The following is a 57671-nucleotide window of genomic DNA, read 5'->3' as shown; positions in this document are numbered from 1 at the left end:
GCTCGCGCAGCATGCGCCATGCCCATTCCAGCCCGGTTTTGCGCGCGATGGACGGCGCGCGGTCTTGCGTGCCGGCGATGAAATCGAGTGCGGCTCCGATGCACAACACTCCGGTTCCATTCAGCTCGTCGAGGCATCGCGCCGCGAACAGCTCCTGCCGTGGCGCACCCAGCGCGACGAAGCAAATTCTGGCGCCCGAGGCTCGGATGCGTTCGATCGCAGCATCGGCTTCGCTGGAATAGGGATCAAAACCCGGTCCCGGCGCAAAGCATCCCGCGATTTGCAATCCCTTGAATCGTTCCGACAAACGCCGTGCCGTTGTCTTGAGCGTGAGATCGTTCGCCCCCAGCAGAAAGACCGGGAGTCCTTTCTTGCGGGCTTCCGCGCAAACAGGCTCGACGAGATCGGCGCCGGTCGTGCGTTCGATTGGCACGCCCATGAGGCGGCTCAGCACGACAATGGGGAACCCGTCGGCGGTGACAAATCGGGCACGACGATAGGCCGCGCGAAAATTGGCGTGGTGTTGAAGCTGGACGACGTGGTCGAGATTGAGCGTGCAGACGCTGAAGTTGTCGCCATGTTGCGCGGCCGACACGATCGAAGACACGGCTTCCGGAAGCGAGGGAACATTGATCGTTATCCCATCGACAGTGAGGCCCGGCTGCAACTGCGCTGGTGGTTCCAACATATCGACTCCTGCTGATGATGTAATCGAGAGACGCACTGGGAACGATCGACAGACGCGTTCGGCAGACGCGTTGCTTCGCGAGGGGAACTGCGTGCCGAAAATTTTCTCGACGGACATTCGTCACGAAATCGGACTAATGCGACGCAACGATGGCGATGCCGCGTTGCGAAGGACGAGACGTCGCGACGAATCATTCACATGATGGAGATCAGCTATGCAGCAGTGGTCGAGGCGAGATGCGCTCGCTCTCATCGCAGGAGCAAGCGTTGCTTCGTGCGGGAAGAAAGTATTCGCCGCGCAGCCTGCGCAAAGCCTCGGCGTCATCGCGGCTCGTAACGGAATCGTGTTCGGCGCGGCTGCTGGTCCGGTGATCGACAAGGATCTTGCGTATCGCGAGCTGTATCAGACGCAGACGCGCATCGTCACAACGGACGTTGCAATGAAAATGGGAACCATCGCGCCGCAGCCGGGGCCGAAGCGATTCGAGAGTGCAGATCGTCTGCTGCAATTTTGTGCGAGTCACAACATTCCGATGCGCGGTCATTGCCTGATCTGGAACGAATGGGTTCCGCAATGGATCAAGAACATGAGCGGTGCCGAGCGTGAGAGGTTCTTCGATTCGTATATCGACGAAGTGGCTGCCCGCTATGTAGGCAAATTGCATTCATGGGATGTCGTCAACGAGCCGTTCTGGCCTGGGCACAAGGCGCCCGGCGGCTACCGGCTCGGTCCGTGGTACGACACATTCGGTACCGGCTATGTGCGCCGTGCCTTCGAACGCGTGGCGAGGATCGACCGAAAGACAAAGCTGGTTCTCAACGAGGCGCAGAGCGAACGCGACGACGACGTCGGCCTCGCGGTTCGCCGCGGCCTGCTGCAGCTTGTCGACGAATTGAAGCATGCCGGCGTGCCGCTGCATGCCGTTGGATTGCAGAGTCACCTGCAGCCTCGCTACCCGCACGATCCCGGACGGTTTACCGAATTCCTTCACGCGCTCGCCGAACGTGGTGTCGATATCTATCTGACCGAGTTCGACGTGCGCGACGATACGTTTCCGGACGACATAGCAACTCGCGATGCCATGATCGCCGAGACGGCGGAGAAGTTCCTGACCAACGCGCTTCGGGTGCCGGCCGTCAAAATGGTGATCGCGTGGGAACTTGCCGATAACTACTCGTTCTATACCGACGCGGCGAAGAAGAAGGATCCACTCGCGCAACGGCTGCCTCGGCCGCTTCCGTTCGATTCGTCGATGCAGAAGAAGCCGCTTTGGTTCGCGATGGCGCGCGCGTTCGAGAATGCCAGAAAGTCGTAGGCGCCGATCGTGTCGAATGCCTCACGCCCCTGAATGCTGGGGGCGCGGCCGAAGCATCCGCACCAGCGACGGTGCATAGAACAGGGCAAGCGCTGCGAAATAGGTGGCAGCGCCCGCCGCAATGTGGGCCGCCAGAATCGGGGTCGTTCGGGCCTCCGGAAACATTCGCAGCACGGCCGCCATGGCGATGGTAGCCAATGCGATGCGCACGAGATGGCCGACCGGAAGGCGCAGGCCAAATCGTGTAAACCCGATTGAAAAACTCACGGTGGCGGCGGCCAGTGCCGCCAGCACGGTGGCGCCGGCGACGCCGGGCAGTCCCCATCGCGGCAGGAACAAGGCGCTCAACACCACGGTCATCGACGCGTCGATTGCGGCAATGGCCATCATCCAGCGCGTGCGGTTTTGCAGGAGAAAGACCTGGTCGCCGAAATGGGCGCGCAGGTTGCGGATTGCGCCGGCGAGCGTGGAAAGCGGGAGGATGGCGAGCGTCACCGCTTGGAACGGCGCTGCGATCAGGAGATGCACGATCTCGTTTCTCAGTATGATGATGCCGGCGAGGCTTGGCGCCAGGATTGCGACGAGGAGGGCGCTGTTGTTGGCGAGCTGGCGCATCCCGGCCTGGTCGCCGTGCTGCTCCATGCTTTTCACCGCCAGCGGGAACGCTGCTGCCGTCACCAGCATGGCCGCGACCGCCGCGGCCCGCTGGCCGAGGCCATAGCCGACGGCGAACAGACCGGCGGCGGCCACTCCGGACATTTCGTTGACGATGAAGCGCGATGCATTGAGGCCGACCCAGCCGAGCGCGCCGCCGATGATCAGCGGAATTCCGTAGCGCAGGGCGTGGACCACGATCTCCCGGTCGATCGGCCACAAGCGGTGACCCCAGCCGATCCAGGGCAGGACGATGAGCGCGGCCGTCAGTTGCGCGGCGGCGTAACCCGCAAGTGGCCAATCCGGGGATTGGCCAAGCAGTTTGATCAACACCAGGCCCACGACAAATCCGACGGATGGCCCGAACACCTGCTGGATCGTATAGACGCGGATCTGCTGCCGCGCGCGGGCGCGTTCACCGATGTAGAGGTTGAGCGACCGGGTTATCACATAGGCGATGGCGGCGAGCAGAAGGCCCGTTCCGGCGCCGGGCGCGATGATCAGATGCAGAATTCCGACGACGGCCGCGCTTTGCAACGCGAGGGATGCCAGCAAGACCGCATTTTCGGTGCGATAGAAGCGCGGCGCGTCGTTGACGTCCTGGTACCGTCCGAGGAAACGCAACGCAAATTGCGACCACCAGGCGAGAAAGCCGATCTGTAGCAATTCGTGCGTGGCCGTAATCAGCGTGATGACGCCGAGCGTGTGCTCGTCGACGACATGCGTCCATACGATCATCGCCAGAAGCTGGAACAGCGGTCCGACGAATTGCGCGGGCAGATAGAGCAAAGTGTGCTTCAGGAGCATCGCTCAAGCCCCCAGCCAGCGGCAGATTCGGGGCGAGGCGAATTGCCGTACGGCGAGCAGCGCCGCGGTAGAGATGAGGGCCGTCAAGATGCAGGAGACGGCAAAGCTGGCGACGCCGCCGAGTTGGCGCAGCACGGTATGATCGCGCAGCGCCATCACGATGAAGATGTGCCAGAGATAGATGAAGTAGCTGCCCGAGCCGATCCACCCGAGTAGCGCGGATTTCGGCTGGATGGCGAACAGCGCAACGCAGAACAGGGCCGCATAGAGGAAGAAGGCGGTCGAATCGTAAGTGGCGGCGTCGCCGAGGTTGAGAATGCGCACGGCGGCATAGAACAAATAGGCAGCCAGCGCAGCGCCAAGGAGCGCGCGGCGCATATCCTGTTCGAGCAGGTCTCTGAACATCGCGGTCAGCGCGCCAAGCGCGGCAAACGAGAACCAGAACGGAATGTCGCGCATGCGGATTTCGTCGAGCAGCGCCTCCGACGCTCCGAGCCTCGACATGGCGGGATCCAAATAGCTGCCGGCAAGCAAACCGCTGCCGATCGAGAGCAGCAGCAGCGCGGTGATCCGTTGCCTTGAAGCGGGTTGTCCGTCCCCGCCGGCCGCAAAAATGAGCCGCAGACCGAGCGTGCAGCAGACATAGACGAAGACGTAATAGTAGACGAACACATATCCCAGCCCGAACCGGGCGAGCGTCGTGCCGATGCGATGATCCATCGCCGGATTATGCAGGGCCATGTAGATGTAGGCGGCGGCGAACGCGATCGCGTAAGGGACCAGGGCTACCCTTAACCGCTTTGCCAGGGGGACGCGGCCGGAAAGCGCCGTGAGATATCCGGAAGCGAACAGGAACACCGGCACGCAGGGCCGTAGCGCTGCATCAAGTGATTTTGTCCAGATGGCGTCGAGCGGCTGCGGCAGCGAATGGATCCCGATCACCATCAAAATGGCGATGCCGCGCATCGTGTCGACGACGCTATTGCGGCTTTGGGCCGTTGCGCGCGAGACGCTCAGAGATGGCGGGCTTGCTGATACGCGTTCGACGACTGCCATCATGTGCTCTCCTGCCGCGAGATCGCTGGAGACGGCACATGTTTGAGGGCGCGGCGGTCGTAAACTTCGGTCAGATATCGCCGCAGCGGCGTTTCGAATGTGCGCAGCGAGACGATGCTCGCAAATGCAAGAACGATGATCGCTACCGGCGCCAGAATCAGTCGTTCATGCTCCGATAAGGAAAGCAGGCGTGATCCAAGGGTGATGACGACGGTCGCAACCGGGATGTGCAGCATGTAACAGGAATAGGTCAGCGCCGACCAGCGATCGAAGCCGAGCCGCGACAGTAGCGTCTCACGTCCGGCGCAGTCGGCCTGAATCGCAAGCATCGCGATGGCGTAGACCGCAAGCAGCGCGGTCGTCGTCGGCAGCAGGGAGCCGAGTACGATAAAAGCCGCTAGCGACGCTGCCAGCGCGCCGGGCATCGCGGGCCAACGCGCGATCCGGCCGCGAAACAGATAGCCGGCCATGCCGAGGTTGAAGGCAGGCAGCGCCCTGAAGGCGCCGCCTTGGTTGATCCAGTCGGCCCACGGTGGCGTTCCGGCAGCCGATGCCCAAAGGGAATTGGCGAGCGCGGCAAGGACCACGAGCGCAATAACCGCCTCCTTGCGGCGTTGCGCGACCAGCGCGACCAGCGGAAAAAGCAGATAGCAAAACATCTCCGCCGAGAGCGACCAACTCGGGAAGTTGAACGTCAAGCGCTCGCCAATGAACGCGTGAAGCAGCAGGAACTGCGCGGGCAGATCTGAAAGCGGATATCGGGCCGGGTTGTCCGTCCGGGCAGCGCCGAAATGGAGTGCGCCGGCAAGCGCAACATAGAAGGCGAGCGTGGCGAGATGCAGCGGATAGATGCGAGCGAGGCGACGCCACAGGAAGCGGCCGATCGATGCGGCATCGTCGACGCGGCCAAAGTATTGACGCGCAATGACAAAGCCGGAGACCACAAAGAACAGGTCCACGAACAGATTGAAATGCCAGGTGTGCGCGACCATGAAACGGCCGATTGGCAAGTCCTTGAAGTAGTCGGAATAGTGAAGGATCACCACGGCGCCGGCCGCGATGATCCGCAATCCATCCTGGTGCCTTGTGGCGCTGGTGTCATGCAAGGCGGCGATACTCCGCAGTAGCGCTTCCCTGGAGGTGAGCAAGGCGGGCAATCAGGCTGATGACGTTTTCGCGGTCGCCGCGGGCCAGATCGTTCCAGCGCGCCAGATTCCGTAGTGCCTGCGCCACGTATCGGGCGCGCCAGTCCTCGTTCGAGAGCGCAGCCGCGATCCGCGCGGCCGCCGAAGCAGGATCTGCGGTATCGATGTAGATGCCGGACTCGCCGAGCACCTCGCGAAAGATGGAAGCATCGGGGGCGATGATCGGCAGGCCGGCGTATTGCGCCTCCAGCAGCGGCAATCCCAGGCCTTCGTCATGGGAGGTGCAGATGAACAGATCGGCGGCGTCAAGCAATTGATTGACGCGGTCGGCCGACTGATATCCGTGCAGCGTAACGTCCGGCTGCTTCTCGAGGGCTTGCCAGTCGTCGCCCCATCCCGGCCTTCCGACGATATCCAGCGTAGCGTCGGGAAATCCCTGCATGCGCAACGCGTCGAGGATTTTCGCCGCCGCTCCAAAATTCTTGCGCGGCTCGACCGTGCCCAGCGCGATCAGCCGAAGCGGTTGGGGCCGCGCGCTCCGTTCGCCGCGCTGTCCGGGGTCGAGGCCAAACACATTGCGCACCGCGGGACGATAGAGCGTCACTTCGGCATCGGACCGGCAATGCGCGGCAAGTTTGCGCCTGGTATCGCCGGAGTTGGCCAGAAAGCGCGGATAGTGGCGCAGCGCGAGCCTGAAGGGGCCGGCCATGTAAAGCCGCGCCCGCATGTTGAGCTCCGCGCGCCGCGTGATCAGGAAATCGTCGTGGATATAGGGTAGCACCCGCGATGCGAACGGCCGCAGCAGCGGGCTGGGCGGAAAGCCGGGACAGAGCAGGATCGAGGACGAAGCGGCGAGCCGCATCGGCAGGCCCAGGGTCTGCGTCGTCAGCATCTGACGAAGACCCTTCGCCGTCACCGGCACGACATCGAGCGGCGCAAGCGCTGCGGCGGAGAACAGCTCCAGCGTAATGCGTTCGAGACCGGTGACGTGGCGTCCGAGGTGGGTGTTGTCGACGTAGATGGCCATACGAAAGGGAATCCTGAAGTTATGCCGGAACGGACCGGTAGGTGACAGGCGCGCGGACTTGCGGGGACGCGGCGATGCGCCGCTGCTCGCGCGGCAGCAGGATCGAAATGAGGATCACGAACTGCGCGAGCTGAATGTTCTTCGACGAGAAGCTCACTGAACTCGCGGCGATGACGATGATCAGCAGCACGATCGCCCATACCGCGGCGCTCGAACGGCGCAGCAATTCGACGAAGAAGCAGATCAGTCCGGTCGTCAGAACGACGGTATGGATGAGGCCGAACTGGACGATGGCGGCAATCCAGAAGTTCTCGATGCCGTAGTTGAGGCCGAGCTGCGACTGCAATGCATTCACCCGGACCGGATTGGGGCCGAGGATCAGCTCGTGCCAATCGAAATGCGAGAGTAGGTTGAACGTGGCGAAGCGCGCGAGCGCGCTGCCCTTGTCGGAAGAGAAGCGCAGCAGCATCTTGTCGAAAATGCCGAGGTCGAGCGCGGCGAAGACGATGGCGCCGGCGGCAAACAGCACGCAGATGGCGAGAATGGCCGCGGGAAGCTGCGTTCGCTTTCCCTGTATCAGGCGGATCGCTTCAAAGCCTCCGACCAGCCCGATCATCGCCAGCACCGTGACCAGCGACGTCCGGCCGCCAAAGGCCATCAGTGACGCCAGGCAGAATGCGATCAGCGGCAGCCGTACCAGGAGCGGCGGGCAGATCGCCGGACGGAGCACCAGCGCGAGCACGTAGGCGCCGACGATGCCGGATGCCGTGAGCGGGTGACCCAGCAGCGCCGCTGAGCGCCATTCTCCCACCACTACGACGTCGCCGAGCGTCAGCGGGATCAGCCGATGCCCGGAGAAATATTCGTAATATCCGAGTCCGACGTTCAGCAGGATCGTGAGGTGAATGGCCCAGGCCAGCGGGCGCCTTTGCGCGGGCGACAACTGCCACATCACCATCACGATCAGGATCGGCAGCAGAAACGTGTCGATGATGACCGTGAACGGGCGTTCGAGCACGATCACCTGGATCAGCAGAAACAGCCAGCAGAGCAGATAGGCCAGCAGCAGCTTCGACTCGGAAAACATCCGGTTGATCTCGCCGACCGGCCCGCGGCTGCGCATCAGTAGCAGGGAGAGTGCCAGCACCGTGAAATAGGTTGCCGGATGCAGCTTTTCGTAAAAATTTCCGCCCGCCGTCAGATAGTGGATTTTCCAGTTGGTCAGCACAGAGGACGAGAGCGTGAATGTCGCCATGACGGCCAGCAGCATCAAGCCGGTCGCGATCCGTTCGATGAACGCGTCGGCATTCGCGACGCGCCGACCGCCAGGGGAAGCTGCCCGCACTGCCGGTGAAGCAAGGTGACGAGGACGCACCCGTGCGACACCGGCCGATCCATTTAGCGGTCCGCGCGCTCTCACCGGGCCGCTCCGGCATGCAGGCCCGCGGTGCCGTATGGCTTCAGGTAAGCCGAGCTGCGGTAATAGTCATAGAATTGCAGGCGGCTGAGATCGACGCGGGTCAGTACCGTTCCCATGATCCGGTCACTGACGGGGGACAGCAGGTCCATGGCATGGGACAGCACTTCGCGGGGGGTCTGGTCCCACGCGAGCGCCAGGATGATGCGATCGGCCAGTTCGGCGAGCGCGCGGCCATCGACCAGGGGCACCAGCGGCGGCGAGTCGATCACGATCAATTCGTAGCGGTGGCGGAAATAATCGAGCACGTCGACGATCCGGTCGGAGAACATCAGTTCGGTGATGAACTCGACGTGCTTGATCCTGGTCGACGGTAACACAGAGAGCCCGGTGCTTTGATCCACGAGGACGGCGCGTTCCGGGGCGACGTGTCCGATCGCGACTTCCAGCAGTCCGGCCTCGGCGCGCGGACACAGGGAACGGGTCACTTGTGGATTGCGGAGGTCCCCATCGATGAGCAGCGTTCGGATGCCAAGGGTCGCCAGCGACTGCGCCAGGTTGATGGCAAGCGTGGTTTTGCCCTCGCTGTCGAGTGCCGAGGTGACCTGCACGACCTTCACCGGCTGCGACCGCATCGTCCGTTGCAGCGACAGGCGGACCGCGCGGATGGCCTCCGCGAAGAACGTGCCAGGCTCGTCGATCGCGTAACGCGTCAAAGGCGGCTGCAACGCCGGCGGCAGCAGTTTGGTGGTCTTCGGATCGTAGCTGTCCAGTTCGCTGCGTCCGCGCCGCGCGAGACGGGCCAGCTCTCGCGTGCCGATCAACGGCACCGCGGCAAGGGCCGGGACACCCGCAATGGATTCGGCCTGTTCGAGTGTCTTGACGCGGCCGTCAAGATAGTCGGTGAGGAAGGCCAGCACGCTGCCCGCCCCGAGCCCGAGCATCAGGGCAAGCCCCAGGATCAGCATCGTCTTGGGTGACGACGGTCTGATCGGGATGCTGGCCTTGGTCACGATCCGGGAATCCGGCATCTCCAGGCTCTCTTGCGCGGTGGTTTCCTTGGAGCGCGCCAGATAGGATTCGTAGAGCGTGCGGCTGGCCTCGGCCTCGCGCTGCAGTTCGCGTAAGCGTACCTGCGCCTGGCCGGAGGAAGTGGACACGCCCTGGAGCTGGTCCAGGTTCTGCTGCAGGGACACCTCGCGCGAACGCGCGACGTCATAGTCGTGCTTCGTGCTCTCCAGTATTCGCCGGATTTCGTCGTTGATCAGCTTCTGGGTGTCGCGCCGCTGCGCCCGCACATTGGCGACGAGGGGATGACGCGTGCCGTATTTGCTCGACAGATCCGCCTCGTTCTTGGCGATGTCGGCATACTGCGTGCGCAGCTTGGTGATCATTTCCGAGGAAATGGCTGCGTTGATGCCGCCGGGATCGCCGCCTGATTTCGCGATGTCCTGGACCTGCTCGTACTTTGCCCGCGCCTCCGCCGTTTGCACGCGCGCGGCGATCAGCTTGTTATTGAGGTCGGTGAGCTGCTGGTCGTTGAGGGTTACGCCCTGCGAGACCATCAGGTTGTTGGCCGAACGATAATCCTCGACCGCTTTCTCGGACGCAACGACTCGCGACTTCAACTCGTCGATCTGGCCGTTGAGCCAATTCGCGGCAATACGCGTGGCGTCGTGTTTGGCGCGGACCTGCTCGTCGAAATAGGCGTCCGCAACCGCGTTGGCGATGGTTGCGGCCTTCTGCGGCGATTCCGAACTGACGGCGATATCGACGAGGAAGGTGGTGCCCTGCCTTGTTACCTTCATCCGTCTCTGAAGGATCTCGACCGATCGCGCCTCGGCGGCGTCTTCGGCGCTTGCACCGTCGCTTGGCCCACTGCTGCTGAACATGCTGAACAGCGGCTTGATCGGATCGAGGAGGCCGGGTTTGGGTTTGAATTCCGCATCCTCCGTCAGCTTCAGCTTGCCGACGACGCGCACCAGGATCGCAACCGACTGAATCAGCAGCGTCTGGCTTTCGATGGTTGCATCGTCCGTGCCGAAATTCGACAGCACGGACTGGTTGGTCTCGACGACATTGGCGCGGCGCGGATCGACCAGCACGGTCGACGTCGCCGTATATAAAGTAGTCGCGAGCATCAGATAGGTCAGCGCCAGCCCGAGCAGGACGGCGACCGGCAATACCAGCAGCCTGTACCGACGGCGCAGGATGCGGCCCATCTCGCGCAGATCGACGGTCGGATACTGCCAGCTTTCCGCGGGGCGAACCGAAGGCTCGTCGGGGACCACATAGGGCAGGTCAGAATTGCGCTGTAACATTCATTCCTACCAAGTGTTTGTCGAAGCTGAAGACGGGAACGTCGCTGTCGCGCTTGGTGTATCGGTAGTAGGCGGAAACGGCGCCGAAGCGGTTGATGAGATATTTGACCCGCGTGTCTGATGTCAGCACGTTGTCCTTGCGGACCTGGCCGAAGAACCGGTCGTTCTCGTAACCGCCCGCGAGCGATACGATCACGTTGCGCCGCAGCTCGTAGTCGACGCCGAGTTGAACCGCATTCGCAAGCACGCCGGTGGCGCTGGTGTCGGTGGTCTGCGTGACGAGCTGTTCGGCATTGAAATGCACATCGAGCAGACGGGTGGGCCGCCACGTCAGCCGCGCGCGGTAGGAGGGGCCTTCGATGTTGCCGATCGACGGATCGTCGAAACGCTGCTGGACATAGCCGGCGCCGAACTCGCCGGTCACCAGATTGCTCAAGCCGACCGTGACGCCGGTCAGCGCGCGATAGCCTTGCGAGTCCAGCGTGTGGCCTGGCGTCCCCCTGATGTCGCGCTGATTGCCTTCCACGCCGCCGAACCAGCCGAGGGTGGAAGAAATCGCATAGTCGATCCGGCTGTGCAGCGCGTAGATCTGTCCGTCGCGGGCGTCCTGGTTGATGACGGTGCCGTCCTGCGCGCGCGTTGATCCGTAGTCGTAGGAATCGGTACGGAAGCCTATCGAGGTCGTCAGCCGGTTGAATTCCTTGCGCAGCGTGACGTCGCCGGACATCAGATTGTATGGCGTCGGCGATATGGCGTTGGCGGGGGAAGTGAGCGTGCCGACGCCTTCGTTCAGATGTGCGATCTGAAAGCTGCCCAGCAGCATCGTGTCTTTCGTAATGTCCAGCCAGCCATTGCCCTTCAGGCTGCCATTGGTCTGGTTCAGGCTCGAAAACTGGCTATAGGTCGTCGACTGCGCATCCAGCTTCAGATCGACGCCATGCCGCCCCCATAGCGAGCGCGCGCGCAGCGTCGGCTCGATCACCGCCGCGATGTCGGAACGCGGCGCGGTGTTCGACGCAAAGACGTTGCTGTCGTAAAAAGTACCGGCGGTCAGCGACGGGTTGAACATCCAGGAGCCGGAGCGAATGCCGACGGGCTCATAGCCAGGCTGTTGTCGCTTTTTCACCGGCATGTCCTCGGGCGGTATCTCTTCGCGGTTGTCCGGATCGGTCCTGTCCGGCAGCGATGACGGTTCAAAGATTTTCTGCGCGTTCCAGGGTGAAGCGAACTCTCCGCTGGTCCACGGAATGGCTTGTGCATTTGCGGGCGATCCGAGACCGAGCAGGATGGCAGCCGCCGGAGCAGGCAACAGGTTGAAGCTGAAGCGGCCGGGCACGCTTATGGAATGCGATCGCTCTCCGCGTCGCTCAGACGTATTCTGCGATGCAGACTCGAATCCCATCACCCATCCCTTGCGGGAACGCGAAGGCGGCGAACACTTATCGGGCGAGGCCCATCGCTCAAATAATGATCGTCGACTGCGCATAAGAACGGCAGGCCTCATACTCGGTACGCGGGCGCAAGGTTTTGAGTTGTGAGATTGAAGTGATGCGCTCGCTTGCAACGCGCCTTGCCGGAAAAAGTTTTCCTCGCGTCGCAAAATATTTCGCATGTGCAAAATGCGAACTGTGACAACAGCGCAACATGCGCACCATCATCCGCTCAGGTGCGCATGCACTCCATCTGAATTCCGAGACGCTAGAAGTAGCGTTCCGGAACCCTAATGTTATCGCCGGGATAGACCGGGACGGGAGCATCGAGAGGGTGGGTCTCTTCCGCGCCGGCACCTGCACGGCGGAGATAGACCTTGCTTTCGTTGGCGCGGTACGTGAATCCGCCGGCGCTTGCGATCGCGTCCATGACCGTCAACCCATTGCGGTATGGATACTCGCCGCTCTTCTTCACTTCGCCGAGGATGTAGTACGGGCGATACTGCGCGATCTCGACGTTGACGCGCGGATCGCGCACGATTCCCTTTGCAAGCGCGGATGCTATCGCCTTTTCAAGCTGCCGCGTCGTGGCGCCTGCAGCCTTGATGTGACCGGCGAGCGGAATCGAAACTTGACCGCCATTGTCGATTTCATACTCGCCGGTGATGTCAGGTTCGCCGTAGACCTTCAGCCTGATTCGATCGTTCGGACCGAGTACGTAACGCTCCGCAGACGATGCGGATGGCGGCGTTTGTGCTGAAGCACGAATCGAAAATCCGGCACTGATGCCGGCGATTACAAGGACGAAGAGAAGAGAGGAAAGCGTCGGGCCGGCGCTGGACGACCGTTGCTGCATGGCTGCATCTCCATGAATGCACGTAACAGCCGCGGATGATAGGGAAGCAAAAACGGCGAAAGAATGTGATGACGAAGTTCCATGTGCCCAACATGCGCGCATGCGTTAACGAAACGTTGCATGCGAGTCACAGGAAGAGAATCGCCGATCCTTCGATCGCAATGCAGGTCAATGTTCCCGTCCGCCACGCAGCAGTATCGATGTTGATTCGGTTATGCCTGATATCCGGATGCGGCACCGGCGTATGGCCGTGCACGATGAATTGTTCGTGATCCCGCGTAGAGCCCAGGAACTCATCGCGAATCCAAATCAGATCGTTGGGATCCTGATGCTCGATCGGGACATCCGGACGAATGCCGGCGTGCACGAAAAGGAAATCGCCGCAACTGAATTGATTGCGCAAGCACTGCATGAACAGTTGGTGTGCACGCGGAAACGCGTCGAGAAAGCGGCGATGCACCTCGCTCGCCGTCGCGGTTTCGTCATGTAGTTCAACGCCATACGATGCAAGCGTCTGCATGCCGCCTAGTTGCAGCCAATACTGCAGGATGGCCGGATCCTGAAGGAACCCTTCCATCACGGCCTCGTGGTTGCCGCGTAGACACACAGCGTGATTGGCAACGAGTCGGACCGTGAGCAGATCGATCACGGTCTTGGAGTGCGGTCCGCGATCAACGTAATCGCCGAGATAGATCTCGACCGTATGCGCGATCGGTCTACGCCTTATGTCATCGTCGATGCGTGCAATGATCTCGCTCAGCAGGTCGGCACGCCCATGAATGTCGCCGACCGCATAGATGCGTGTACCGGCAGGCGCTGAAGCGTTAACGGAGCGCGAAGGTGCCGCGGGCGATCGGTGCATAATGTGAGATGTCGATCATGGAACCGTGCGGCGGTCAATCCATGACGCAAGATCCTTGAGATGCAGCCACCGGCATAATGGCTGATAAGCTAGTAAAAGAGCAGGCAGATCAGGATCACGATCGCAATCCACGCCGCCGCGTTTGCGATGATGATGCGGTTCCTCAGCCTGCGATCGGGCGACAATGTGCTGTGCGGCACCGGCACCAGCGCACGGCTGTGCAGACGTTGGGCCATCATGAGCGCCTCCCTGGAAGCGTTCCGCTAGGTGGACGGCTCGCGAATCGCTGCCGTCTCTGTTTTCTTTTCCAACCTTGCGATCACCGCAGCAGCCGTGCGCCTTAATCACCACCAGTCGTCACGCTGCAGAGGATCGCTTGGCCTTCGACTAACAAAACAACGACGAGACAGGCATTTGTTGCCCGTGCAGCGACGCTACATTCATCGAGAATCGAACAATGGAATTTGTTCCGCACTTTTCGATTATGCATGGCAGCCTCGATTCGCGCGCAGCTCATTAACCAGGCAAATCGAGACTAAGCATCTCCGAACAAATCGGAATATCGCGTCGCACAAATCCCGTTAACGATTCAGTTCCGCGGTGGTGCGGCACCGCTTTCGCATTTGCGCCAAACTTCGCTCAAAATTCTGGAAAGTCTTAGCGACCGCGAAGTGCGGACGTTCGCTGCTGCGAAATCGTCGCGCTCGCGGTCGAGTAACTCCACGCGCTTAATTCACAGTCCGGTTCCCGCAGAGAGAGGAGAGTCATGGCCTCCATCGTGACAGCCAACTTCGATCGGAGCAACGTTGCGCCGATTCGAAGAGAGCGAACTGAGATATCAGTCCGTCCTGTCGAGTTTGCCGGCGGCAGTACGCATGGCGCGTATCGAGCCCGCCGGCGCTCGCGCCGAAGGGCGCGAAACGAGCCATCCTCGTCGCTTGCAAAGCGTGTGTTCGATATTGCTGCGGCAAGCGGCGCATTGTTGTTCTTCGCGCCGCTCCTGATCGTCATCGCAGTTGCGATCAAGCTGACGTCGCCGGGCCCGGTGCTGTTCTTCCAGTATCGATACGGCTATCGCAACCGCCGCTTCAAGATCTACAAGTTCCGTACCATGCGCGCGGATGCGGGCGATGTGCGCGGCGTAAGGCAGACGGTTCAGGGCGACGCGCGCGTGACGCCTGTGGGGCGAATTCTGCGCAAGACCAGCCTCGACGAAATTCCGCAACTGATCAACGTGATCAAAGGCGATATGTCGCTGGTCGGGCCGCGACCGCATGTGCCGGGAATGCTGGCGGCGGATCTGCCCTACGAACACCTCGTGCCTTATTATTTTCAGCGGCATACGGCGCGGCCGGGCATTACCGGGCTCGCGCAGGTCAGCGGATGCCGGGGAAGCACGGCCGAGTTTGGTCCTGCGGTTTCGCGGATCGATTACGATCTCGTTTATATCGAGAGGTGGTCGCTGCGCATGGACATCATGATCATCATCCGCACGATCCGCAAAGAGTTCCTGTCGGGAAGCGGATTCTGACCGAACTCAACGTCGCAACATCGAAGGACCATGCAATGCCGATGATCGAGCCGCGCGGCCGTATCGTACCCGTTCTCCTGTCCGGTGGCGCCGGCTCGCGGCTGTGGCCGCTTTCGCGCGAAACCTATCCCAAGCAACTGCTCTCGCTACTCGGCGAGAACACCCTGCTGCAGCAAACGGCGCTACGGGTCGACGACCGCTCGCTGTTTACCGACCCGATGGTGATTGCAAATGCCGAGCATCGTTTTGCGATCGGCGAGCAGTTGCGCGCGGTCGGCGTCGACCGTCCGACCATCGTGCTCGAGCCGTTCGGAAGAAACACTGCTCCCGCGGTTGCGGTTGCAGCCCTGCTCGCCAGCGAAGCCGATCCCGACGCCGTGATACTGGCGATGCCGGTCGACCACTGGGTGCGGGATCACGTTGCGTTTCGCGCCGCCATATCGACGGGCATCACGGCCGCGCGCTGCGGCCGATTCGTCCTGTTCGGCGTGCGGCCTTCGTCGGCAGCAACCGGATTCGGCTATATCCGGATGGGCGATGAGCTGGAAGCCGCTTCTCCGATTCGTAATGTCGCCAGCTTCGTCGAGAAGCCGGATCTGGTGACGGTCGAGCGCCTGCTGGCCTGCGACGAGCATGTCTGGAACAGCGGGATATTTCTGCTGCCCGCGCGTCAGTTCATCGACGAATTGGCGCACCGGGCGCCCGAGATCCTGGCCGCCTGTCGCAAGGCGCTGACGGGCGCAACCCGCGACCTTGATTTTCTCCGGCTCGATGAGCGCGCTTTCGAGGCCTGTCCGAGCATCTCGATGGACTACGCGATCATGGAGAAGACCGACAATGCGGTGGTGGTTCCCGCCACGTTCGACTGGAGCGATGTCGGAAGCTGGTCGGCGCTGTGGTCGATGGCGGAGAAGGATTCGTCGGGTAATGTCGTGATTGGCGATGCGGTGGTGGAAGATGCTTCGGGTTGCTACGTGCGGGGCGACGGGCAACTGGTCGCGGCGCTCGGCGTCGAGGATCTCGTCATCGCCACGTCGCCGGACGTCGTGCTGGTGACCAGCCGGAAACGCGACCAGGACGTCGGAAAACTGGTCGAGCGCCTGAAAGCAAACGGCCATCGCTCGGCGACCCAGACCCACAGCGTCCATCGCCCCTGGGGATACTATCAATCGATCCATGCCGGGGAGCGGTTTCAGGTCAAGCGCATCACCGTCAATCCCGGCGCCAAGCTGTCGCTGCAGAAACATTATCATCGCGCCGAGCATTGGGTCGTGGTGAACGGCACCGCAATCGTTACGCGCGACGACGAGGAAATCCTGCTGCGCGAGAACGAGTCGATCTTCGTCCCTTTGGGATGCATGCATCGTCTGGAGAATCCCGGAAAGGTTCCCCTCAACCTGATCGAGGTCCAGTCGGGCGCCTATCTCGGGGAGGACGACATCGTCCGCGTGCAGGATATCTATGACCGCGTTTGAGGTGTGGTGGGGTGGGAGGCAGCATCCGCATCGAGGGCGAGGCACGTCGCAACGAGGCGTGCGCGCGCGACACGAAGGGAGGCAGCGATGAACACAAAACAACACGTCAAGGAGCTGGTGAAGGATGCGTTTCCCTCGATATGGCTGCAATGGCACTTCATGAAGCGCCCCAAATCAGCGGAGCGGGAACTGTCCTATCTCGACAAGGTCATTCCCGACGACGCGGTGACGGTCGACGTCGGCGCAAACTGCGGCCTCTACACGCGGCGGCTGGCGCGGCTTTCCCGCCAGGTCCACGCCTTCGAGCCTTCGCAGCAGATGGCGAGGTTGCTGCGCCGAACCTCGGCGCGCAATGTGAGCGTTCACGAGATCGCGCTGTCGGATCATGACGGCGATGCCGAGCTGTTCATCCCGCAAGGCGAAGATGGTTTGGTGTACGGCCTTGCCTCGCTGGAGGCGCGAGCCGACTCATCGGCGAAGGTCGTTTCCGCTCATGTGCCGATCGCGCGGCTCGACGCTGTGATCGACCAGGACGTGGCGTTCGTGAAGATCGACGTCGAAGGCCACGAGTTGAATGTGCTGAACGGCGCCGTCGAGCTTCTGGAGCGCTGCCAGCCGGTATTCCTGGTCGAGGCGGAGGACCGGCATCGCACCGAGGCGACCCGCTTGGTGTTCGAATTCTTTCGGAACAAATCCTATCGGGGGTTCTTCCTGAAGGACAACGACGTGATTGGAGTGGAACAGTTCGATTCCCGAAGGCTTCAGGATGCAGATGCGCTGCGGCCAGACGGCGGCCGCAAGAACGGACAGTTCTACGTCAACAACTTCTTCTTCTTTCCCCGGCATCTCGACGGTGAATCGATATTGAGCAGCTAGCGCGTCGTTTCACCGCCTCTCTGCCGGCGCGACCTTTGGGCCGCGCGGCTATTCAGACAGGAACCGTAATGCATATAGCGATGATTGGCGCCGGCTATGTTGGGCTGGTGTCAGGGGCGTGCTTTTCCGATTTTGGCCATCAGGTCGTCTGTATCGACAGCAATGCGGAGAAGGTTGCGAGCCTCAACAACGGGGAGATGCCGATCCACGAACCCGGACTGGCCGAACTGGTGGCGCGAAACGTTGGCCAAGGCCGCCTTTCATTTTCGAGCGATCTGAAATCGGCCGTTAGCGGTGCGGAAGTGGTGTTCATCGCGGTCGGCACGCCGTCGCGCCGCGGCGACGGCCATGCCGATCTTTCCTATGTCTATGCGGCAGCGCGCGAGATCGCCGGCGTGCTTCCCGACCGGGCGGTGGTGGTCACCAAGTCGACAGTCCCGGTCGGGACCGGCGACGAGGTCGAGCGCATCATCCGCGAAGAAAATCCCGACGCCAAAGTTGCCATCGTTTCCAATCCCGAATTCCTGCGCGAAGGGGCGGCGATCCGCGACTTCAAGCATCCCGACCGGATCGTGATCGGAACGGACGATGCACGCGCCCGCAGCGTGATGGCCGAGGTGTACCGGCCGCTTCATCTCAACGCTTCCCCAATCCTCTATACCGATCGCCGCACCGCCGAATTGACGAAATACGCCGCCAACTCCTTTCTCGCCACCAAGATCGCCTTCATCAACGAGATCGCCGATCTCGCCGAAAAGGTCGGCGCCAATGTGCAGGAAGTCGCGCGCGGGATCGGCCTCGACAACCGGATCGGCCAGAAATTCCTGCATGCGGGGCCGGGCTTTGGCGGCTCCTGCTTTCCAAAGGATGCGATGGCGCTGATCAAGACCGGTCAGGACAATGAATCGCCGGTACGCATCGTCGAGACGGTGGTCGCCGTCAACGACCAGCGCAAGCGGGCGATGGCACGCAAGGTCGCGAATGCGTTCGGCGGCAACATCCGGGGCAAATCCATTGCGGTGCTCGGCGTAACGTTCAAGCCGGATACCGACGACATGCGCGACGCGCCATCCATTCCGCTGATCACCGCGCTGCAGGACATGGGGGCCGAGGTGCGCGTTTTCGATCCCGTCGGCATGGAGCAGGCGAAGAAGGTGTTCGAGAACGTTACCTTCTGCGACAGCGCCTATCGTTGCGCGAAAGGATGCCACGCGCTCGTCATCGTCACTGAATGGGAGCAGTTCCGGGCGCTGGATCTCAAGGAATTGTCCACCATCATGGCCTGTCCCGTGATTGTCGATCTGCGCAACATCTACTCTCCGGAGGAGGTGAGGCGGAACGGCTTTCTTTACTGCGGCGTGGGGCGACCGAAATCGGTGGCGTACTGACAAGCATGAGCCGTCATGACATCGGCTGGTGGAGGATGCACGCATGATGCCGGATCAGGCAATTCTGGTAACGGGAGCCGCGGGCTTCATCGGATTTCACGTGGCGCAACGGTTGCTGCAGTCGGGCCATCGCGTGGTCGGGCTCGACAACCTCAATTCATACTACGATCCGCAACTGAAGGCGGCCCGGCTCGCGATCCTGCGCAACGATCCGCGTTTTCAGTTTGAAGAGCTGGACGTGGCGGATCGCGTCGCGATACCGGCGCTGTTCGCGCGCCATCGGTTTCCCGTCGTCATTCATCTGGCCGCGCAAGCAGGCGTGCGCTACTCGCTGCAGGATCCGCACGCTTATGTCGACGCCAATCTGGTCGGCTTCACCAATGTCCTGGAGGGATGCCGGCACCATGGCTGCCGCCATTTGTTGTTCGCATCCTCGTCGTCTGTGTACGGGGCAAACAGGAAGTTGCCCTTCTCGGTGCATGACAATGTCGATCATCCGATCAGCCTTTATGCCGCGAGCAAGAAGGCCAATGAATTGATGGCTCATTCGTACAGCCATCTTTACGGAATCCCGTGCACAGGCTTGCGCTTCTTCACGGTGTACGGCCCGTGGTATCGGCCCGATATGGCGCTGTTCGTGTTTGCGGACGCAATCGTCCGCGGCGATCCGGTCAAGCTGTTCAATGGCGGCCGGATGCTTCGCGACTTCACCTATATCGACGACGTGACAGAGGCTCTGGTCCGCCTGATCGATCGCGCGCCGCAGGTCGGGCAGCCCGGGCCCGGGCTGGACGGAATTCAGGACCCGGGATCGAGCATCGCCCCTTGGCGCATCTACAATGTCGGAAACAACAAGCCGCAGGAATTGATGCTCGTACTCGACATTCTCGAGCGGGAGCTGGGCCGCAAGGCCAACAAGGAACTGCTGCCGATGCAGCCGGGCGACGTGCCAACCACCTATGCCGATGTCGATGACCTCGTGCGCGACGTCGGCTTTCGCCCGGCAACCCCGATCGAGGACGGCATCCAGAAGTTCGCGGCCTGGTATCGCAGCTATTACGAAGCAAACCGGGCGATGGCCGCATCCTAGAACCGGTACGCCTGCCTAGAACCGAACCGGCACGCTTGCGCGAAAATCCCGCGGCGTGGTGCCATGTTTGTTCTTGAACGCGCGTGCAGCGTGAGCGGCATCGGCAAACCCGCACTGATGCGCCAATCTCGCGATCGAAATGTTGGCCAGCGAAGCCTGCCGCAGCAGGTTGCGCAGCATTTCGACCCGCAGATGAAGGACATGCCGTTCGAACGTGGTCTCGCGGTCGGCGAAGATGCGATGAAAGGTCCGCTCCGAGATGCCGAACTCGGCGGCGAGCGCCGGCACTGGCCGGACGGCGACGATATTGGCCCTCAGATAGGTGTCGATCAGGCGGAACAGGTTGGGACGGGTGAGTTGATGGCCAGCGCCTGCGGCAAGACGCAGCAGAGCCGACAGGAAGGCAACGACATCTGGCTCATCTTGTCGTCCTGGCGGATCGGGCAAGGAAATCGCGTTGCGAACCATCGCTGCGATCGAACGCGCAACAGTCCCGGATAGCGGTACAGGCTTGGCGCATAATCGCTCCGCGCCGGGAACGGACCGCAACAGCGGCGCGGCGGGGACCGTTGCGATCAGCAGCTCCGCGCACTGTTCGGGGCCGAACAGCCGATCCTCGAACGGACGCCGCGCGTCATAGAGCACGCCATATCCCGGATCGATCGTGCCCTCGTTGCCGGCTTGCACCATCGCGCTGCGCCCGCGCCGCTGGAAGTCGAACATGAATTCGTCCGAGCCGGCCCGACTCACCAGCCTGGCATCGCGGGTGTAGCATTGCGGGCTGCTGTCGAAGCGCACGAGCTTGGCATCGCCGATCTCGACGAACTCGAAGTGGCCGCTGACGACGGTGGAGCCGAGCGGCTTGGTCTCGATATTGGCAAAAGACCGGCAGATCGCCTCGGTCCAGAAGGCCTGACGCTCCGTCGGACGGATCGGGTCGGTGGAGACGCTGATCGGCATCGCGTGACGACATCCGGTTGATGAACCCCCAGCGTCGCGCAGGATTGGTGGCTCTGGCAAGGGCGAACCAGCGCCGGACGTGGCAGGTTCATTCAAGACACGCCGTCTCGGACCGCCGTAACCTGCAACCAGTCCATGGGAATTCGGTCCGATATGATACCTACAAAGCCATCTGTCGGCACAGATGCCGATCATCCGCTCGACCCGCTCAGCGAGGCCGAAGTCGCGCTGGCGTCCGAAATACTGAGGAAAGAAAAGAGACTCGGCCCGCACGCGCGATTTACGCATGTGCAGCTCGAAGAGCCGGCCAAGTCCGACGTCCTCGGCTGGGAGCCGGGCGTTGGGCTGCCACGGCGGGCCGCCGCCACCCTGTTCGACAGCAAGACCGGCGCGACGCATGTCGCCACCGTAGACCTTGAATCAGAGTCCGTGACGGCGTGGCGCGAATATTCGACCAAGGCACATCCTTACGGCCAGCCGCCGATCACCATCGAGGAAGTGTTCAAGGTCGGCGACATCGTCAAGGCCGACGCGGACTGGCGGCGCGCGATGAAGCGGCGCGGCCTCGATGACAAGGACATCGAGCTGGTTCAAGTCGATCCGTTCTCGGCCGGCTATTTCGACCGCGAGGTGGAGAAGGGCCGCAGGCTGGTCAGCGCCGTGTCCTATTGGCGCAGAGATCTCAAGGACAATGGTTACGCGCACCCGATCGAGGGCGTGGTCGCGCTGGTCGACCTGATCGAGAACAGGATCGTCCATCTGGTCGACGAGCCCGACATCATTCCGATCCCGAGAAAATCACGCAACTACGACCGGGCGTCGATCCCGCAAACGCGCAAGGACGTCAAGCCGCTCGACATCGTGCAGAAGGACGGCCCGAGCTTCACGGTCGAGGGCTGGAAGGTCAGTTGGCAGAACTGGTCGTTCCGCGTCGGCTGGACCGCGCGCGAGGGCCTCGTGCTGCACCAGATATCGTTCCGCGACGGTGCGCGCGAACGGCCGATCATCTACCGCGCCAGCGTCACCGACATGATCGTGCCCTATGCCGATCCGACCGCGAACCATTTCTGGAAATGCGCCTTCGATGCCGGCGAGTATGGGCTGGGCAAGCTCGCCAACGCGCTCAAACTCGGCTGCGATTGCCTCGGCCATATCAATTATTTCGACGTGCCGGTCGCCGACGACTACGGCAAGCCCGGCATCATGAAGAACGCGATCTGCCTGCATGAGGAGGATTACGGGATCCTCTGGAAGCATTACGAGTTCCGCAACGAGACGTTTGAGGTGCGGCGGTCGCGCCGCCTCGTCATCTCTTTCTTCACCACAGTCGGAAACTACGACTACGGCTTCTTCTGGTATTTTTATCAGGACGGCACGATCCAGCTCGAAGTCAAACTGACCGGCATCATCCAGACCGCGGCGATCGCCGCAGGCAAGGACTACCCGTGGGGCGGCATGGTCGCCGAGTATCTCGGCGGCCCAACCCATCAGCACTTCTTCAATGCCCGCCTGCACATGATGCTCGACGGCGAAGGCAACACCGTCACCGAGCACGAGTTCCGCCCGCGGCCGTGGGGTACGGACAACCCATACGGCAACGTGTTCGATGTCACGGCCCGAACGCTCTCGCGCGAGCGCGACGCGGCCCGAGAAGCCGACGGGCGGACCGGGCGGTACTGGAAGATCAGCAACCCCAACAAAACGAATAGCGTCGGCGGTCCGACATCGTACAAGCTGATAGCGCACAGTGCGCCCGCGATGCTGGCGCAAGAGGGCTGTTACATGACCTCGCGCGGCGGATTTGCAACCAAGCACGTCTGGGTGACGCGCTATGCGCCCGACGAGCGATACGCGAGCGGCGAGTTTCCGAACCAGCATGCCGGCGGCGACGGTCTGCCGAAATATATCGCCCAGAACCGCACCATCGAAAACCAGGATATCGTGGTCTGGCACAGTTTTGGGGCGACGCATGTCTGCAGGCCCGAGGATTTTCCGGTGATGCCGGTCGAATATGTCGGCTTCACGCTAAAGCCGAACGGCTTTTTTGCCGAGAATCCGGCGATGGACCTGCCGCCCGACCGGAACGCTGCGAGCCGGGACAACCGCGACAAGGGTTCATGCTGCGGCTGACGTCCGCGGGTTCGCTCTTTCTTTTCATCAAGCAAGGAGACTGACCATGAATCGCAGGTACATGATCAGGCGAATTCGCGCCTGACGGCTCGGCATATTCCAGGGGCTTGAATTGGACATTCGTACCGGCCGACCGGTGACGCTTGCGTCGAACGGCATGGTGACGTCGCCGCATTCGCTGGCATCCATGGCCGGCATCGACGTGCTCCGCGCCGGCGGCTCCGCCATCGATGCCGCGATTGCGACGAGCGCGGTGCTCGCCGTCGTCTATCCGCACATGACGGGTCTCGGCGGCGACGCGTTCTGGCTCATTCACGACGGCGCCAGCGGCGCGATCCGCTACCTCAATGGCGGCGGCAAGGCGGCAGCCACTGCCACGCTTTCGTCGATCGAGCAGCGAGGGTTGAAGGAAATCCCGCTGCGGGGAATCGTGCCGGCGACGCTCACGGTGCCGGGCGCCGTGGCGAGCTGGATTGAGGCGCACAATCTCCATGGCCGATTGCCTCTGCAGCGCGTGCTCGAGAGCGCCATCGGCTATGCGCGCGATGGCTTCCCGGTCACCGGCCGCCTTGCCAGCTTCATCGAGATGATGCGCGATGATCTGGTTGGGGATCGCGAGGCCGCCGCGTTGTTCTTTCCGCAAGGCACGGCAGCGCGGCCAAGCGCAAAGCTCACCAATGCAAACCTTGCCCGCACGCTTCAATCGATCGCGGATCGCGGATGGTCGGGCTTTTATCAAGGGGAGGTCGCGGCTGAAATGGCGCGCTTTTCGGAAGAGAAAGGCGGGCTGTTTCGGCTGGCCGATTTCGGCCGGCAAAAGGCGATCTGGGGCGAGCCGCTTGCTGGCCGCTACCGCGACGTCACCGTCTTCAACACGCCGCCGCCGACGCAGGGCTTTACCGTGCTCGAGATGCTCAACCTCCTCGAGCCGCACGAACTGCATCGAAAGGATTTTCTCGGGCCCGACCATGTGCATCTCATGGTACAGGCCAAGCAGATTGCCTATCACGACCGCGATCAGATGCTCGCCGATCCCTCCTTTGTCGAGGTGCCGGTCGAGCGGCTGATATCGAAGGAATACGCGCACCTGCGCGGCCGGCTGATCGACGGGAGGTCGGCATTGAAATGGGACATGGTCCCATCCTTCGGCAGCCTTGCCGGCGACACAGTCTATGTCGCCGTTGTCGATCGTGACGGCAACGCGGCGTCGCTGATTCAAAGCCTGTATGGCGCGTTCGGCGCCTGCGTGGTCGCGGGAAACACCGGCGTCATCCTGCAAAATCGCGGCGCGTATTTCACGCTGGACCGCAATCATCCCAATCGCCTCGAGCCCGGCAAGATCCCGCTGCATACGCTGATCGCCTCGATGGCCAAACGCGACGGCAAGCTCTGGAGCGTGCTCGGCTGCATGGGCGCGGATGGCCAGCCGCAAATTCAGCTCCAGCTTTATTCCGCCATGATCGATTTCGGACTCGATATCCAGGAAGCGATCGAGATGCCGCGATTTCTCTCCGGCCGCTTCGCGCTCGGCGAGGCGCGCGACACGCTGCATATCGAAGGGCGGTTCCCTATAGATACGATCGATGCGCTCGCACAGCGCGGCCACACCATCAACCGCTGGGACGCCTGGAACGAAATGGCCGGCCATGCGCATGGCATCACGATCGACCGGCGGAACGGCGTGCTGAGCGGCGGTTCGGACCCGCGCAGCGACGGGGCGGCGATCGGTTACTAAATGTTGATCCGCGCTTCGCATTGGCTGGCCCTGCCGTTATGCGTTACCACTCCTTCCGACAGGAGTGATGCCGATGCCGCTATGGACCTGCGAACAATGTGGCGCCCAGTTTCCCGAAAGTGCCGACCCACCGGCCGCGTGTCCGGTCTGCGAGGACGAACGGCAATTTGTGAACTGGAAGGGACAGGCGTGGCTCACGCGCGAGGAATTGGCGCAACATCACACGCTCGTCTGGCGTGATGATCTCGGCATTCCCGGTATCGGACTCAAGCCGAGTTTTGCGATCGGACAGCGCGCGCTACTCGTGCGCGAGGCGGATGGCTGCGTGATGTGGGATTGCGTGCCGTTAGCCACGCCCGAGGCGATCGACTACGTCCGCTCGCTCGGTGGCCTGAAGGCGATTGCCGTCTCACACCCGCACTACTATGGCGCGGTCGCCGACTGGAGCGAGGCGTTCGGCGGCGTGCCGGTCTACCTGCACGGCGACGACCGCGCTTTCGTCACGCGGCCGCACCGGACAATCGTGCCATGGACCGGCGACAGCCTCCGGCTCTCGGACGATATCCTGCTGGTACGAACCGGCGGACATTTTGCAGGTGCCACGGTCCTGCATTGGCGCGCTGGCGCGGAGGGCCGTGGTGCGCTGCTCACCGGTGATGTCGCCATGGTGGCGATGGATCGCCGCTCCCTCAGCTTCATGCACAGCTATCCGAATTATATCCCGCTCAATGCCGCAGCCGTGCGCCGGATCGCACGCGCGGTCGAGCCGCTGACGTTCGACCGCATCTATGGCGCATGGTGGGGCCGCAACATCGAAGGCAATGCAAAGGCGGCGTTCGAAATGTCCGTTCAGCGATACATCGCAGCGATCTCTGGCTGAGACAGTCCCGTGTCCCGGACGCGGTGCGGCGCAGAGCGCTGCACCGCAGAGCCGGGACCCGCCGCAGCACGTAGACCTCGGATCAGAAGCGCACCACGCCGCAAGCGCGGCGCGCTGCGCTGCATCCGGGGAACGCCGCGGCTAGCGGTTACCCGCGCCAACCGCGGACACACCGCGGGGCATCGGCGCCTCGCGTTGCGCCGGCTGCAACGGGATGGCGCTCTTCGGCTCGCTGAGCCAGCCGGTGAGGCGCGACATCAGGCCGGCCTGCTCCACCGTCCGCGGCTCCTGCACGAAGGGATCGGTGTAGCATCGGGCGCCCGCGGCCTTTGCAATTCGCGCTACCGCATCGGTCATCGCCGGCGCGCCCGCGGTGTAGACCACGTCATCCGGCGTGAGTTTTGGCAAATGATCGGTCGGCCGACCGCTGCGAACGGCGTGCGAGATATTTTGCGGCTCCGATACCATCGGAATCAGCGTGACGTTGGGAAACAGCGCCAGCCGGCACAGCGCCGCATGCATGTAGAGCGAACGGATGCTCCGGGCCGCCACCACGAAGACCATTTCGCGCTGCGGCTGCTCCATGATCGCGGCGACCGCGACCGACCACATCGGGGCGAAACCGGTGCCGCTGGCGACGAGAACGATGCGCCCGGCATGGCCTTGCCTGAAGAAGGCGCGGCCGTACGGCCCCGTCAGCTTGACGCGATGTCCGGCGCGGATCTCGTGTCCGAGCGCCGAGGATACCAGACCGTCCGCGACCTTTCGGATATGAAAGTGCAGGATGCGATCGTGGGGCCGGCCTTCCAGCGGATAGGTCGGGCTGTAGGACCTTGCCGGGAATCCCTGAAACTGCAGCTTGCAGTACTGGCCGGGAAGATAGTCGAGCGGCTTCGGCAGCTCGATGTCGACCCCCGCCACGTCGGGCGCGAGTTGAACGGTCTGCGCCACTTCCGCCGACAGTGCCACCGGCTCGGGAGCCGCCTCGATCGCGATTTCAAGATCGGAGACGATTCTGGCCTGGCAGGCATGGATCATGTCGTCGCCCCGGCTATGGCCGCCGAATACCTGGCCGTCCACGAGCCGCACGCGGCAGGCGCCGCAAATTCCGGAACGGCAATCATGCGGAAGATCGACCCCGTTCATCAACGCCCAGTCGAGCAGAAGCTCGCCGCGATTGGCCAAATACGGCTCGTTGTTAACAGTGACTTTGCAAATCCTTGACATTTATTCCACCTCGATACGAATAGGACGGACGTGCCGTGTATGTCTGATCTGGCTGTGGTCGAAAGCGGCGACCCGCATGAAGATGCCGGTCTTGATCGGCACGTCGAACTGGCTTGTGGTGTCGAGCCGACGCTTCACCTCGAGCGCCCAGTGGCCGGAAGCCCAGCGGGCTGCGCTTCTGATGTCGGCGCGGTCGCCTGAAAATTCGCCGCCCAGGATGACGCCCGGGATCACGGTCCCCGTCGGGATGCGGGCGTCGACGTTGGTCGAATACGGCACGGAATCCTGCTCGGTCATGAACCATCGCGCGCCGTCGCTTTCGCCGTGATTGGGATCGAGGTCGATATCCCCCATCGCGTTCGTCGTGTCGGCGACGACTTTGGGCAGGCGCAGCGGAGCGATCAGCCGGCTGCGGCGTGGACCGCCTGACGTGTCGGCCTCGACGGTGAAATTGTCCCGGTAGTTTGCCGTGCCCGGGTCGGGCGCGAAGCCGCCCTTGTACGGAACGACGTTTGCCGCCTGCATCGGGGTCGGGTCGAGCGGCGGCCCGAAATGCGTATCGTCCATCCATCCGGTCGCGCCGCTCGTGGCCTTCCACTGCCAGACATCGGCATAGCCGGATGCCGTGTAATGCAGTCCGCGGCCGCTCATAGTGGCAGGCGCGCCGGCGACCGGCTGCGGCCCGGGATGAAAGGTTCGCCCGCCCGCCAGCGTGACATCCGACGTGGTCAGCAGCACCGAAAACTTGTCTTCGTTGTACTGATGCTCGTCGCCAAGCTGAAAGCCGGAATGAAGCAGGTGCCATCCATCGGCCTGCTTGACGAGCGGCAGGTGTTTTAGCGAGCGCGTCGAATCTTCCCAGGTGAAGAGGAAATAGGCATAGGTGCCGTCATGCACCGCGCGAATTTCGATTCGGGTCTCGCCCTTGCCGTCGAAATTTCCGCCTTCTCCGGTCAATAGCGAGAACGGCCTGACGCCGCGCCAGGCCCGATCGGACGTGTCGCCGTCGAGGGCCGGCGCGTCGGCGGGATTGATGCGGCGAATCTGAACACCGTCCACCGCCAGCCGATCGGTAGCCACGAGGAGCGAAGCGCCAGTGATCGCAGCGGCGGCCGCCACGAGGAACGGATTGGCCTGCAGCGTCGGGTTTCGCGATCTCGAAGGCCCGGCATGGGATCGTGGCGCCGGATCCGGCTCACGCGTCCGATCGCGCCGCGCCTCTGCGCCGGGCTGCAGTGGATGCGATGCAACCTCAGGCGGTGGGTCTTCGGGTTCCGGCGCCCGCGCCGATCGCTCGGCCAGCAGTCCCAAGAGCTCGACGGCATCGAGCCGCGGCGGCGGCGCCGGCAGCGGAGCGGGACGAAAAATACGCAGCAGTTGCGAGATGCCGCCGCTTTTGTATTGGGTCAGGACATGAAGGGCGACAAAGGCGAGGATCACCCAGGTCCCCACCCAATGCAGCATCGCCACGTCGTAGCCGGAGTAGAAGCCGAAATAGAGCGCGCCGCCGCTGACCAGCAAACCGAACATCGTGACGAAGAAAATCCAGTACATCAGGGCAATCACGGCGCTCAATCTGGCCTGTCCGCGGCCGAACAAGCCGCGCAGGCGAACCTTGTCGAGCTGGACGCGGCGTCCGAGGCCGGAGCGGAGCATGTAGACGACGTAGCCGATCGCCACGGCGACCAGGACGACGGCCGCCTGCATATGGGCGATCCATACGCTGTCGCGCGGCAGCACGGCGTCGAACCAGTTGATCCAGGTCCGGTCGGGCGTTTCCGTCGCAATGCGTAAGCCGGTGACGAGCGCAACGACGAATGCGGCCACGAACGTCCAGTGTAGAATGATGGTCCCATAGTCCGTCTTACGCTGCCTCACACATACGCCCCGCTACTTCACTTACCGGACAGCAACTGTTGGCGCCGATCCCGCCAACCGCCGATGTCGCTGCCGTACTAGTGATGGTCCTCAAAGCCGTCGGTGAGGCCATCGTCCAAGATCGTTCTTTGCGGGCACTGGCCGGTGAAGAGCTCTTTTGCGCCCGCCGCGTGAGCCGGATCGGCGAACGCGCTTCTTGTTTGATGTATCGGCCTCCAGCGTCCCCGACGTGTCGGGGGCGCCGGAGGTCGCGCCGCGCGCCGCTATCCCCACATATGATGTAAATGATGTGCCAATTCGGGCATGTCCGAATTGGCTTGGTCCGCCCCCCCGATCTCCACGTCGGCAGCCGCAAACATCACCGGCTCGCCGCTGATGGCGGGAGCTGCGACTTGTTGCACGTCCGATGTGGCTACCGCGGCCAGCGCCGGCGGCGTTTCGGCGACCGGCGTCTCCACGACCGGCGTCCCCAGTACCTCGGCGACCGTCAAGCCGTCCGGATTGTAGGTGCCGCCGGTAACAGGGGTATTGTTGCCGCCGACATCGGCCGCATTGCCGTGCATCTGGTCCGCGGCAGCGACGACCAGCGTCGCGTTGCCGGTCTGCAATCCCTTGATCATTGCGGCAATCTCGGCGCCGAGGATGCCGCCCAGGTCCGCGTCGAAATCGGTGACGCTCTTCTCGAATGCCCTGAGATCGCCGATCAGCGCGGCGATCGCCTCGCTGTCTTGGCTTCCCACGATGTCGACGGCTTGCTTTCCAAGCGAATTGGACCGCGCAATGAAATTGGCCACGAACGCCGTCTGCACATCATTGTCGAGATATTTCGGAGCCGGCGAGGTGTCATCCGGAAGCGGCGTAAGGCCGCCGATGCCGTCTTGCGTTGCCATATCAGCCAGATTGGCATCGCTCTGGATGATGTCGATGATGTCGAGGATGTTGTCGGCGCTGGCCTGTGCCGCATTGGGGCTTATCCCGGGGTCGTTGATGTAGACGAGCTCGAGTTGGAGTTGCTGCACGATCTCATCGGCATGGACGCCAGTCAGGCCGTCGAACAGCTCCGGGTTGGCGGTCATCAGCGCCTGCATGTCCGATATCACGGCGTTGATATCATCGGTGATCTGCGCCCGGTTACCGTCATTGACCCCGCCAAGGATCTGACTGGCCACGTCCTCGAAGATCGCGCCGATCTCCGCGAGATTGTGAGGCGCCGTGGCGGCGGGGGCAGTGGGCAGCGGCGCGGGCGGCGCCGGATTAGCCAGCACGGGATCGGTACTGACGGCATTGATGACGCTGAGTTGGCTGACGCGAAGCGCTTGTTCTGCGCCGGCGGCGTTGCCGAACGAGCCTGCCGCGCTCACCGAGGCGTTGGCCGCCGAAATGGCGCTGGTGATGTCGGACAGGATCGCCTGAACATGGCCGAGCGCGGCGCCGGAAAACTGGCCTGTATTGAGCTCGGCCAGCAGATTGTTCTGCACCGCGGTGAGATCGTTGGTGTAGCTTGCGATGCTGCCGGCTGGTTGGGTGCCGTTGCCGAGCGCGCTTTGCTGCGAGACATCCACTGGCGCCCGAGCCATGCCGTTGAAGGTTGAGCCGAGGTCGGAAAAATTCGAACCGACAGGCCGTGACGTCGTTTGGCTGGCCGGCGGCGTTTCATCGGGCGGTGTCGTGGACGGGGAAGCCGGAGCGACTGGCGGGCTGGCGACTTCATCGATCGGGAGATCGAGATCAGCGTCGGGCTGATCCCCGTGAGCCAAGCGAGCCATTGTTCGTCCCCTGCTGTCCAGTCGAATCCATTGACGCATAGGCGCGGCCATCCGCCAGGGGGCGGGATGTCGCGCATGGTGAAAGATCATTTAGCTTGATGGCGTCATTCGGCCGACACAGCGACCAATGAGCGCCGAAGCAAGGTGATAGACGGACAAATCCATGACGCACGCCGTGCGGGAAAACGGCGAATGAAGCGCGCGCGACAAGGGCATCGCAGCCCTTGTCTGACGCGCCGTGTCTTCGGTGCCGGCATCCTAGCCGGAGGTGTGCACGCCGTTTCGGCAACCGCCGAGCGTTTGCCACCGTTCTACCCACGAGCGAACTTGAACAATCGGCATTCGTCGCATTGTTGCCGAAAAATGGTCCGCATCGCGCGTCAAGGAGACCTGCAGGGAGACCCGATGGGGCGGGTCGTAGGGCAGTTCAATGAGTATCGCTCAGGGGCAGACGCAGGACCGGGCGCGGGCAGTGCCCCGCGCGGTCTCGAGCCTGCGTTCGACGCTGGCCGCCGACGATCCTGTCACGAATGCGCTGCGCGCCAGTGCGCGCCGCATGATCGGCGTCGCCGTATTCAGCGGCGTCATCAACATCCTGATGCTGTCGGGCCCACTCTATATGTTGCAGGTGTACGATCGGGTGATTCCGAGCCGTAACCTCGCGACCCTGTTCGGCCTGTCCCTGATGGTGCTGTTCGCCTATCTGGTGCAGGGATATTTCGACGCGATGCGGTCGCGGATGCTGTGCCGGGTCGCAACGCTGTTCGATGCCGGCCTGCAAGGCTCGATCCATTCGGCGCTCGCCACCTTGCCGCTGCGCGGCGTCAAGCCGGTCCTGATGCAGCAGCCGCTGCGCGACCTCGACCAGGTGCGCACCTTCATGTCGGGCATGGGCCCGACGGCATTCCTGGACATGCCGTGGATCCCGGTCTTTCTGATCGGGCTGTTTCTGTTTCACCCCGCCATCGGCTTCACGGCGCTGCTGGGTACTGCGGCGATCATTGCGATGACCTTGCTGACCGAGCGGATCTCGCGCAATTCAGCCAAGGCGGCGATGGACATGAACGCGCAGCGCCAGGTGCTGGCGGATGCGACGCAGCGCAACGCGGAAATCGTCCGCGCGCTCGGCATGACGGACCGGTTGACGGCGCGCTGGTCGCAGGCCAACGAGCGCTACCTGCAGGAAAACATCCGCGCCACCGACGTCTATGCCAATCTCGGTTCGGCCGCGAAGGTGCTGCGCTACATTCTGCAATCGGGAATGCTCGGTATCGGCGCCTATCTCGTCGTGGTCGACAAGGCGTCGGGTGGCGTCATGATCGCGTCGTCGATCCTGATGGGGCGCGCGCTCGCACCGGTTGAAATCGCGCTCGGCACCTGGAAGCAACTGGCCGCCGCCCGCCAGGGCCTCGCCCGTCTGCGCGACATCTGCAAGGCGACCGCGCAGCCTCCGGCGCCGCCGGTCATGCTGCCGCGTCCGTGCCGCGAATTGTCCGTGCAAAACCTCGCGGTGGCAGCGCCCGGTTTCGACATGCCGATCGTGTCTGGCGTGACGTTTTCGCTCAAGGCCGGCGCGGGGCTGGCGCTGCTGGGCGCCAGCGCGTCGGGCAAGACCTCGCTTTCCAAAGCGCTGGTTGGAATCTGGCCAGCGCATCGCGGCGCAGTGCGGCTTGACGGCGCCTCCCTCGATCAATGGCGCAACGAGGATCTCGGCCGGCACGTCGGCTACCTGCCGCAGGATGTCGGCTTGTTTGACGGCACGGTAGCGGAGAACATCTGCCGTTTCGACGAACACGCAAGTTCCGACGCCATCCTCAAGGCCGCCCAGATCGCCGGCGTTCATGACATCATCCTGCGCCTGCCGGAAGGTTATGCGACGCGAATAGGGGCGGGCGGCATCTCGCTGTCCGCGGGACAGAAGCAGCGCGTTGGCCTGGCGCGGGCGGTATTCGGCGATCCGTTTCTGATCGTTCTCGACGAGCCCAACGCCAATCTGGATGCCGACGGTGAGAACGCCTTGACCCGCGCCATCGCAATCATGCGCCAGAACAAATCCGTCGTCGTCGTCATCTCGCACCGCCCAAGCGCGCTTTCCGCGCTTGATATGACGATGGTGCTCTATGAGGGCAAGGCGATCGCGTTCGGCCCGAGCGAAGAGGTGTTCGCGCGCGTTCGCAACGCCAACGGCAAGGGCGCGCCGTCGCAGCCCGCGCCGCAGGCCAAGGCAGAGCAGCGCGCATCACTTGCCGAGAGTGTTTCGTCATGAAGAATTTTGATCACGTCCATGCCGACGAAAGAGTGGTGCGGAGCCGGTTCGAAGGAACGGATGCCGAGGCCGCTGCGCCGCAAGGCCAGGCGCTGATTCTCGAACTGCAGCGATTGCGGCAGGCATTCGAACAGGACAATCAGCAGCGGCCGCCGCTGCGGCGTCCACCGCGCGACGAACCACGTCCGGGCGCGCGGCGTCCGGCCCGGCCGAAGCGGCGGAAAAAGGGCAAGATGAGTCGCGTGCTCGATGCGTGGCTCGGCCCTTTTGGATCGCAGTCCGACAGCATCGATGCCGAGCCGCCGCCGGCGCGCAGTGGACGCGCGGCGCGTGAGCCGCAGTTTATGCCGCCGCCACGGACGGCCAGCCCCCGCGGCCCGGCGGTCAATTCGGGGCCGAATGAACGGCAGGCGCGCGGCCCGATCATCGCGCCGGACGATCCGTCGCTCATGAACATGCCGAGGTCGAGACCGGAGCTTTTGCAGATCGACGACCGGCGGGAGCCGCCTCGCATCGAGGCTCCCCAATTGGCGCCGCCGAGCCCGGCGGGCGCTGTGGCGCGCGGGCGTTCGGTGACGCGGGTGGTTCGCAACGGCGTGACCGCAGGCGTTGCATTCCTTGCCAATCGCGATACATCGCCGGATGTGGCGGCCGCGCCCGGCGAGAGCATCGTGCTGCGGGCGGCGCGCGCCTACGAGAATGAGTTGCGCACCGGGCTGCGGGTGCTGCTCGTCGTCGGCGGGCTGGCAGGCGGGTGGATGGCGTTCGCGCCCTTGTCGGGCGCCGTCGTGGTGCCGGGTAATCTGGTGGTGCAGTCCAACGTCAAGACCATCCAGCATCCGACCGGCGGTGTGGTCGCACAGATCGCGGTCAATAATGGCATGCGGGTCAACGCCGGCGATCTCTTGCTGCGGCTGGACTCGACGCAGGCGCAGGCCAGCCTTCAGGTCGTGAGCAAGCAGCTCGATGAGGTGCGGGCGAAAATCTCGCGGCTGGTCGCCGAGCGCGACGGTCTGCCCAAACCGGCGATACCGCCCGAACTATCGACCCGGCTGGACGACGGCAACGTCAAGACAGTGCTGGCCTCCGAAGCCTCGCTGTTCAGGGCTCGGGTGACCGCACGCGAGAGCCAAAGGGAGCTGTTGCAGAGCAAGGTGTCGCAGCTTGGCGAAGAGATCATCGGCCTCGAAGCGCAGGTCGCGTCCAAGGCCAAGCAACTGGAGCTGATCACCGGTGAGCTCACGGGAGTGCAGGAGCTCTTCGACAAGCGTCTCGTGCCGATCGCGCGGCTCACGGCCTTGCAGCGCGAGAGTGCCAGAATCGAAGGCGAACGCGGCCAGTTGCTCTCCACGATCGCCGAGACCAAAACCAAGGTCGACGAGGCGAAGCTTCAGATGGTCAGGCTCGACCAGGACGTACGGACGGAAGTCGTCAAGGAGCTCGGCGAGGCGCAAGGCAAGGAAGCCGAACTCAGCGAGCGCTCCGTCGCCGCGCGCGACGTGCTCGAGCGCATCGAGATGCGCGCGCCGACGTCGGGCGTGATCCATCAGCTCAACGCGCACACCATCGGCGGCGTCATTCGCCCCGGCGACACCATCATGGAAGTGGTGCCGGATTCCGACGATCTTCAGATCGAGGCGCGGTTGCAGCCGAACGATATCGATCAGGTGCGCAAGGGCCAGCAGGCTTTCGTTCGCTTCTCGGCCTTCAACCAGCGGGTGACGCCGCAATTGATCGGTCAGGTGTCGTACGTCTCGCCCGACACCACCCGCGACCAGCAGACCGGCACGTCGTATTTCACGGTCCGGATCATGCTGCCGGAAGAGGAGCGCCGGCTGCTCGCCGGGCTGCAGCTCGTCTCGGGCATGCCCGCGGAAGTGTTCATGCAGACCGGCAGCCGGACCATGCTCAGCTATCTGTTCAAGCCGATCCTGGATCAGTTCCAGCGCGCTTTCGTCGAGCGGTAAGGGGGCAAACAGGCTTTTGGCGCGTCGTCGCAAATCTTGCCACCCCAGATGGCATCGTTATATCAGGGCTTCCCGTCCTGCCCTGTTTGCATTGCGAGCCCCGTATGACCACCACCACTGCCCCCGAATCCCAGCCGTTCCAGGCCGAGGTCGCCGAGCTTCTGAACCTGATGGTGCACTCGGTCTATTCGGAGACCGAAATCTTCCTGCGCGAGCTGATCTCGAATGCATCTGACGCCTGCGACAAGCTGCGCTATGAGGCGATATCGGCGCCCGAGCTGATTGCCGACGGCGCGCCGCCCAAGATCCGTATCGCGCCGGACAAGAAGGCCAATACGCTTAGCGTCGTCGACAGCGGCATCGGCATGGACCGGCAGGAGCTGATCGACAATCTCGGCACCATCGCGCGCTCCGGCACAAAGTCGTTTCTTTCGCGCCTCACCGAGGCCAAGGACGGCGCCAATCTGATCGGCCAGTTCGGCGTCGGCTTCTATGCGGCGTTCATGGTCGCCGAGCGCATCGTCGTTACCAGCCGCCGCGCCGGTTCCGATCAGGTCTTCGTCTGGTCGTCCTCCGGCGGCAGCGGATTTGAAATCGCTCAAGCCAGCGACGAAGACGCCACGCGCGTCACCCGCGGCACCGAGATCGTCCTGCACCTGAAGAAAGAGGCATCAAAATATCTCGAGACCTACGAGATCGAACGTGTCGTCCGCGCCTGGTCCGACAACATCCAGTTTCCGATCGAACTGGTGCCGGAGGAGGGCGAGCCGCGCCAGATCAATTCGGCCAGCGCGCTATGGCAGCGGCCAAAATCGGAGCTCAAGCCGGAGGACTACAAGCAGGCCTATCAGCAGGTCGCCGGCGCGTTCGACGAACCGGCGATGACGCTGCATTATCGCGCCGAAGGCCGGCAATCCTATGCGGTGCTGCTGTTTGCGCCGTCGACAAAGCCGTTCGACCTGTTCGACCAGGCGCGCAAGGGCAAGGTCAAGCTCTACGTCCGCCGCGTCTTCATCGCTGACGACGCCGATCTCTTGCCGGCCTATCTGCGCTTCATCCGCGGCGTGATCGACAGCGAAGACCTGCCGCTCAACATCTCGCGCGAGATGCTGCAGAACAATCCGCAACTCGCGCAGATCCGAAAGGCCGTTACCGGCCGCGTGATATCGGAGCTGGAAAGCCTCGGCGAAAAGGAGCCCGAAGCGTTCGCAAAAATCTGGGACGCGTTCGGCCCTGTGATCAAGGAAGGCATCTGGGAGGACTTTGAACCCCGCGAGAAACTGCTCGCATTGTCGCGCTTCACCACGACAAAGGGCGAGGAGCGTTCGCTCAAGCAATATGTCGAGGATCTTAAGCCGAACCAGACCGACATCTATTATCTCACCGGCGAGAGCGTCGAACGGCTGAAGTCGAATCCGAAACTCGAATCCGCAACCGCTCGCGGCATCGAGGTGCTGCTGCTGACCGATCCGGTCGATGCGTTCTGGACCTCCGCGTCGCTCGATTTCGGCGGCAAGCCGCTAAAATCGTTAAGCCAGGGCGATATCGATTTCGGACTGATCCCGCTGTTGGATGAAAAGGCCGATGACAAGAAAGACGAAGGCGGCGCGGATGAAGCCACGACGATCGCGCTGATCAAGGACGCGCTCGGCGAGCGCGTCTCCGACGTGCGCGCCTCGCAGCGGCTGACCTCGAGCGCGTCGTGCCTCGTCGCCGGCGGCGGCGCACAGGACCGCATGCTCGAGCGGCTGCTCGCAATGCAGAACAAGGGGCCGACCACCAAGCCGATCCTCGAGATCAACATGCGCCATCCCTTGGTCGCGGCGATTGCCGGCGACAAGGACGCGGCCAAGGATCTATCAAAGGATCTGTCGTTCCTGCTGTTGGAGCAGGCGCAGATCCTCGACGGCGAACTGCCGGAAGATCCGGCGGCGTTTGCCAACCGGCTGAACCAGTTGGTGCTGCGGGGGATCGCAAAGGGTTAGGACATTCGGTCGCCTGTTTGAACCGAATTCCAAGACCGGCCGTATCTGCTAGGAAAGTGCGAACGCGGGGTAGCGCAGATCGCCATGACGACGTCTGACGGCACCGACATTTTCTATGGCGCGATTCCGGTCTTTCGCGGCTTCGGCAGCCTGATGGACCCGGCGCTGTATACGCCGTTGCCGGACGACTGGACCGTCGGTGTCGCCGACATCGTCGAGTCGACGAGGGCGATCGCCAATCAGCGCTACAAGGCGGTCAACATGGCCGGCGCTGCCGTGATCGCGGCCGTGACCAATGCGCTTGATGGCCGCGAGTTTCCGTTCGTGTTCGGCGGCGATGGTGCGAGCTTTGCGATCTCCCCGGCGGATCTTTCGAACGCGCGCGAGGCACTGGCGGCGACCGCGGCCTGGGTCAGCGCCGATCTCGATCTGATGATGCGGGTAGCGCTGGTGCCGGTGAGGGACATTCGCGCGCAGGGCCTCGATATCAAAGTCGCCCGCTTCGGGCCGTCGTCCAATCTGTCCTATGCGATGTTTTCCGGCGGCGGGCTGGGATGGGCGGATGCCGCGATGAAGCGGGGCGAATTCGCGGTCCCGCCGGCGAAGCCGGGAACGCAGCCCGATCTGTCCGGGCTGTCGTGCCGGTTCGAGGAAATTCCTTCTTCCCGCGGGCTCATTCTGTCGGTGCTGGTGGTGCCGGCCAAGGGCGCCGATCCGCAACGTTTCCGCAAGGTGATCGAGGACCTCATCAAGTTGGTCGAGCAGAGCCCGGATGCGGGCCGGCCGGTGCCGCCGGATGGGCCACCGCTGCGCTGGCCGCCGGCCGGCGTCGAATATGAGGCGCGCGCCGCGCGCGGCGGGCCGTTGTTTAAGCGACGCACCATCGTGCTCGCCGTCACGCTCTGGGCCTATGTGGTGATGCGGTTCGGCATCAAGGTCGGCAAATTCGTGCCGAAGAACTACGTGCAGCAGGTGGTGGAGAATTCTGACTTCCGCAAATATGACGATGGCTTGCGGATGATCCTCGATTGCACGGTCGAGCTGGAACGGGCGCTGACGGAGCTTCTGGCAAAGGCGGCTTCCAGCAAGATCGTGCGCTACGGCCTGCACCGGCAGGACGCCGCGATGATGACCTGCTTCGCCCCCTCGGTGATGCGCAGCGATCATGTCCACTTCATCGACGGCGCCCGCGGCGGCTACGCGTCGGCGGCGTCAGCGCTGAAGGCGATGGCGGCGTAGGCAGTGTGGGGGTGACGATTTGCACGCCGTCTGCCGTTCGAATATGCGGCGGCACCCCCACCCCAGCTAGGGTGGGGGCTCGCGCCGCAGCGGCAGTATCAATTTTGTTCGTTCACCGCCCCACGCGCGTCCAGTTCTCGCCGCCGCAGAGCGCGCCGACGCACCCTTCGACCTTTAGCGTATCTGCGCCTGTTACCGAGACGCTGCTGGCGTAGGTGCCGCCGTCATCGGCATTGTAGATCTGGCCCGACCATTTGTTGGGACCGCTGGGGCTCATGCCGCTGAACAGGGGAAGGCCGATCATCGGCCGCCGCTTCAGGGCCGGGTTCGGATTTTTGTCGTCGACCTGAGGCTGGCCGGTGGCCTGATCGATCGGCTCCTTCAGCCCGACGATCACGCCGCAAATTCCACCGCCGCATTTGCTGATTTTCACCCTGGCATCGCCCGCCTGGGTCAGCCAGACGCCGGTCGGCTCGGCGCCTTGCGCGAAGGCGGATGGCGCGGCCAGCAATGCCGCTGAGATCGCGATGATGAAAGCCGTTCTGCAAGCCATGAATCATTCCTTACGAAAAAGCAGGCCTGCATAGCAACAAATCAGATTTGTGCAACGTCGGATTGAGTGCAACTTGCCGTTATCATTTGCCCCAGGGGGTCAGTCGGATCGACAACGCCGTGCCGAGGCCGTAAACGACCATCGCGGCGCCGACCAGTGCGAACAAGGTCGATGCCGGCGCGCCCATGGAGGCCAGCCACCAGCCGCCGCCCCCGACGATCAGCAACCTTGCGGTGCCGGCCATCACGGGACCGCCGACCTTCGCAGCACCTTGCGAGGAGAAATAGAGACTGACGCCGATCCCGAAAAACGCGAAGGCCGGGCCTGCCCAGGTGAAATAGGCATTGGCGGCGGCGGTGACGCCGGGATCGCCGGTGAACATCGAAACCCAGAGCGACGGTTTTGCCGCGACAATCAGTCCGATGGCGCCGACGGTAATGCCGGCCGCAACGCCCGCGGTCCACGCCACCTGCCGGGCGCGCGTCACGAGGCCCGCGCCAATGGCCATGCCGACCATCGGCACCGAGGCGACGCCGAATGCGAAGGCGATCGGCGTCAGCAGAAACTCCAGCCGCGAGCCCATGCCATAGCCGGCCAGTGTCTCGGTGCCATAGCCGGCCAGGATTTTGGTGAAGATCAACACCGTCAGCACGGTTTGCAGCGGCGACAGGCAGGACACCGCGCCGACCCTGAGAATGTCGAAGAACATGTCGCGCTGGAATTTGAAGCCGTTGAAGCTCAGCGTCAGCCGGCTGCGGCCGCTGACGAGGTACCAGACGAGGAAGATGGCCCCCAGCGTAAAGGCGGCGAGCTGGCCTGCGGCAACGCCACGCATGCCGAGCCCGGGCAGTCCGAACAGCCCAAGGCCCAGCGCGCCGCCGACGGCGATCTGCACCAGCGCGAGGCCGATCAGCGTGACCGATGGAATCCGCATGTCGCCGGTGCCGCGCACCACGGAGGCCAGCGTGTTGACCAGCCAGATCGCGATCGCGCCGGAGAACAGCACGTTCGAATATTGCATGGCCTGTTCGAGCACGCCGCCGCGCCCGCCGAGCAGCGCGTAAAACGCGTGGCCGAAGGCCAGCATCATCGCCGTGAAAAAGAGCCCGGCGCAGGCGCCGATCATCGCCGCATGCAGGGCCAATGTCGCCGCACGGTCGCGGTCGCCGGCGCCGAGCGCGCGGCTGATGGCGGAGGAAACGCCGCCGCCCATCGCGCCCGCCGACATCATCTGCGTCAGCATGACGAAGGGAAATACCAGCGCGATTCCCGCGAGCGGCTCGGTGCCGAGCCGGCCGATATAGGAGGTCTCGGCGACCGCAACCAGCGTCATTCCGACCATGGCGATCGCGTTGGGAAGCGCAAGTGTCAGGAGCGTCGACAGGATCGGCGAGGTGAGCAGGGCACTGGTCGGAGCTGACGGGACCGCGGCGGGGCGCATGTCGAGGGGGGCGTCCATGGTCATGCGTCACGTCATCCAAATGAAATAGATTATGGATGACATATTATCGGACCGGGCCGGCGCAAGTCACCCCCGCGCCGCTGCAGGGGTCACCACGGCAGGCCGCATAGGTCGATGACGCCGTCGCGCGGTTTGCGGGTAAAATCGAACACGAACGGCGCCATGGCCTCGAAGCGAACCCGTCCCTCCGGCTGTTCGGCATAGACCTCGCCGTTGAACGCATGCCAGCCGCGCGCCTGATAGAATGCTTCATTGTGCGGCTCGCAGAACAGCATCGCAAAGCGCACCGCTTCGTGGTCGCGCAGGGTCCTGACAGCGGCGTTCAGCGCCAGCGTCGCATAGCCGCGTCCCCGGCAATCCGCCCGGGTCGAGACGCCGCCAATGCCGCCGACATGAACCTTGCGCCCGTCCCAAGTAGCGTCACGGAAGTAGATGCCGACATGGCAGGCAAGTCCTGGGCTGGGCGAATCCTCCGGCGCGTCAATCAGCACGCGCAGATCGGCGTGGGCCCATTTGACGTGACCCCAGGGCAATTTTTCCACGACATCGCGCGGCCACACCGCGTTCATCAGCGGTTCGGCCCTCGGCCATGATGCCTCGCCGTTCAGGACGTCGATCTCGATACTCATGTCATTCCCTCGTCGCGGCGCCCTTATCCGTCATACGCTGGACGCGGAGGGGCGTTACGCAAGACCCCTGCCGTTTTGCCAAAATGCGGTGTTTAAGACCAATGGAACCTTCTATAAGGGTTCCCGTTAGACTTCGTCTCCCATCAGTTCGGACATCACCCCATGACCTTCACGCTGCCCAATCTCCCCTATTCCCACGACGCCCTTGCGCCTCACATGTCCAAGGAAACGCTGGAGTACCACCACGACAAGCATCACCAAGCTTACGTGACCAACGGAAACAACGCGATCAAGGGGACTGAATTCGAAGGCAAGTCCCTGGAGGAGATCGTCAAGGGTTCGTTCGGCAAGAATCCGGCCGTGTTCAACAATGCCGGCCAGCATTATAACCATCTGCATTTCTGGAACTGGATGAAGCCGAATGGCGGCGGCAGCAAGCTGCCCGGGCGTCTGGATAAGAAGATTACCGAGGACCTCGGCGGGCTCGAGAAGTTCAAGGCCGATTTCGCCGCCGCCGGCGTTGGCCAGTTCGGCTCCGGCTGGTGCTGGCTGTCGGTCAAGAACGGCAAGCTCGAAATCTCCAAGACCGCGAATGGCGAGAGCCCGCTGGTCTACGGCGCGACGCCGATTCTCGGCTGCGACGTCTGGGAGCACTCCTACTACATCGACTATCGCAACCGCCGTCCCGACTATCTCAAGGCGTTCTGCGATAACCTGATCAACTGGGACTATGTCGACGAGCTGTTCGGCAAGGCCGGAGCCTGACGACCAGGCGCGATAGCGCCGTTTCACCCTCCCCTGGAGGGGGAGGGTCGGCTCACATGGAGCGCAGCGGAATGTGAGACGGGGTGGGGTGATCTCTCAACACAGGCACTGTTGGATGTGGAGAGACCGTCACCCCACCCCGCCGCTTCGCGTCGACCTAGAGAGCGAGCTACGCTCGTCTCGACCCCTCCAGGGGAGGGTGAACACCGGGGCAATAGTGGGTAACGCGACAAGCTATTTGTTGGTCTTTTTCGGCGGCGGCCTTGGCGCGACGCTGCGTCATCTCATCAATCTCGCCTGCGCCCGCTGCCTCGGCACCAGCTTTCCCTGGGGCACATTCATCATCAACATATCAGGCTCGACCGCGATGGGGCTGATCGCGGGTTATCTCGCCTTCAAGGGCGAGGCCTCGCAGCCCTGGCGGCTGTTTTTGATGACCGGCGTCCTCGGCGGCTACACCACGTTCTCGGCCTATTCGCTCGATGCCGCGCTGCTCTACGAGCGCGGCGAGCTTGGGCTCGCGGCGCTTTACGTGATTGGCTCCGTCATGCTTTCGATTGCCGGGCTGTTCGGCGGTCTCGCACTGGTGCGTCAGTTCACCTGAACCAACCGCCATATGACCGCGTGACGTCCTCGCATGGGCGTCCTTGAGATGCGCATGGGTATCGCGCGAGCTTCCGTTTGATTCGCCACACGCGCGGGACTAAGCAGGATGGATCCGCTTCACCCGCCAACGCACGGCCTTGTCAGAAACTCCGCCAACAGACCCGGCGCCAGCCGACGACGCCGAGCCAAAACCCCAGCGTGCCCGCAAGCCGGTCGGCTGGTCGATGATCGTGATCGGCGCGCTCGTCGCGATCTGCGCTGCGCTAGTGTGGCGGCGCGACGGCATCGACGGCGTGCTCAATATTCTCACCCACGATCTCCTGCTGTTCGGCGAAATCATCCCGCGTGTGTTGGCCGGCTGCCTGCTCGGCGGATTCATCGCGGAAATTCTGCCGCACGACAAAGTCTCGCGATCGCTCGGGCCGGAATCGGGGCTAAAAGGACTTTTGATCGGAACGGCATTCGGCGCGATCCTGCCGGGCGGTCCCTTCACCGCCTATCCGGTGGCGGCGGCATTGCTCACGGTCGGCGCCGATTTCGGCGCCACCATCGCCATGGTCGTGAGCTGGACGCTGATCGGCTACGGCCGCGCGGTCGCCTGGGAGCTGCCGATTCTCGGCACCGACTTCACGCTGTGGCGCATTGTGATCTCGCTGCCGATCCCCGTGCTGGCAGGCTGGCTCGGCCGCGTCGTCTTCGTGCGGATGTATCCGAAGGGCGAGCCGTCGTGACGGCGTCTGCGCTGATCATCGACATCACGCTGTGGGCCTCGGTCGCCATTCTCGGCTTCATGGCTTGGCGGCGAGGCCGCGTCGTGCTGGTGTCGTCGGTGCGCGAAGGCTCGATGGACTTCATCAACATCGTGCCGCGCATTGCACTCGGCGTGATCGGCTCGGGCTACATCGCCGCCGTCATCCCGCCGGAAGTCATCACCGGCTGGCTCGGCCCCGACAGCGGCTGGCTCGGCGTGCTGACTGCGGTGATTGCGGGTGCGGCGACGCCCGGAGGCCCGGTGGTCGGCTTTTCGATCGGCGCGGTGGCGCTGAAAGTCGGCGGCGGCCCGCCGCAGGTGATCGCCTATGTCGTCGCCTGGGCGCTGTTCGCCTTTCAGCGCATGATCCTCTGGGAAATTCCCTTCATGCCGGCCCGCTTCGTCTGGTTTCGCGCCGTGGTCTCGGTGCCGTTTCCGTTTCTGGCGGCCGCGATCGCGATGGTGATCGGCAAGCCGTGAGGTGCACGCTCAAGATGTTTTTATATGATCGTAAATCATAGATCGGCAGAAACCCCGCAATTCACCGGATGATGAACTGGTTCTGTCCGTGAATATCGGCTAAGACTCGCCCCGCCGGGGGGCGGACCAGCCGATGTAGGGGTGTACATGAAGAAGGGCGACGTAACCTGCCCAAACTGCGGGGCGGGATTCAGACGGCTTGAGCTTTCGTCTCAGGTTGGGACGAAGGGCGAATATCACTGCCCAGTCTGCGATATGGCGCTGGAGGCAACAGACGGCAGCACGCTCGTTGCCTATCGTCTCACGATCCAGCCTTCCACTCGAAGCTTGAGGGCTTAGCGGGACCGCCTGCCTTGCTCTGAAATTCAGACGGTCCCTGCCGGCCACATTAATCGTCCTGCCCCATAGGCAGCGGCCATAGCCAGCCAACGAAACACAAGCAAACCTATTTGAAAGCCTTATGACAGGGGTCGCCTCGGTTGGCGGCCTCTTTGCGGGTCCGCTCGATTGCTGGGCGCGCCCGCCAATCAGGCCGCAGCGTAATGGATGCCCGCTTTCGCGGGGCATGACAGACGGTAGCCTTTGAGAATACCGATCTACGGCCACGCCCCTCGTGGACTCCCGTAATGTTATATTATAACGTCGATCCATGCCTCATTCCCACGACCACGCGCATCACGCCCACGCCCACAGCCACGGCCCGGCGACGCCGCATCCGGCGCAGGCCGCGCCCTGGTCGATCCTGCGGATGACTGTGTCAGCCCGCCTTGCCGCAGCGCTCGCCGTCAGCGTCGCTCTGTGGGCCGTTGTCCTGGTGGCGATGAGGTGAGCATGACCGCGCAGATAAAATTTCGAAACGTCACGCTCGGCTACGACCGGCATCCGGCGGTGCATCACCTCAACGGCGAGGTCGCGCCGGGCGCGCTGATGGCGGTGATCGGGCCGAACGGCGCCGGCAAGTCGACGCTGTTCCGGGGAGTGGCCGGCATCCTCAAGCCGCTGTCCGGCGCGATTGGTCTCGGCGGTCTCGATAGCAGGGACATCGCCTATCTGCCGCAGAGCGTCGACATCGACCGCAGCTTTCCGATCTCGGTGTTTGATTTCGTCGGCAGCGGGCTGTGGCGTTCGACGGGTCCGTTCGGCGGCATCGGCAAGGCCGCGCGCGAGAAGATCCTGGCGGCGCTCGCCGCGGTCGGGCTCAACGGTTTCGAGAACCGCGCGATCGGCACGCTGTCCGGCGGGCAGATGCAGCGCATGCTGTTTGCGCGGGTGCTGCTGCAGGATTCGCGCCTCATCGTTTTGGATGAGCCGTTCAACGCCATCGATGCAAAAACCTCGGCGGACCTGATCGCGCTGGTCCGGCGCTGGCATGGCGAGGGGCGCACCGTGCTGGCGGCGCTGCACGATCTGGAGATGGTGCGAAGCCACTTCCCCGAAACCCTGCTGCTGGCGCGCGGGCCGGTTGCGTGGGGGCCGACCGCCGAAGTGCTGACACCGGAAAACCTGCTCGTGGCGATGAAGATGTGCGAAGCCTTCGACGACAGCGCCGCCGCTTGCGCCGCCGATATGCCATCACGGGCGGCCTGATGCTGTACGACGCGCTGTTCGCGCCCTTCATCGAATTCGAGTTCATGCGCCGCGCGCTCGCCGCCGTGATCGCGCTTGCGCTCGGCGCCGCGCCGATCGGCGTGTTCCTAATGCTGCGGCGGATGAGCCTGGTCGGTGACGCCATGGCGCATGCGATCCTGCCGGGCGCTGCGATCGGTTTCCTGGTCTCGGGGTTGAATCTGTTCGCGATGACGACGGGCGGATTGATCGCGGGCTTTACGGTCGCGCTGCTCGCCGGCCTCGTCGCGCGCAACACCGAGTTGAAGGAAGACGCTTCGCTCGCGACCTTCTATCTGGTGTCGCTGGCGCTCGGCGTTACCATCGTCTCCATCAAGGGCACCAATATCGACTTGCTACACGTGCTGTTCGGCAACATCCTCGCGATGGACGACCAGACGCTGCTGGTGATCGCCTTCAACGCCACGATTACACTCTTGGTGATGGCGGTAATCTACCGTCCCCTCGTGATCGAATGCGTCGATCCGGTGTTCCTGCGCACCGTCTCTCGCGCCGGCGCGCCCGCGCATCTGGCGTTCCTGGCGCTGGTCGTCATCAACCTGGTCAACGGCTTTCATGCGCTCGGCACCTTGCTCGGCGTCGGCCTGATGATCCTGCCCGCCGGCATCGCCCGGTTCTGGTCGCGGGACATCACCGGCATGATCTGCATCGCGGTGGCGAGCGCGATTGTCTCGGGCTATGCCGGACTGGTGCTGTCGTTTCAGACCAAAATTCCCTCAGGCCCCGCGGTCATCCTGATCGCGGCGGTGCTGTATATCGCATCGCTGTTGTTCGGCCCTGTCAGCGGTCTGGTCCGGCAGATGTTTCCCGGCCGTCATCTCGAGGCGTAGTCATGATCCGGTACTGGCTTATCGCTCTCGCCATGCTCGCGGTCGCAGGCCCGGCCCGCGCCGAGGATCGCCTCAACGTCGTTGCAAGCTTCTCAATCATCGGCGATTTCGTTCGCCAGGTCGGCGGCGATCGCGTCGAGGTCACGACGCTGGTCGGGCCCGACGGCGATGCGCATGTTTATGTGCCGGCGCCCTCGGACGCCAAACGGGTTGCGGGTGCAAAGCTTGTGTTCGTCAATGGTCTTGGGTTCGAGGGCTGGTTGTCGCGGCTCGTCAAATCCGCCGGCGGAAAGGCGACTATCGTAACCACGACTACCGGCATTACGCCGCTCAAGCTCGGCTCGGTAGCTGATCCTCATGCCTGGCAATCGGTCGCCAACGCCAAGATCTACGTGGCCAATATCCGCGACGCGCTGGTGGCCGCCGATTCCGCCAGTGCCGAAACCTTCAAGTCCAACGCCGGCGCCTATCTGGCGCAACTCGACGCATTGGACCGCGAGGTGCGCGAGGCAGTCGCCAAAATTTCGGAAGGCCGTCGCAAGGTGATATCGACCCACGGCGCGTTCGGTTATTTCGCCGCCGCCTATGGCATCGAATTCATTGCGCCGGTCGGCGTATCGACCGAATCCGAGGCGAGCGCCCGCGATGTCGCAAAGATCATCACCCAGATCAGGGCGGCCAAAATACCGGCAGTTTTTCTCGAAAATATCTCCGATCCCCGCCTGATGAGCCGGATATCGGTCGAGACCGGCGCCAGGGTCGGCGGAACGCTCTATTCCGACAGCTTGACCGGCGAAAAGGGCGATTCTCCCACTTACATTGCGATGGTCAGGCACAATATAAAGGCCCTGACCAGCGCGCTGAGCCCATAGGGCAGGGGCCTCCCTGCTGCCGGTGCGCAAAACCATTTCCGCTCCGGAGCCATTATGTCTGAACTTTCGTCCCAAAAAATTCCAGTGACCGTGCTGACGGGCTATCTCGGCGCCGGCAAGACCACGCTGCTCAACCGCATCCTGTCGGAAAACCACGGCAAGAAATACGCCGTCATTGTCAACGAATTCGGCGAGATCGGCATCGACAACGACCTCATCATCGGCGCCGATGAGGAAGTGTTCGAGATGAACAATGGCTGCATCTGCTGCACCGTGCGCGGCGACCTCGTGCGCATCATGGACGGCCTGATGAAGCGCAAGGGCAAGTTCGACGCCATCATCGTCGAGACCACGGGGCTGGCCGATCCGGCGCCGGTGGCGCAGACCTTCTTCGTCGACGAAGACGTGCAGAAGAACGCGCGGCTCGACGCAGTCGTCACCGTGGCGGACGCCAAATGGCTGAGCGATCGTCTCAAGGACGCGCCGGAAGCCAAGAACCAGATCGCGTTTGCCGACGTCATCGTGCTGAACAAGACCGACCTCGTCTCCAAGCCGGAATTGGCCGAAGTCGAGGCCCGAATTCGCGGCATCAATCCATATGCAAAGCTGCACCGCGCCGAGCGCTGCAAGGTCGCGCTATCCGACGTGCTGGAACGCGGCGCGTTCGATCTCGATCGCATTCTGGAGATCGAGCCGGAATTCCTCGACGCCGGAGACGATCATCACCATCACGATCATGATCACCATCATGACCATCATCACAACGATCACAGCCACAGCCATGGCGGATTGAAGCACTACCACGACGAGGACATGCAATCGCTGTCGCTGCGGTCGGACAAGCCGCTCGACCCGACCAAGTTCATGCCGTGGCTGCAAACCCTCGTCGCCACCGAGGGCCAGAAGATCCTGCGCTCGAAGGGCGTCCTCTCCTTCACCGACGACGACGACCGTTATGTGTTCCAGGGTGTGCACATGATGCTGGAAGGCGATCATCAGCGGAAGTGGAAGGAAGGCGAGCCGCGCGAAAGCCGCGTCGTCTTCATCGGCCGCGAATTGCCGGAAAAGACAATCCGCGAAGGTTTCGAAAGCTGCATTGCTGCGTGAGACGGAAATCATGTCTTCCGAACAGCTCACCATTGCATCCCTGACCGACCGCGTGAAATCCGTTGCGGTTGGTGCACCCGTCTCCGCCGTGCATTTCCTCGGCGAGCGCGCTGCCTTCGTGTGCGCCGAGGAAAAAGTCGCAATCGCCGATGCCACCGGCGAAATCTCCCATGTGGTCGTGCACAGCGGCGCCATCCTCTGCACAGCGTCCGATGGCAAGCGCGTCGTCACCGGTGGCGACGACGGCAGGCTCGTTGCATTGAATGCAAAGGGTGAGACGTCGGTGCTTGCGACCGACGCCAAACGGCGCTGGATCGACAATGTCGCGCTGCATCCCGATGGCGCATTTGCCTGGTCGGCTGGCAAGACGGCGTTCGTCCGCGGCGGCAAGGGCGAGGAGAAGACTTTTGATGCGCCGTCGACCGTCGGCGGCCTCGCCTTCGCGCCAAAAGGCCTGCGCGTGGCGGTCGCCCATTACAACGGCGTGACGCTGTGGTTTCCCAACATGGCGGCGAAGCCGGAATTTTTGGAATGGGCCGGCTCGCATCTCGCCGTCACCTTCAGCCCCGACAACAAATTCCTGGTCACCGCGATGCACGAGCCGGCGCTGCATGGCTGGCGGCTTGCCGATAACAGGCACATGCGGATGAGCGGCTATCCCGGCCGCGTCCGCTCGATGTCGTGGAGCGCGGGCGGCAAGGGGCTCGCCACGTCGGGTGCGGACAGCGTGATCATCTGGCCGTTCGCCAGCAAGGATGGTCCGATGGGCAAGGAGCCTGCGATGCTGGCGCCGCTGCAGGCGCGCGTTTCCATGGTGGCCTGTCATCCGAAGCAGGACATCATGGCCGCAGGCTATAGTGACGGCACCGTGCTGATCGTGCGGCTCGAGGATGGCGCGGAAATTCTGGTGCGCCGCAACGGCAGCGAGCCGGTCTCGGCGCTGGCCTGGAACGCGAAGGGCACGTTGCTGGCCTTCGGCACCGAGGACGGCGACGCCGGGATGCTGGAATTCTAGAAAACGACCGCCCTGACACTGGTCTGTGCCCGTTGCGTCACTCGTGACCACCAAACCCGCCTTCAACCACGGCGGCCGAGACTTAACAGGCGTACCCGATCAGCAATACGTACTTCGCGACTACCAGGTTTTCGGCGGTTATTCGTCCTATCCCCTCGCCCGAGCCGAGTTGCATGAGCGGCTGACCCGACGACATTGGTGAGTAGGAGAGTCGCGAGCACTCGTCGTTTGCCGCTGTAACCACCAATTGACGTCTCATCGTTTCGCCGTTGCAGGTGTCTGTGTCTACGCACCACCAGGCTCGAACGGGCCTGGTTCGGAGTAGCCCTCGATCGATTCGACCTTTGCGTAGTTCTCGGCGATGCTCTCGGGTGTCAGATGTGGATCGTAGAAGCCAGGTCCCATGACGATAGCGATACGTTGGATTGCTCGGGCTCCTACGTTGTAGATCCTGTTCGTCTCCGAACAACTATCGCTTGCCAGCCAAACGATCGCTGGCGCAACAGCCTCAACCGGCATGGCGGCTCTTCCATCTGCTTCAGCCAAGCGGGATCCAGCGGCGGGGTGCATCCTCGTGTACGCGACTGGCGAAATGGTGTTCACGAGAATCCCATGCTCAGCACCTTCAATTGCAAGAATGCGCATCAATCCGACTACTGCGCACTTGGCCGCCGCATAGGTGGCTTGGCCACGTAGTCCGAACAGGCCGCTGACTGAGGTAGTGAGGATGATCTTCCCATAGCGTTGTGCGGCCATATAGGGCCAGGCAGCCTTCACCGTGTTAACCGGCCCGCCGATGTGCACGCGCCAATAGCGATCGAAATCGTCAAGGGTAGCGTCCGTGAATAGCTGGCTTCCGCAGATACCAGCGTTGTTCACGAGAAGGTCTATTCTCCCGAAATGCTCGATGGTCATCGCGATCAGGTCACTACCACCTTCAGGGGTGGAAACATCGCTGTCATTCGCGATTGCCTCACCTCCACGTGACCGAATGAGGTCGGCCACCTGTTCCGCTATCGTGGAGTCCTTCCCGAACCCCAATACGTCGGTCCCTAGGTCGTTTACCATGACCCGGGCACCGCGTTCGGCGAGAAGTTCGACGTGTGCCCGCCCCAGCCCGCGGCCTGCCCCAGTCACAACCGCGACCTTCCCTTCTAACGAAATTCGTTCAGTCATTTCGCTATCCTCTTCCGACAAGATTGCGGGGCGACATATCGGGATTTCGTCGTGTGTTTTGTTTTTCTTGGGGCTCCGCGGCGCCGCCAGTAGTGGCCCAGAGCCTTTTGCGTGGCTCTGGCGAAGAAATGGGGCGGCAACTCAATCGGAAACACGGCTTAAGATGTGTATCTTCCGAATTCTAGGCGTCCCGGGCCAGTTACCATACAGGTTCCCCGCGGAACTATGGGCCTTGCCGGCCGTTGAGCCCACGAACCATTTTGTGGGTCGAACGATATGCCTGCCGATGCCCGTCAACGCAAATATCGAAGGGAAATGCTGGGCGCGTCCACGCTGATCGCGGTCGGGCTAATCATTTCGGCCCTGTCGCTGAGCGAGATCGTGGCGCGCGATTCCCAGCACGTCGCGCAGGCGACGCCGCCAACGCAATCGACGCCAGACGCAGAAACCAAACCGCCCGCGCCGCCTGCGCCGTCCGAACCGGGCACGACCGGGCAAAGGCCATCAGACGTTCCGCCGCAGCCTGCCCGTCCAGACCCGGATGCGCAGAAATCGGGCGCTCAGCCCGCGCTGCCGCCGGCGCCGGCGGAGAAGACCGCGCCGCCGATCCGCGAAAAGGAAAAATGATCCCACTGCCGTTGCGCCGATTGTGCAATCGCAAAATCGTGGGCTGAGGCCCTGCCGCGCTCGTTTGATGCGCGAGTGTGTGGGCCATGTAACCTATTCGCCCGTATCAATTCGTAGGAGAGGGCGCAGGCCTCGCCTTCGAACGCCTTGTGTTGATCCCCAACAAGCGGTTAGGCTTGCTGCAAAACAGCCGGCAGGTCGAATAACGGCCGGCAGCTCAGGGAGTGACGCATGCGTGAGTTAACGCCGGAGACGATCACGGACGCCGTGCTCGACCAGATGGCGACGACGCCAGACCCTCGCCTGAAGGAGATCATGGCGTCGGCGGTAAAACATCTCCATGCCTTCGCCCGCGAGGTCAACCTGACGCCGGCGGAATGGATCAAGGGCATCGAATTCATGACTGCCGCCGGCAAGATGTGTTCGCCGGAACGGCAGGAATTCATCCTGCTATCCGACACGCTCGGCCTCTCGGCGCTCGTCAACGGACTGCACGACGCAACCGCGCTTGAGGAAGCCACCCACACCAGTCTGCTCGGCCCGTTCTACCGCGAGGCCACGCCGACGCTTGCAGCCGGCAGTTCGATCGCCAAGAACCCGAAGCCCGGCAGCGAGTGCGTGTTGTATGGCCGCGTCACCGATGCCGCGGGCAAACCGGTCGCGGGCGCCACCGTCTCGATCTGGCAGACCGGCGCCGACGGCCTCTATGACATCCAGGCCAGCGCGACCTCGGTCGATTACCGCGGTGTGTTCGCTACCGATGCCGATGGCCTCTATGTGCTGCGCACCGTGAAACCGCTCGGCTATTCGATCCCGATGGATGGCCCGGTCGGCGCGATGGTGAAGGCGCAGGCGCGGCATGGCATGCGGCCGGCGCATATTCACTTCCTGGTCGGCGCAGCCGGCTATCGCGAACTGGTCACGGCGCTCTATCTGCGTGACGATCCCCATCTGGCCGATGATGTCGTGTTCGGCTCGTCGGGCGATCTTGCCGTCGACGTGGTAGCCAACGATCCGGACTGCCCGATCAAGGGCATGCCGAGCATCCGCTTCGACATGCGGTTGTCGCGCGAAAGCGCCGCCGACAAGACCAGCGGGCGCGTCGGCGCCGATCCGTCGGCGATCATGAAACAAGCCAAAAGCGAACCGGCCTCGGCGGGTGCCGGCGGCTAGCCCGAGACTGACGCGATCCACTCCACCGCAGCCGGGCGAAGATCCGGCGGACGCAGAAATACAACGACATAAACGACACAAGGGGGAATCGATGAAACGCAGAACATTCCTGGGCGGCGCAATGGCCGTCGCGGTGGTAGGGCACGGGTCGAGCGCTCTTGCCCAGCAGCCGCCGATCAAGATCGGCATGTCGATGCCGCAGACCGGCGGCCTCGCCGGCGGCGGCAAGGCGTCGTTGCTCGGCATCGAGATCTGGCGCGACGACGTCAATGCCAAGGGTGGACTGCTCGGCCGCAAGGTCGAACTGGTCGTCTATGACGACAAGTCGAGCGCATCGGAGACGCCCGCGATCTACGCCAAGCTGGTCGATGTTGATAAGGTCGACCTGCTGTTCGCGCCCTATGCAACGGTACCGACCGCGCCGATCATGCCGTTCGTCAAGCAGCGCGGCCTCTTGCTGATGGGGAATTTCTCGTTCCAGGTGAACAGCAAGGTCGGCCACGACATGTGGTTCAACAATGCACCCTGGGGGCCGGCCGATAGCTGGGCGGCTTCGTTCCTCGACCTGGCGCAAAAGGCCGGCGGCAAGAACATGGCGCTGTTAACGGCGGATCAGGAATTCGCGCAAAACCTCGCGCTCACGGCGCGGGACGTCGCCAAGAAGCGCAATATCCCGATCGTTTTCGACCAGGTCTACCCGCCGAACACGGTTGAATTTTCGTCCATCATTCGCGCGTTGAAGGCGGCCAAGCCCGACATCGTCTATGTCGCGTCCTATCCGCCGGATTCGGCCGGCATCCTGCGTGCCGTGAACGAGATCGGGATCGGCGACAGCGTCAAGATTTTCGGCGGCGGCATGGTCGGTCTGCAATTTGCCGCTGTGATGTCGAATCTCGGCTCGCTGCTCAACGGCGTCGTGAACTACAATACCTGGCTGCCGGAAAAGAGCATGTATTTCGACGGCACCAAGGAGTTTTTCGACAAGTACACCAAGCGCGCCGTCGAGGCCAAGGTCGATCCACTCGGCTACTATCTGGCGCCGTTCGGCTATGCGATGGGCCAGATGATCGAGGCGGCGGTCGGCGCGACCAAGTCGCTCGACCAGAAGGGCATCGCGAAATACCTGCGCGACAACGAGCACAAGACCATCGTCGGGTCGATCGCGTTTTCGGCCGATGGCGAGCGCAAGGAAACAGCGACCCTGCAGGCCCAGTTCCGCGGTGTGAAGGACAAGGATATCGAACAGTTCCGCTCCTCCGGCAAGCAGGTGATTCTATTCCCTGACAAATTGAAAACCGGAGAGCTCATCACTCCCTTCGAGGCTGCCCGAAACTAGGCCTCGTGGCTTTTCCGGCTCAGGGCCAAGGGGGGACTTGAATTGTTTTCGATGGACCTGCTGCTTGGGGCAGTCGTGCTTGGCGTGCTGCTCGGCTGTTTCTATGCAGCCGTCAGCGTCGGCTTGTCCGTCTCGTTCGGCTTGCTCGACGTTCCCCATGTTGCGCATCCGGCGTTCCTGGTGCTGGCGTCCTATGGCGTATTCCAGCTCAACGAGAGCTATGACATCGACCCGTTGCTGGCGGGCCTCGCCATCACGCCACTGTTCTTCGTGTTCGGCCTGCTGGCCTACCGCGTCTATTACGAAACCTTCGAGCGGCGCGGCAGTGATGCCGCCGTCCGCGGCATCGCCTTCTTCTTCGGCATCGCCTTCATCATCGAGGTGCTGATCATCCTGCAATTCGGCGTCGACCAGCGCTCGGTTTCCGCGACCTATATCGGCAAGTCGTGGCGGCTCGGCGAGTTTCGGATACCGATCCGGCAACTGGTGGCTTTCGCGGTGGCGCTTGCGCTGACGGTGCTGCTTGCCGTGTATCTGTCGAAAACCTTCATGGGCCGCGCGATCCGCGCGGTCGCGCAGGACGAGGAGGCGCTGCGGCTGATGGGCGCCAATCCGGTCCGCATCAAGCAATTTGCCTTCGGCATCGCCACTGCCGTGCTCGGCATCGCCGGCGCGCTCCTGATCATCGTGGCGCCGGTCGAGCCGACGCTCGATCGCGCCTATATCGGGCGGACCTTCTGCGTCGTCGTCATGGCCGGGCTCGGCAGCATCAGCGGCACGCTGATCGCCGCCATCATCCTCGGCGTCGCCGAATCCATCGTGCTGACGTTGTTCGGGGCTTCCTGGGCGCCGGCGATCTCGTTCGCAATGCTGCTCGGCGTGCTCGCCGTCCGGCCGCAAGGTCTGCTCGGCCGATGAACAAGCGCAACCACAGCATTGCATTTTGGGCCGCCGTCGCCGTCTTCCTGGTCGCCGTGTTGTCGATGACGCAGATCGTCCGCAACGAATATCCGTTTTTTGCCGGCTACGTCATCCTGCAGTTCATCGCGCTTGCGGTTGCCTGGAGCATCCTCGGCGGCTACGCCGGTTACGTCAATTTCGGCACCAACGCCTTTTTCGGCGTCGGCGTCTATACGGCGGTAGCGCTGTTCAAGGCGACGGGCGCGCCGCTCGTGGTGCAGATCGCAGCCGCCGCCGTCGTCGGCATGACGCTCGGCTTTGGCGTTGGCCTCCTCACTTTGCGGATGCGCGGCATCTTCTTCTCGATCGCGACGATTGCGCTGGCGATCATCATCGAGACCTTTGTGATGAACTGGCGGTTCGTCGGCGGCGCGGCCGGCATCCAGATCCAGCGGCCGCCGGTGATGGCGCCGTTCGACAGCTATGTGAAGATGCTGTTTTTCGTGCAGGCCGTCCTGGCCGTCATCGCCATTGCGATCGCGCGCTACGTCCAGACTTCCCGGATCGGCCGCGGCCTGCAGGCGCTCAGGGACGACGAGCTCGCCGCCGAATGCACGGGCGTGCCGACCCTGAAGCTGAAACTGATCGCCTGCATGATCTCGGGCGCGCTGATCTCCGCGGCCGGGGCGCCCGCTGCCATGTACCTGCAATATGCCGATCCGTCCTCGGCGTTCAACCTGAGCTACTCGGTGTCGGCGTTGGCGATGGCGCTGATCGGCGGCACCGCGCACTGGATCGGCCCGGTGTTAGGGGCCATCCTGCTCGGCTCGACGCAACAGCTCCTCGCCGTGACCATCTCCTCGGAGGTCAACGTGCTGGTGCTCGGCATCATGCTGGTGCTGTTCGTGGTCGGCGCGCCGAAGGGCATCATTGGGCTATTGCGGCCGCGCTACCGTCTGCGCGCGGGGGGCAAGCAATGAATACGGCAGCCGGCGACGCACCCCTGCTGCAGGTGGGGACTCTGACAAGGACCTTCGGCGGTTTCACCGCGCTCGACAATATCAGCGTTGATATCCGAAAGGGCGAACGGTTCGGCCTGATCGGCCCGAACGGCTCGGGCAAGACCACGCTGATCAACTGCATCTCCGGCGCGTTGAAGCCGCAGGTCGGCAGCGTGGTGTTCTGCGGCGAGGACATCACGCAATTGCCGCCGCACTTGCGCGCGCGCCGTGGCATCGCCCGCAGCTTCCAGATTCCGCGGCCGTTCAGGAGCATGACGGTGCTGGAAAACCTCATGGTCGGGCTCGACTTCGCCGCCGCCGGTTCAGCCGCGGCGGAGGAAGAAATCGCGATGTCGATCCTGACGCGGATGGGGCTCGCCTCGAAAGCCGGCGCGGCGAGCGCTACGCTGAGCCAGGTGGAGCTGCGCAAGATGGAGCTCGCGCGCGCGATGGCGGTTCGTCCGAAGCTTTTGATTTCGGACGAAGCGATGGCCGGGCTGTCGTCTTCCGAGGTCGACGAGGTGCTCGACCTCCTGATCAGCCTTGGCGAGGAAGACATCACCATCATCATGATCGAGCACATCATGCAGGCGGTGATGCGCTTTTCGGAGCGGGTGATGTGTCTCGACGCCGGAAAAATCATCGCGCTCGGCTCGCCTGGCGAGGTGATGGCCAACAAGCGGGTGCAGGAGGCCTATCTTGGCACTTAGCCTTGCTATCGAAGGCCTCGATGCCGGCTACGGGGCCGTCAAGGCGCTGCGCGGCGTCACGCTGCATGTCGAGGCCGGCGAGACCGTGGCCTTGCTCGGCACCAATGGCAACGGCAAGAGCACGCTGATGAAGTGCGTCATGGGCCTGGTGCGTCCGGATAGCGGCCGGCTTGCGCTGTCGATCGACGGCGTGGCGCATGACCTCACGAAGCTCTCGCCCGAGGCGATCGTCGATCTCGGCGTGGCGCTGGTGCCGGAGGGGCGGCGGCTGTTTCCCAAGCTGACGGTGACGGAAAACCTGATGCTCGGCGCGTTCAGGAGAATGGCCCGCAGCGCCATCCAGCAGAATCTCGCGCTCGTCTTCGACACCTTTCCGGTGCTGAAGGAGCGGCGCAGCCAGCTCGCCGGCACCATGTCCGGCGGACAGCAGCAGATGCTGGCGATTGCGCGCGCGCTGATGTCGTCGCCGCGGCTGCTCTTGATCGACGAGCCGTCGGTCGGGCTGTCGCCGTTACTCGTGTCGCAGACCATTGCCAAGATCGGCGAGCTCAAGCAGCGCGTCGGTCTGACGGTGCTGATGGCGGAGCAGAATTTCAACCAGGCGATCCGGATCGCCGACCGCGGCTACATCATCGTTCACGGCGAGATCGCGGTGGCTGCGCAGTCGGTCGATGAATTGAAGGCCAACGATATCGTCAAGCGGCTCTATCTCGGCGGCGTCGCGTAACGGAGATCCGCCGCAGGGGTGCGACTATTGTGCGCCCCTGAGCGTGCAGGCGGTCGAGCAGGTCGTCACCACGCCGCGCTCGCAGGCGATGCACACCGCGACGCACTGCTTCTTGTCCTTGGGATTGTACTGGCTGAAAAGCTTGCGGGCGCAATTGTCGATCGAGCCCGTGACGTCAGCATTGCTGCCGCTCTCGGGCGTGCACGACGCCAGTGCCGCCGCCGACAGCACGATGGCAATGATGCTGCGCATGTTGCTCGCTCCATCGACGGAGCCGCCGCTCAAAAGCTTGGCGACGGCCCAAGGGCCCTCGCAGAAATTCACCCTTCAGGATGGCGCGATTGGATTAATCGACTGTTTACACGGCGCCGGGTTCCCGTGCGTAGTTCTACGCCGGTCGAGGGCCATGGAAGATCAATGTGCGCTGCAGCGGGAGCTGCAGCGCCTGTGTTGCTGTGTTGCGGTGTTACCGCACCAGCACGTTCCTGAACTGCCAGGGATCCGACGTGTCGATATCCTCCGGGAACAGGCCGGGCCGGTCCGACAGCGGCGTCCAGTCGGTGTAGAACCCTTTCACCGGGCCGAGATACGGCATCTGAATTTCGAGGCAGCGGCGGAAATCCATTTCGTCGGCCTCAACGATCCCAGCGGTGGGATTCTCCAGCGCCCATACCATGCCGGCGAGCACGGCGGACGACACCTGCATGCCGGTCGCGTTCTGGTAAGGCGCGACGAGGCGGGTCTCCTCGATCGAGAGTTGCGAGCCGTACCAATAGGCGTTCTTGCCGTGGCCGTAGAGCAGTACGCCGAGCTCGTCGATGCCGTCGACGACCTCGTGCTCGTCCAGAATGTGCCAGCTCGGCTGCATCTTGCCGGTCGCGCCGAAAATCTCGTGCAGCGACAGCACGGCGTCGTTGGCTGGGTGGTAGGCGTAGTGGCAGGTCGGGCGATAGATCACCTCGTTGCCATCTCGTAGCGTGAAATAGTCCGCAATCGAGATCGACTCGTTGTGGGTGACGAGGAAGCCGTATTGCGGCCCCGGCGTCGGGCACCATGAACGCACGCGGGTGTTGGCGCCCGGCTGCAGCAGATAGATCGCCGCACCGCAGCCTTCGGTGTGCTGGCGGCCGTTATCCGGCATCCATTTCTCATGGGTGCCCCAGCCGAGCTCGGCCGGCTGCATGCCCTCGGACACGAACCCTTCCACCGACCAGGTGTTGACGAACACATTCATCGGCTTCGGATTCCTGGAGCGCTGGGTGTCGCGCTCGGCGATGTGGATGCCTTTGACGCCGAGCTTCTGCGCGAGCTGACCCCAACCCTCGCGGCTCTTCGGCTCGTTGAAGGGCGTGTT

Annotated in this window: 51 protein-coding genes (2 of these 51 running past the window's edge); 30 read left to right on the top strand and 21 right to left on the bottom strand. The window is 63.1% G+C overall.

Annotated features, from left to right (window positions below; all coding sequences use genetic code 11):
• Positions 1-688 carry the 5' portion of a WecB/TagA/CpsF family glycosyltransferase gene (locus V1278_RS34165; RefSeq protein WP_334366571.1) on the bottom strand. It extends 107 nt beyond the left edge of the window, so 688 of the gene's 795 nt are visible here — the first part of the coding sequence; its start codon is at positions 686-688; the stop codon falls past the left edge of the window.
• A gap of 214 nt (positions 689-902) precedes the next feature.
• Between V1278_RS34165 and V1278_RS34160 the strand changes: the two genes are divergently transcribed.
• On the top strand, positions 903-2003 hold the full coding sequence (locus V1278_RS34160) for an endo-1,4-beta-xylanase (protein WP_334383743.1): 1101 nt from the start codon (positions 903-905) through the stop codon (positions 2001-2003).
• Between the two features lie 21 nt (positions 2004-2024).
• Here V1278_RS34160 and V1278_RS34155 read toward each other — a convergent pair whose 3' ends face one another.
• From V1278_RS34155 to V1278_RS34110, 10 genes are all read right to left on the bottom strand, one after another.
• A complete protein-coding gene (locus V1278_RS34155; protein WP_334383742.1) occupies positions 2025-3464 on the bottom strand; it encodes a lipopolysaccharide biosynthesis protein in 1440 nt (479 codons plus the stop codon).
• A gap of 3 nt (positions 3465-3467) precedes the next feature.
• Positions 3468-4523, bottom strand: a complete 1056-nt coding sequence (locus V1278_RS34150; protein ID WP_334383741.1) for an acyltransferase family protein — start codon at positions 4521-4523, stop codon at positions 3468-3470.
• Positions 4520-5626 carry an acyltransferase family protein gene (locus tag V1278_RS34145; RefSeq protein WP_334383740.1) on the bottom strand — a complete coding sequence of 369 codons (1107 nt, stop codon included), beginning with the start codon at positions 5624-5626 and terminating at the stop codon, positions 4520-4522. The genes V1278_RS34150 and V1278_RS34145 overlap by 4 nt, the downstream gene beginning before the upstream one ends.
• Positions 5619-6692: a glycosyltransferase gene (locus tag V1278_RS34140; protein ID WP_334383739.1), complete on the bottom strand. Its 1074-nt coding sequence runs from the start codon at positions 6690-6692 to the stop codon at positions 5619-5621. Before V1278_RS34140 ends, V1278_RS34145 begins: the two co-directional genes overlap by 8 nt.
• Before the next feature lie 19 nt (positions 6693-6711).
• On the bottom strand, positions 6712-8067 hold the full coding sequence (locus V1278_RS34135; protein WP_334383738.1) for a VpsF family polysaccharide biosynthesis protein: 1356 nt from the start codon (positions 8065-8067) through the stop codon (positions 6712-6714).
• A 41-nt stretch (positions 8068-8108) separates the two neighbouring features.
• Positions 8109-10430, bottom strand: coding sequence for an AAA family ATPase (locus V1278_RS34130; RefSeq protein WP_334383737.1), 2322 nt, complete (start codon positions 10428-10430; stop codon positions 8109-8111).
• Positions 10411-11766: an outer membrane beta-barrel protein gene (locus V1278_RS34125; protein WP_334383736.1), complete on the bottom strand. Its 1356-nt coding sequence runs from the start codon at positions 11764-11766 to the stop codon at positions 10411-10413. Before V1278_RS34125 ends, V1278_RS34130 begins: the two co-directional genes overlap by 20 nt.
• A 362-nt stretch (positions 11767-12128) precedes the next feature.
• On the bottom strand, positions 12129-12716 hold the full coding sequence (locus tag V1278_RS34120; protein ID WP_334383735.1) for a polysaccharide biosynthesis/export family protein: 588 nt from the start codon (positions 12714-12716) through the stop codon (positions 12129-12131).
• A 127-nt stretch (positions 12717-12843) separates the two neighbouring features.
• Complete coding sequence (locus V1278_RS34115; RefSeq protein ID WP_334383734.1) at positions 12844-13578, bottom strand: metallophosphoesterase family protein; 735 nt, start codon at positions 13576-13578, stop codon at positions 12844-12846.
• Positions 13579-13667: 89 nt separating this feature from the next.
• Positions 13668-13817, bottom strand: a complete 150-nt coding sequence (locus V1278_RS34110) for a hypothetical protein (RefSeq protein ID WP_334366582.1) — start codon at positions 13815-13817, stop codon at positions 13668-13670.
• A gap of 710 nt (positions 13818-14527) precedes the next feature.
• On the opposite strand from V1278_RS34110, the gene V1278_RS34105 reads away from it, so the two are divergent.
• The 5 genes from V1278_RS34105 (at position 14528) to V1278_RS34085 (ending at position 19938) form a co-directional block, all read left to right on the top strand.
• Positions 14528-15109, top strand: coding sequence for a sugar transferase (locus V1278_RS34105; RefSeq protein WP_334383733.1), 582 nt, complete (start codon positions 14528-14530; stop codon positions 15107-15109).
• Positions 15110-15150: 41 nt separating this feature from the next.
• Positions 15151-16584, top strand: a complete 1434-nt coding sequence (locus V1278_RS34100; protein ID WP_334369150.1) for a mannose-1-phosphate guanylyltransferase/mannose-6-phosphate isomerase — start codon at positions 15151-15153, stop codon at positions 16582-16584.
• 87 nt (positions 16585-16671) lie between these two features.
• Positions 16672-17460, top strand: coding sequence for an FkbM family methyltransferase (locus V1278_RS34095; RefSeq protein ID WP_334366583.1), 789 nt, complete (start codon positions 16672-16674; stop codon positions 17458-17460).
• Between the two features lie 68 nt (positions 17461-17528).
• The gene (locus V1278_RS34090; RefSeq protein ID WP_334383732.1) at positions 17529-18848 is read left to right on the top strand and encodes a UDP-glucose dehydrogenase family protein; all 1320 of its coding nucleotides are present in this window, start codon (positions 17529-17531) and stop codon (positions 18846-18848) included.
• A 46-nt stretch (positions 18849-18894) separates the two neighbouring features.
• A complete protein-coding gene (locus V1278_RS34085) occupies positions 18895-19938 on the top strand; it encodes an NAD-dependent epimerase (protein ID WP_334384318.1) in 1044 nt (347 codons plus the stop codon).
• A 15-nt stretch (positions 19939-19953) separates the two neighbouring features.
• Here V1278_RS34085 and V1278_RS34080 read toward each other — a convergent pair whose 3' ends face one another.
• Positions 19954-20898, bottom strand: a complete 945-nt coding sequence (locus tag V1278_RS34080) for a helix-turn-helix domain-containing protein (RefSeq protein ID WP_334383731.1) — start codon at positions 20896-20898, stop codon at positions 19954-19956.
• A 153-nt stretch (positions 20899-21051) separates the two neighbouring features.
• Between V1278_RS34080 and V1278_RS34075 the strand changes: the two genes are divergently transcribed.
• The 3 genes from V1278_RS34075 (at position 21052) to V1278_RS34065 (ending at position 25643) form a co-directional block, all read left to right on the top strand.
• Positions 21052-23028, top strand: coding sequence for a primary-amine oxidase (locus V1278_RS34075; protein ID WP_334383730.1), 1977 nt, complete (start codon positions 21052-21054; stop codon positions 23026-23028).
• A 112-nt stretch (positions 23029-23140) separates the two neighbouring features.
• Positions 23141-24763, top strand: a complete 1623-nt coding sequence (gene ggt, locus V1278_RS34070; protein ID WP_334383729.1) for a gamma-glutamyltransferase — start codon at positions 23141-23143, stop codon at positions 24761-24763.
• A 73-nt stretch (positions 24764-24836) separates the two neighbouring features.
• Positions 24837-25643: an MBL fold metallo-hydrolase gene (locus tag V1278_RS34065; protein WP_334383728.1), complete on the top strand. Its 807-nt coding sequence runs from the start codon at positions 24837-24839 to the stop codon at positions 25641-25643.
• Between the two features lie 141 nt (positions 25644-25784).
• On the opposite strand, the gene V1278_RS34060 is transcribed toward V1278_RS34065, so the two are convergent.
• The 3 genes from V1278_RS34060 to V1278_RS34050 all read right to left on the bottom strand — a co-directional run bounded on the left by V1278_RS34060 (position 25785) and on the right by V1278_RS34050 (position 30514).
• On the bottom strand, positions 25785-26870 hold the full coding sequence (locus V1278_RS34060; protein WP_334383727.1) for a 2Fe-2S iron-sulfur cluster-binding protein: 1086 nt from the start codon (positions 26868-26870) through the stop codon (positions 25785-25787).
• Entirely contained in the window at positions 26871-28748 is a 1878-nt protein-coding gene (locus tag V1278_RS34055; protein WP_334383726.1) for an ethylbenzene dehydrogenase-related protein, read from the bottom strand. It abuts the gene before it with no gap.
• Between the two features lie 263 nt (positions 28749-29011).
• Positions 29012-30514: a hypothetical protein gene (locus V1278_RS34050; protein ID WP_334383725.1), complete on the bottom strand. Its 1503-nt coding sequence runs from the start codon at positions 30512-30514 to the stop codon at positions 29012-29014.
• 556 nt (positions 30515-31070) lie between these two features.
• Between V1278_RS34050 and V1278_RS34045 the strand changes: the two genes are divergently transcribed.
• The 4 genes from V1278_RS34045 (at position 31071) to V1278_RS34030 (ending at position 37971) form a co-directional block, all read left to right on the top strand.
• Positions 31071-32780, top strand: coding sequence for a type I secretion system permease/ATPase (locus V1278_RS34045; protein WP_334384317.1), 1710 nt, complete (start codon positions 31071-31073; stop codon positions 32778-32780).
• Entirely contained in the window at positions 32777-34747 is a 1971-nt protein-coding gene (locus V1278_RS34040) for an HlyD family type I secretion periplasmic adaptor subunit (RefSeq protein ID WP_334383724.1), read from the top strand. The genes V1278_RS34045 and V1278_RS34040 overlap by 4 nt, the downstream gene beginning before the upstream one ends.
• A gap of 104 nt (positions 34748-34851) precedes the next feature.
• The gene (htpG, locus tag V1278_RS34035; protein ID WP_334383723.1) at positions 34852-36732 is read left to right on the top strand and encodes a molecular chaperone HtpG; all 1881 of its coding nucleotides are present in this window, start codon (positions 34852-34854) and stop codon (positions 36730-36732) included.
• Positions 36733-36816: 84 nt separating this feature from the next.
• Positions 36817-37971: a DUF3095 domain-containing protein gene (locus tag V1278_RS34030; RefSeq protein ID WP_334366594.1), complete on the top strand. Its 1155-nt coding sequence runs from the start codon at positions 36817-36819 to the stop codon at positions 37969-37971.
• 112 nt (positions 37972-38083) lie between these two features.
• Here V1278_RS34030 and V1278_RS34025 read toward each other — a convergent pair whose 3' ends face one another.
• The 3 genes from V1278_RS34025 to V1278_RS34015 all read right to left on the bottom strand — a co-directional run bounded on the left by V1278_RS34025 (position 38084) and on the right by V1278_RS34015 (position 40615).
• The gene (locus V1278_RS34025) at positions 38084-38524 is read right to left on the bottom strand and encodes a DUF2147 domain-containing protein (protein ID WP_334366595.1); all 441 of its coding nucleotides are present in this window, start codon (positions 38522-38524) and stop codon (positions 38084-38086) included.
• Positions 38525-38606: 82 nt separating this feature from the next.
• Positions 38607-39989, bottom strand: coding sequence for an MATE family efflux transporter (locus V1278_RS34020; RefSeq protein WP_334383722.1), 1383 nt, complete (start codon positions 39987-39989; stop codon positions 38607-38609).
• 86 nt (positions 39990-40075) lie between these two features.
• Complete coding sequence (locus tag V1278_RS34015; protein ID WP_334366597.1) at positions 40076-40615, bottom strand: GNAT family N-acetyltransferase; 540 nt, start codon at positions 40613-40615, stop codon at positions 40076-40078.
• Between the two features lie 162 nt (positions 40616-40777).
• Here V1278_RS34015 and V1278_RS34010 point away from each other — a divergent pair, with 162 nt between their 5' ends.
• The 10 genes from V1278_RS34010 to V1278_RS33965 all read left to right on the top strand — a co-directional run bounded on the left by V1278_RS34010 (position 40778) and on the right by V1278_RS33965 (position 48667).
• Positions 40778-41380 (top strand): superoxide dismutase, encoded by a 603-nt coding sequence (locus tag V1278_RS34010; protein WP_334366598.1) that lies wholly within the window; start codon positions 40778-40780, stop codon positions 41378-41380.
• A 217-nt stretch (positions 41381-41597) separates the two neighbouring features.
• On the top strand, positions 41598-41984 hold the full coding sequence (crcB, locus tag V1278_RS34005; protein ID WP_334366599.1) for a fluoride efflux transporter CrcB: 387 nt from the start codon (positions 41598-41600) through the stop codon (positions 41982-41984).
• A gap of 139 nt (positions 41985-42123) precedes the next feature.
• Positions 42124-42717 (top strand): permease, encoded by a 594-nt coding sequence (locus V1278_RS34000; RefSeq protein ID WP_334383721.1) that lies wholly within the window; start codon positions 42124-42126, stop codon positions 42715-42717.
• Between the two features lie 59 nt (positions 42718-42776).
• Positions 42777-43217, top strand: a complete 441-nt coding sequence (locus V1278_RS33995; protein WP_334369153.1) for a hypothetical protein — start codon at positions 42777-42779, stop codon at positions 43215-43217.
• Between the two features lie 649 nt (positions 43218-43866).
• Positions 43867-44046 carry a hypothetical protein gene (locus V1278_RS33990; protein ID WP_249734433.1) on the top strand — a complete coding sequence of 60 codons (180 nt, stop codon included), beginning with the start codon at positions 43867-43869 and terminating at the stop codon, positions 44044-44046.
• 2 nt (positions 44047-44048) lie between these two features.
• Positions 44049-44804, top strand: a complete 756-nt coding sequence (locus tag V1278_RS33985; RefSeq protein WP_028350500.1) for a metal ABC transporter ATP-binding protein — start codon at positions 44049-44051, stop codon at positions 44802-44804.
• The gene (locus V1278_RS33980; protein ID WP_334369154.1) at positions 44804-45673 is read left to right on the top strand and encodes a metal ABC transporter permease; all 870 of its coding nucleotides are present in this window, start codon (positions 44804-44806) and stop codon (positions 45671-45673) included. Before V1278_RS33985 ends, V1278_RS33980 begins: the two co-directional genes overlap by 1 nt.
• A 2-nt stretch (positions 45674-45675) precedes the next feature.
• A complete protein-coding gene (locus V1278_RS33975; protein ID WP_334366601.1) occupies positions 45676-46545 on the top strand; it encodes a metal ABC transporter substrate-binding protein in 870 nt (289 codons plus the stop codon).
• Positions 46546-46599: 54 nt separating this feature from the next.
• The gene (locus tag V1278_RS33970; protein WP_334366602.1) at positions 46600-47652 is read left to right on the top strand and encodes a CobW family GTP-binding protein; all 1053 of its coding nucleotides are present in this window, start codon (positions 46600-46602) and stop codon (positions 47650-47652) included.
• Positions 47653-47662: 10 nt separating this feature from the next.
• Positions 47663-48667, top strand: coding sequence for a WD40 repeat domain-containing protein (locus V1278_RS33965; protein WP_334383720.1), 1005 nt, complete (start codon positions 47663-47665; stop codon positions 48665-48667).
• 285 nt (positions 48668-48952) lie between these two features.
• Here V1278_RS33965 and V1278_RS33960 read toward each other — a convergent pair whose 3' ends face one another.
• Positions 48953-49843, bottom strand: a complete 891-nt coding sequence (locus V1278_RS33960) for an SDR family NAD(P)-dependent oxidoreductase (protein WP_334383719.1) — start codon at positions 49841-49843, stop codon at positions 48953-48955.
• Positions 49844-50158: 315 nt separating this feature from the next.
• Here V1278_RS33960 and V1278_RS33955 point away from each other — a divergent pair, with 315 nt between their 5' ends.
• From V1278_RS33955 to V1278_RS33925, 7 genes are all read left to right on the top strand, one after another.
• On the top strand, positions 50159-50470 hold the full coding sequence (locus V1278_RS33955; protein WP_334366605.1) for a hypothetical protein: 312 nt from the start codon (positions 50159-50161) through the stop codon (positions 50468-50470).
• A gap of 231 nt (positions 50471-50701) precedes the next feature.
• On the top strand, positions 50702-51643 hold the full coding sequence (locus V1278_RS33950) for a dioxygenase family protein (RefSeq protein WP_334383718.1): 942 nt from the start codon (positions 50702-50704) through the stop codon (positions 51641-51643).
• A 91-nt stretch (positions 51644-51734) separates the two neighbouring features.
• The gene (locus V1278_RS33945; RefSeq protein WP_334383717.1) at positions 51735-52979 is read left to right on the top strand and encodes an amino acid ABC transporter substrate-binding protein; all 1245 of its coding nucleotides are present in this window, start codon (positions 51735-51737) and stop codon (positions 52977-52979) included.
• 51 nt (positions 52980-53030) lie between these two features.
• On the top strand, positions 53031-53897 hold the full coding sequence (locus V1278_RS33940; protein ID WP_334369155.1) for a branched-chain amino acid ABC transporter permease: 867 nt from the start codon (positions 53031-53033) through the stop codon (positions 53895-53897).
• The gene (locus tag V1278_RS33935) at positions 53894-54859 is read left to right on the top strand and encodes a branched-chain amino acid ABC transporter permease (RefSeq protein ID WP_334383716.1); all 966 of its coding nucleotides are present in this window, start codon (positions 53894-53896) and stop codon (positions 54857-54859) included. The genes V1278_RS33940 and V1278_RS33935 overlap by 4 nt, the downstream gene beginning before the upstream one ends.
• A complete protein-coding gene (locus V1278_RS33930) occupies positions 54856-55590 on the top strand; it encodes an ABC transporter ATP-binding protein (protein WP_334383715.1) in 735 nt (244 codons plus the stop codon). Before V1278_RS33935 ends, V1278_RS33930 begins: the two co-directional genes overlap by 4 nt.
• The gene (locus V1278_RS33925; protein ID WP_247510408.1) at positions 55580-56317 is read left to right on the top strand and encodes an ABC transporter ATP-binding protein; all 738 of its coding nucleotides are present in this window, start codon (positions 55580-55582) and stop codon (positions 56315-56317) included. Before V1278_RS33930 ends, V1278_RS33925 begins: the two co-directional genes overlap by 11 nt.
• Before the next feature lie 24 nt (positions 56318-56341).
• Here the strand turns inward: V1278_RS33925 and V1278_RS33920 are convergent, their stop codons facing one another.
• Together V1278_RS33920 and V1278_RS33915 are read right to left on the bottom strand one after the other, a co-directional pair.
• The gene (locus V1278_RS33920; protein WP_334366611.1) at positions 56342-56569 is read right to left on the bottom strand and encodes a hypothetical protein; all 228 of its coding nucleotides are present in this window, start codon (positions 56567-56569) and stop codon (positions 56342-56344) included.
• A gap of 214 nt (positions 56570-56783) precedes the next feature.
• On the bottom strand, positions 56784-57671 hold the 3' portion of the coding sequence (locus V1278_RS33915) for a homospermidine synthase (RefSeq protein ID WP_334366612.1). The gene runs 543 nt beyond the window's last position; the window shows 888 of its 1431 coding nt (coding positions 544-1431); its start codon lies beyond the right edge, outside the window; its stop codon occupies positions 56784-56786.

Source organism: Bradyrhizobium sp. AZCC 1577, assembly GCF_036924575.1.
In the GTDB taxonomy this organism is placed as follows: domain Bacteria; phylum Pseudomonadota; class Alphaproteobacteria; order Rhizobiales; family Xanthobacteraceae; genus Bradyrhizobium.
Note: the sequence above shows the minus strand (reverse complement) of the source record. Positions and strands in the feature narration are given on the sequence as shown.

Coding starts and splice junctions, on each gene's coding strand:
- V1278_RS34110 (WP_334366582.1), bottom strand. CDS start 13,817: ATGATGGCCCAACGTCTGCACAGCCGTGCGCTGGTGCCGGTGCCGCAC.
- V1278_RS33985 (WP_028350500.1), top strand. CDS start 44,049: ATGACCGCGCAGATAAAATTTCGAAACGTCACGCTCGGCTACGACCGG.
- V1278_RS34080 (WP_334383731.1), bottom strand. CDS start 20,898: ATGCCGATCAGCGTCTCCACCGACCCGATCCGTCCGACGGAGCGTCAG.
- V1278_RS34025 (WP_334366595.1), bottom strand. CDS start 38,524: ATGGCTTGCAGAACGGCTTTCATCATCGCGATCTCAGCGGCATTGCTG.
- V1278_RS34015 (WP_334366597.1), bottom strand. CDS start 40,615: ATGAGTATCGAGATCGACGTCCTGAACGGCGAGGCATCATGGCCGAGG.
- V1278_RS34115 (WP_334383734.1), bottom strand. CDS start 13,578: ATGCACCGATCGCCCGCGGCACCTTCGCGCTCCGTTAACGCTTCAGCG.
- V1278_RS34090 (WP_334383732.1), top strand. CDS start 17,529: ATGCATATAGCGATGATTGGCGCCGGCTATGTTGGGCTGGTGTCAGGG.
- V1278_RS34040 (WP_334383724.1), top strand. CDS start 32,777: ATGAAGAATTTTGATCACGTCCATGCCGACGAAAGAGTGGTGCGGAGC.
- V1278_RS33930 (WP_334383715.1), top strand. CDS start 54,856: ATGAATACGGCAGCCGGCGACGCACCCCTGCTGCAGGTGGGGACTCTG.
- V1278_RS33945 (WP_334383717.1), top strand. CDS start 51,735: ATGAAACGCAGAACATTCCTGGGCGGCGCAATGGCCGTCGCGGTGGTA.
- V1278_RS33960 (WP_334383719.1), bottom strand. CDS start 49,843: ATGACTGAACGAATTTCGTTAGAAGGGAAGGTCGCGGTTGTGACTGGG.
- V1278_RS33970 (WP_334366602.1), top strand. CDS start 46,600: ATGTCTGAACTTTCGTCCCAAAAAATTCCAGTGACCGTGCTGACGGGC.
- V1278_RS33980 (WP_334369154.1), top strand. CDS start 44,804: ATGCTGTACGACGCGCTGTTCGCGCCCTTCATCGAATTCGAGTTCATG.
- V1278_RS34010 (WP_334366598.1), top strand. CDS start 40,778: ATGACCTTCACGCTGCCCAATCTCCCCTATTCCCACGACGCCCTTGCG.
- V1278_RS34100 (WP_334369150.1), top strand. CDS start 15,151: ATGATCGAGCCGCGCGGCCGTATCGTACCCGTTCTCCTGTCCGGTGGC.
- V1278_RS33935 (WP_334383716.1), top strand. CDS start 53,894: ATGAACAAGCGCAACCACAGCATTGCATTTTGGGCCGCCGTCGCCGTC.
- htpG (WP_334383723.1), top strand. CDS start 34,852: ATGACCACCACCACTGCCCCCGAATCCCAGCCGTTCCAGGCCGAGGTC.
- V1278_RS34130 (WP_334383737.1), bottom strand. CDS start 10,430: ATGTTACAGCGCAATTCTGACCTGCCCTATGTGGTCCCCGACGAGCCT.
- V1278_RS34060 (WP_334383727.1), bottom strand. CDS start 26,870: ATGTCAAGGATTTGCAAAGTCACTGTTAACAACGAGCCGTATTTGGCC.
- V1278_RS34120 (WP_334383735.1), bottom strand. CDS start 12,716: ATGCAGCAACGGTCGTCCAGCGCCGGCCCGACGCTTTCCTCTCTTCTC.
- V1278_RS34140 (WP_334383739.1), bottom strand. CDS start 6,692: ATGGCCATCTACGTCGACAACACCCACCTCGGACGCCACGTCACCGGT.
- V1278_RS34030 (WP_334366594.1), top strand. CDS start 36,817: ATGACGACGTCTGACGGCACCGACATTTTCTATGGCGCGATTCCGGTC.
- V1278_RS34020 (WP_334383722.1), bottom strand. CDS start 39,989: ATGACCATGGACGCCCCCCTCGACATGCGCCCCGCCGCGGTCCCGTCA.
- V1278_RS34160 (WP_334383743.1), top strand. CDS start 903: ATGCAGCAGTGGTCGAGGCGAGATGCGCTCGCTCTCATCGCAGGAGCA.
- V1278_RS33965 (WP_334383720.1), top strand. CDS start 47,663: ATGTCTTCCGAACAGCTCACCATTGCATCCCTGACCGACCGCGTGAAA.
- V1278_RS33950 (WP_334383718.1), top strand. CDS start 50,702: ATGCGTGAGTTAACGCCGGAGACGATCACGGACGCCGTGCTCGACCAG.
- V1278_RS34155 (WP_334383742.1), bottom strand. CDS start 3,464: ATGCTCCTGAAGCACACTTTGCTCTATCTGCCCGCGCAATTCGTCGGA.
- V1278_RS34065 (WP_334383728.1), top strand. CDS start 24,837: ATGCCGCTATGGACCTGCGAACAATGTGGCGCCCAGTTTCCCGAAAGT.
- V1278_RS33920 (WP_334366611.1), bottom strand. CDS start 56,569: ATGCGCAGCATCATTGCCATCGTGCTGTCGGCGGCGGCACTGGCGTCG.
- V1278_RS33990 (WP_249734433.1), top strand. CDS start 43,867: ATGCCTCATTCCCACGACCACGCGCATCACGCCCACGCCCACAGCCAC.
- V1278_RS33940 (WP_334369155.1), top strand. CDS start 53,031: ATGGACCTGCTGCTTGGGGCAGTCGTGCTTGGCGTGCTGCTCGGCTGT.
- V1278_RS34075 (WP_334383730.1), top strand. CDS start 21,052: ATGATACCTACAAAGCCATCTGTCGGCACAGATGCCGATCATCCGCTC.
- V1278_RS34050 (WP_334383725.1), bottom strand. CDS start 30,514: ATGGCTCGCTTGGCTCACGGGGATCAGCCCGACGCTGATCTCGATCTC.
- V1278_RS34045 (WP_334384317.1), top strand. CDS start 31,071: ATGATCGGCGTCGCCGTATTCAGCGGCGTCATCAACATCCTGATGCTG.
- V1278_RS34150 (WP_334383741.1), bottom strand. CDS start 4,523: ATGATGGCAGTCGTCGAACGCGTATCAGCAAGCCCGCCATCTCTGAGC.
- V1278_RS34085 (WP_334384318.1), top strand. CDS start 18,895: ATGCCGGATCAGGCAATTCTGGTAACGGGAGCCGCGGGCTTCATCGGA.
- V1278_RS33955 (WP_334366605.1), top strand. CDS start 50,159: ATGCTGGGCGCGTCCACGCTGATCGCGGTCGGGCTAATCATTTCGGCC.
- V1278_RS34095 (WP_334366583.1), top strand. CDS start 16,672: ATGAACACAAAACAACACGTCAAGGAGCTGGTGAAGGATGCGTTTCCC.
- V1278_RS33975 (WP_334366601.1), top strand. CDS start 45,676: ATGATCCGGTACTGGCTTATCGCTCTCGCCATGCTCGCGGTCGCAGGC.
- V1278_RS33995 (WP_334369153.1), top strand. CDS start 42,777: ATGGCTTGGCGGCGAGGCCGCGTCGTGCTGGTGTCGTCGGTGCGCGAA.